The 56060-nt window shown below is 55.6% G+C and carries 58 protein-coding genes, 1 tRNA gene and 1 pseudogene (1 of these 60 cut by a window edge); 36 read left to right on the top strand and 24 right to left on the bottom strand.

What is annotated here, in order from left to right; genetic code table 11:
- Positions 1-430, bottom strand: partial view of an ion channel protein gene (locus ABLV07_RS06690; protein ID WP_013878151.1) — the 5' portion only. The gene continues 806 nt to the left of window position 1, outside the view; only the first 430 of its 1236 coding nucleotides appear in the window; its start codon is at positions 428-430; its stop codon lies off the left edge, out of view.
- 264 nt (positions 431-694) lie between these two features.
- Between ABLV07_RS06690 and glk the strand changes: the two genes are divergently transcribed.
- Positions 695-1660: a glucokinase gene (glk, locus tag ABLV07_RS06685; RefSeq protein WP_020078214.1), complete on the top strand. Its 966-nt coding sequence runs from the start codon at positions 695-697 to the stop codon at positions 1658-1660.
- Between the two features lie 43 nt (positions 1661-1703).
- On the opposite strand, the gene ABLV07_RS06680 is transcribed toward glk, so the two are convergent.
- Both ABLV07_RS06680 and ABLV07_RS06675 read right to left on the bottom strand, forming a co-directional pair.
- Positions 1704-2447: a LytTR family DNA-binding domain-containing protein gene (locus ABLV07_RS06680; RefSeq protein WP_032712114.1), complete on the bottom strand. Its 744-nt coding sequence runs from the start codon at positions 2445-2447 to the stop codon at positions 1704-1706.
- Between the two features lie 11 nt (positions 2448-2458).
- Positions 2459-4156 (bottom strand): sensor histidine kinase, encoded by a 1698-nt coding sequence (locus tag ABLV07_RS06675; protein WP_013878148.1) that lies wholly within the window; start codon positions 4154-4156, stop codon positions 2459-2461.
- A gap of 381 nt (positions 4157-4537) precedes the next feature.
- Between ABLV07_RS06675 and alaC the strand changes: the two genes are divergently transcribed.
- Entirely contained in the window at positions 4538-5776 is a 1239-nt protein-coding gene (alaC, locus tag ABLV07_RS06670) for an alanine transaminase (RefSeq protein WP_013878147.1), read from the top strand.
- 44 nt (positions 5777-5820) lie between these two features.
- On the opposite strand, the gene ypdK is transcribed toward alaC, so the two are convergent.
- The 8 genes from ypdK to ABLV07_RS06630 form a co-directional block, all read right to left on the bottom strand.
- Complete coding sequence (gene ypdK / locus ABLV07_RS06665; protein WP_077777854.1) at positions 5821-5892, bottom strand: membrane protein YpdK; 72 nt, start codon at positions 5890-5892, stop codon at positions 5821-5823.
- 366 nt (positions 5893-6258) lie between these two features.
- Positions 6259-7455 (bottom strand): cyanate transporter, encoded by a 1197-nt coding sequence (locus ABLV07_RS06660; protein WP_015365525.1) that lies wholly within the window; start codon positions 7453-7455, stop codon positions 6259-6261.
- Positions 7455-7910, bottom strand: coding sequence for a nucleoside deaminase (locus tag ABLV07_RS06655; protein WP_015365526.1), 456 nt, complete (start codon positions 7908-7910; stop codon positions 7455-7457). Before ABLV07_RS06655 ends, ABLV07_RS06660 begins: the two co-directional genes overlap by 1 nt.
- Positions 7911-8068: 158 nt before the next feature.
- Positions 8069-8872: a MipA/OmpV family protein gene (locus tag ABLV07_RS06650; RefSeq protein WP_224146787.1), complete on the bottom strand. Its 804-nt coding sequence runs from the start codon at positions 8870-8872 to the stop codon at positions 8069-8071.
- A 222-nt stretch (positions 8873-9094) separates the two neighbouring features.
- On the bottom strand, positions 9095-9958 hold the full coding sequence (locus ABLV07_RS06645; protein ID WP_032706115.1) for a hypothetical protein: 864 nt from the start codon (positions 9956-9958) through the stop codon (positions 9095-9097).
- A 349-nt stretch (positions 9959-10307) separates the two neighbouring features.
- Positions 10308-10799, bottom strand: a complete 492-nt coding sequence (locus ABLV07_RS06640) for a WbuC family cupin fold metalloprotein (protein ID WP_015365531.1) — start codon at positions 10797-10799, stop codon at positions 10308-10310.
- Positions 10800-10966: 167 nt separating this feature from the next.
- Positions 10967-11041 (bottom strand) — tRNA-Arg (locus ABLV07_RS06635).
- Positions 11042-11115: 74 nt separating this feature from the next.
- Positions 11116-12027, bottom strand: coding sequence for a formate/nitrite transporter family protein (locus tag ABLV07_RS06630; protein ID WP_045359556.1), 912 nt, complete (start codon positions 12025-12027; stop codon positions 11116-11118).
- A 247-nt stretch (positions 12028-12274) separates the two neighbouring features.
- On the opposite strand from ABLV07_RS06630, the gene mlaA reads away from it, so the two are divergent.
- Positions 12275-13036 carry a phospholipid-binding lipoprotein MlaA gene (gene mlaA / locus ABLV07_RS06625; RefSeq protein WP_015365533.1) on the top strand — a complete coding sequence of 254 codons (762 nt, stop codon included), beginning with the start codon at positions 12275-12277 and terminating at the stop codon, positions 13034-13036.
- 66 nt (positions 13037-13102) lie between these two features.
- Here mlaA and fadL read toward each other — a convergent pair whose 3' ends face one another.
- Complete coding sequence (fadL, locus tag ABLV07_RS06620; protein WP_020078223.1) at positions 13103-14425, bottom strand: long-chain fatty acid transporter FadL; 1323 nt, start codon at positions 14423-14425, stop codon at positions 13103-13105.
- Between the two features lie 371 nt (positions 14426-14796).
- Between fadL and ABLV07_RS06615 the strand changes: the two genes are divergently transcribed.
- From ABLV07_RS06615 to sixA, 4 genes are all read left to right on the top strand, one after another.
- A complete protein-coding gene (locus ABLV07_RS06615) occupies positions 14797-15081 on the top strand; it encodes a YfcZ/YiiS family protein (RefSeq protein WP_015706185.1) in 285 nt (94 codons plus the stop codon).
- Between the two features lie 159 nt (positions 15082-15240).
- On the top strand, positions 15241-16551 hold the full coding sequence (gene fadI / locus ABLV07_RS06610) for an acetyl-CoA C-acyltransferase FadI (protein ID WP_015706184.1): 1311 nt from the start codon (positions 15241-15243) through the stop codon (positions 16549-16551).
- Positions 16551-18695 (top strand): fatty acid oxidation complex subunit alpha FadJ, encoded by a 2145-nt coding sequence (gene fadJ / locus ABLV07_RS06605; protein WP_042893870.1) that lies wholly within the window; start codon positions 16551-16553, stop codon positions 18693-18695. The genes fadI and fadJ overlap by 1 nt, the downstream gene beginning before the upstream one ends.
- A 210-nt stretch (positions 18696-18905) precedes the next feature.
- The gene (gene sixA / locus ABLV07_RS06600) at positions 18906-19391 is read left to right on the top strand and encodes a phosphohistidine phosphatase SixA (RefSeq protein ID WP_015365538.1); all 486 of its coding nucleotides are present in this window, start codon (positions 18906-18908) and stop codon (positions 19389-19391) included.
- Between the two features lie 25 nt (positions 19392-19416).
- On the opposite strand, the gene smrB is transcribed toward sixA, so the two are convergent.
- Positions 19417-19968 (bottom strand): endonuclease SmrB, encoded by a 552-nt coding sequence (gene smrB, locus ABLV07_RS06595; protein ID WP_015365539.1) that lies wholly within the window; start codon positions 19966-19968, stop codon positions 19417-19419.
- A 166-nt stretch (positions 19969-20134) separates the two neighbouring features.
- Between smrB and prmB the strand changes: the two genes are divergently transcribed.
- From prmB to ABLV07_RS06565, 6 genes are read left to right on the top strand one after another with little or no spacing between them, the layout of a single operon-like run.
- Positions 20135-21067 carry a 50S ribosomal protein L3 N(5)-glutamine methyltransferase gene (prmB, locus tag ABLV07_RS06590; RefSeq protein ID WP_042893885.1) on the top strand — a complete coding sequence of 311 codons (933 nt, stop codon included), beginning with the start codon at positions 20135-20137 and terminating at the stop codon, positions 21065-21067.
- A gap of 40 nt (positions 21068-21107) precedes the next feature.
- The gene (gene aroC, locus ABLV07_RS06585) at positions 21108-22193 is read left to right on the top strand and encodes a chorismate synthase (RefSeq protein ID WP_015365541.1); all 1086 of its coding nucleotides are present in this window, start codon (positions 21108-21110) and stop codon (positions 22191-22193) included.
- Positions 22194-22196: 3 nt separating this feature from the next.
- Positions 22197-23021 carry a penicillin-insensitive murein endopeptidase gene (gene mepA / locus ABLV07_RS06580; RefSeq protein WP_015706180.1) on the top strand — a complete coding sequence of 275 codons (825 nt, stop codon included), beginning with the start codon at positions 22197-22199 and terminating at the stop codon, positions 23019-23021.
- A complete protein-coding gene (locus tag ABLV07_RS06575; RefSeq protein ID WP_015365543.1) occupies positions 23021-23830 on the top strand; it encodes a sulfite exporter TauE/SafE family protein in 810 nt (269 codons plus the stop codon). The genes mepA and ABLV07_RS06575 overlap by 1 nt, the downstream gene beginning before the upstream one ends.
- Positions 23830-24378: an elongation factor P hydroxylase gene (locus ABLV07_RS06570; protein ID WP_042893869.1), complete on the top strand. Its 549-nt coding sequence runs from the start codon at positions 23830-23832 to the stop codon at positions 24376-24378. The genes ABLV07_RS06575 and ABLV07_RS06570 overlap by 1 nt, the downstream gene beginning before the upstream one ends.
- 32 nt (positions 24379-24410) lie before the next feature.
- Entirely contained in the window at positions 24411-24692 is a 282-nt protein-coding gene (locus tag ABLV07_RS06565; protein WP_015365545.1) for a YfcL family protein, read from the top strand.
- Between the two features lie 110 nt (positions 24693-24802).
- On the opposite strand, the gene mnmC is transcribed toward ABLV07_RS06565, so the two are convergent.
- A complete protein-coding gene (mnmC, locus tag ABLV07_RS06560) occupies positions 24803-26791 on the bottom strand; it encodes a bifunctional tRNA (5-methylaminomethyl-2-thiouridine)(34)-methyltransferase MnmD/FAD-dependent 5-carboxymethylaminomethyl-2-thiouridine(34) oxidoreductase MnmC (protein ID WP_047054485.1) in 1989 nt (662 codons plus the stop codon).
- A gap of 158 nt (positions 26792-26949) precedes the next feature.
- On the opposite strand from mnmC, the gene fabB reads away from it, so the two are divergent.
- Positions 26950-28170: a beta-ketoacyl-ACP synthase I gene (fabB, locus tag ABLV07_RS06555; RefSeq protein ID WP_015706178.1), complete on the top strand. Its 1221-nt coding sequence runs from the start codon at positions 26950-26952 to the stop codon at positions 28168-28170.
- Positions 28171-28308: 138 nt separating this feature from the next.
- Positions 28309-29484, top strand: a complete 1176-nt coding sequence (locus ABLV07_RS06550) for an MFS transporter (RefSeq protein ID WP_348853346.1) — start codon at positions 28309-28311, stop codon at positions 29482-29484.
- 42 nt (positions 29485-29526) lie between these two features.
- On the opposite strand, the gene flk is transcribed toward ABLV07_RS06550, so the two are convergent.
- A complete protein-coding gene (gene flk, locus ABLV07_RS06545) occupies positions 29527-30510 on the bottom strand; it encodes a flagella biosynthesis regulator Flk (RefSeq protein ID WP_020078229.1) in 984 nt (327 codons plus the stop codon).
- Positions 30511-30619: 109 nt separating this feature from the next.
- Between flk and pdxB the strand changes: the two genes are divergently transcribed.
- The 10 genes from pdxB (at position 30620) to ABLV07_RS06495 (ending at position 40439) form a co-directional block, all read left to right on the top strand.
- On the top strand, positions 30620-31756 hold the full coding sequence (pdxB, locus tag ABLV07_RS06540) for a 4-phosphoerythronate dehydrogenase PdxB (protein ID WP_015706175.1): 1137 nt from the start codon (positions 30620-30622) through the stop codon (positions 31754-31756).
- Between the two features lie 62 nt (positions 31757-31818).
- The gene (locus ABLV07_RS06535; RefSeq protein WP_015365551.1) at positions 31819-32832 is read left to right on the top strand and encodes an aspartate-semialdehyde dehydrogenase; all 1014 of its coding nucleotides are present in this window, start codon (positions 31819-31821) and stop codon (positions 32830-32832) included.
- The gene (gene truA, locus ABLV07_RS06530) at positions 32832-33644 is read left to right on the top strand and encodes a tRNA pseudouridine(38-40) synthase TruA (RefSeq protein WP_015365552.1); all 813 of its coding nucleotides are present in this window, start codon (positions 32832-32834) and stop codon (positions 33642-33644) included. The genes ABLV07_RS06535 and truA overlap by 1 nt, the downstream gene beginning before the upstream one ends.
- 51 nt (positions 33645-33695) lie before the next feature.
- Positions 33696-34355 carry a DedA family protein gene (locus ABLV07_RS06525; RefSeq protein WP_015365553.1) on the top strand — a complete coding sequence of 220 codons (660 nt, stop codon included), beginning with the start codon at positions 33696-33698 and terminating at the stop codon, positions 34353-34355.
- Positions 34356-34554: 199 nt separating this feature from the next.
- A complete protein-coding gene (gene accD, locus ABLV07_RS06520; RefSeq protein WP_015365554.1) occupies positions 34555-35469 on the top strand; it encodes an acetyl-CoA carboxylase, carboxyltransferase subunit beta in 915 nt (304 codons plus the stop codon).
- Between the two features lie 62 nt (positions 35470-35531).
- On the top strand, positions 35532-36800 hold the full coding sequence (gene folC, locus ABLV07_RS06515; RefSeq protein WP_348853347.1) for a bifunctional tetrahydrofolate synthase/dihydrofolate synthase: 1269 nt from the start codon (positions 35532-35534) through the stop codon (positions 36798-36800).
- On the top strand, positions 36790-37482 hold the full coding sequence (gene dedD, locus ABLV07_RS06510) for a cell division protein DedD (RefSeq protein ID WP_015365556.1): 693 nt from the start codon (positions 36790-36792) through the stop codon (positions 37480-37482). Before folC ends, dedD begins: the two co-directional genes overlap by 11 nt.
- A gap of 218 nt (positions 37483-37700) precedes the next feature.
- Complete coding sequence (cvpA, locus tag ABLV07_RS06505; RefSeq protein WP_015706172.1) at positions 37701-38189, top strand: colicin V production protein; 489 nt, start codon at positions 37701-37703, stop codon at positions 38187-38189.
- Positions 38190-38222: 33 nt separating this feature from the next.
- Positions 38223-39740: an amidophosphoribosyltransferase gene (purF, locus tag ABLV07_RS06500; RefSeq protein ID WP_015365559.1), complete on the top strand. Its 1518-nt coding sequence runs from the start codon at positions 38223-38225 to the stop codon at positions 39738-39740.
- Between the two features lie 126 nt (positions 39741-39866).
- Entirely contained in the window at positions 39867-40439 is a 573-nt protein-coding gene (locus tag ABLV07_RS06495; RefSeq protein ID WP_020078233.1) for a UbiX family flavin prenyltransferase, read from the top strand.
- A 110-nt stretch (positions 40440-40549) separates the two neighbouring features.
- Here ABLV07_RS06495 and ABLV07_RS06490 read toward each other — a convergent pair whose 3' ends face one another.
- Positions 40550-40678 (bottom strand): hypothetical protein, encoded by a 129-nt coding sequence (locus tag ABLV07_RS06490; RefSeq protein WP_161798742.1) that lies wholly within the window; start codon positions 40676-40678, stop codon positions 40550-40552.
- Between the two features lie 49 nt (positions 40679-40727).
- On the opposite strand from ABLV07_RS06490, the gene argT reads away from it, so the two are divergent.
- From argT to hisP, 5 genes are all read left to right on the top strand, one after another.
- Complete coding sequence (argT, locus tag ABLV07_RS06485) at positions 40728-41510, top strand: lysine/arginine/ornithine ABC transporter substrate-binding protein ArgT (RefSeq protein WP_015365561.1); 783 nt, start codon at positions 40728-40730, stop codon at positions 41508-41510.
- A gap of 267 nt (positions 41511-41777) precedes the next feature.
- The gene (gene hisJ, locus ABLV07_RS06480; RefSeq protein WP_015365563.1) at positions 41778-42560 is read left to right on the top strand and encodes a histidine ABC transporter substrate-binding protein HisJ; all 783 of its coding nucleotides are present in this window, start codon (positions 41778-41780) and stop codon (positions 42558-42560) included.
- 66 nt (positions 42561-42626) lie between these two features.
- Positions 42627-43313 carry a histidine ABC transporter permease HisQ gene (locus ABLV07_RS06475; RefSeq protein ID WP_015365564.1) on the top strand — a complete coding sequence of 229 codons (687 nt, stop codon included), beginning with the start codon at positions 42627-42629 and terminating at the stop codon, positions 43311-43313.
- Positions 43310-44026 carry an ABC transporter permease gene (locus ABLV07_RS06470; protein WP_015365565.1) on the top strand — a complete coding sequence of 239 codons (717 nt, stop codon included), beginning with the start codon at positions 43310-43312 and terminating at the stop codon, positions 44024-44026. The genes ABLV07_RS06475 and ABLV07_RS06470 overlap by 4 nt, the downstream gene beginning before the upstream one ends.
- 7 nt (positions 44027-44033) lie before the next feature.
- Positions 44034-44807, top strand: a complete 774-nt coding sequence (hisP, locus tag ABLV07_RS06465; RefSeq protein ID WP_032708793.1) for a histidine ABC transporter ATP-binding protein HisP — start codon at positions 44034-44036, stop codon at positions 44805-44807.
- A gap of 38 nt (positions 44808-44845) precedes the next feature.
- On the opposite strand, the gene ABLV07_RS06460 is transcribed toward hisP, so the two are convergent.
- From ABLV07_RS06460 to yfcG, 6 genes and pseudogenes are all read right to left on the bottom strand, one after another.
- Positions 44846-45343, bottom strand: a complete 498-nt coding sequence (locus tag ABLV07_RS06460; RefSeq protein WP_020078234.1) for a GNAT family N-acetyltransferase — start codon at positions 45341-45343, stop codon at positions 44846-44848.
- A gap of 75 nt (positions 45344-45418) precedes the next feature.
- Positions 45419-45973, bottom strand: a complete 555-nt coding sequence (locus tag ABLV07_RS06455) for a hypothetical protein (protein ID WP_015365568.1) — start codon at positions 45971-45973, stop codon at positions 45419-45421.
- A gap of 9 nt (positions 45974-45982) precedes the next feature.
- A pseudogene (locus ABLV07_RS06450) lies at positions 45983-46231 on the bottom strand (DNA-binding protein); the annotation flags it as partial.
- Between the two features lie 213 nt (positions 46232-46444).
- Positions 46445-47338 carry a TIGR01777 family oxidoreductase gene (locus tag ABLV07_RS06445; protein ID WP_032715039.1) on the bottom strand — a complete coding sequence of 298 codons (894 nt, stop codon included), beginning with the start codon at positions 47336-47338 and terminating at the stop codon, positions 46445-46447.
- Between the two features lie 21 nt (positions 47339-47359).
- Positions 47360-47722 carry a dihydroneopterin triphosphate 2'-epimerase gene (folX, locus tag ABLV07_RS06440; protein ID WP_015365570.1) on the bottom strand — a complete coding sequence of 121 codons (363 nt, stop codon included), beginning with the start codon at positions 47720-47722 and terminating at the stop codon, positions 47360-47362.
- A gap of 65 nt (positions 47723-47787) precedes the next feature.
- Positions 47788-48417 (bottom strand): GSH-dependent disulfide bond oxidoreductase, encoded by a 630-nt coding sequence (gene yfcG / locus ABLV07_RS06435; protein WP_032708787.1) that lies wholly within the window; start codon positions 48415-48417, stop codon positions 47788-47790.
- 162 nt (positions 48418-48579) lie between these two features.
- Between yfcG and yfcF the strand changes: the two genes are divergently transcribed.
- The 3 genes from yfcF to yfcD are packed head-to-tail and all read left to right on the top strand — an operon-like array spanning position 48580 to position 50447.
- Complete coding sequence (gene yfcF, locus ABLV07_RS06430) at positions 48580-49224, top strand: glutathione transferase (protein WP_015365572.1); 645 nt, start codon at positions 48580-48582, stop codon at positions 49222-49224.
- A 57-nt stretch (positions 49225-49281) separates the two neighbouring features.
- The gene (gene yfcE / locus ABLV07_RS06425; RefSeq protein WP_032712095.1) at positions 49282-49833 is read left to right on the top strand and encodes a phosphodiesterase; all 552 of its coding nucleotides are present in this window, start codon (positions 49282-49284) and stop codon (positions 49831-49833) included.
- 56 nt (positions 49834-49889) lie between these two features.
- On the top strand, positions 49890-50447 hold the full coding sequence (yfcD, locus tag ABLV07_RS06420; protein ID WP_042893862.1) for an NUDIX hydrolase YfcD: 558 nt from the start codon (positions 49890-49892) through the stop codon (positions 50445-50447).
- A gap of 67 nt (positions 50448-50514) precedes the next feature.
- On the opposite strand, the gene pta is transcribed toward yfcD, so the two are convergent.
- Together pta and ackA are read right to left on the bottom strand one after the other, a co-directional pair.
- The gene (gene pta / locus ABLV07_RS06415) at positions 50515-52662 is read right to left on the bottom strand and encodes a phosphate acetyltransferase (RefSeq protein WP_026612251.1); all 2148 of its coding nucleotides are present in this window, start codon (positions 52660-52662) and stop codon (positions 50515-50517) included.
- A 119-nt stretch (positions 52663-52781) separates the two neighbouring features.
- Positions 52782-53984: an acetate kinase gene (gene ackA, locus ABLV07_RS06410; protein WP_335206406.1), complete on the bottom strand. Its 1203-nt coding sequence runs from the start codon at positions 53982-53984 to the stop codon at positions 52782-52784.
- 338 nt (positions 53985-54322) lie between these two features.
- Here ackA and yfbV point away from each other — a divergent pair, with 338 nt between their 5' ends.
- From yfbV to ABLV07_RS06395, 3 genes are all read left to right on the top strand, one after another.
- Entirely contained in the window at positions 54323-54778 is a 456-nt protein-coding gene (gene yfbV / locus ABLV07_RS06405) for a terminus macrodomain insulation protein YfbV (RefSeq protein WP_348853348.1), read from the top strand.
- An 85-nt stretch (positions 54779-54863) separates the two neighbouring features.
- Positions 54864-55358, top strand: coding sequence for a YfbU family protein (locus tag ABLV07_RS06400; RefSeq protein ID WP_015365579.1), 495 nt, complete (start codon positions 54864-54866; stop codon positions 55356-55358).
- 11 nt (positions 55359-55369) lie between these two features.
- Positions 55370-56029 (top strand): sugar phosphatase, encoded by a 660-nt coding sequence (locus tag ABLV07_RS06395; RefSeq protein ID WP_015706163.1) that lies wholly within the window; start codon positions 55370-55372, stop codon positions 56027-56029.
- Positions 56030-56060 lie beyond the last annotated feature (31 nt).

The raw sequence follows: 56060 nt of genomic DNA, 5'->3' as shown, positions 1-56060 counted from the left end.
AACTTACCCGTGGAAACAGGCGCGAACCGAGGGCGACGGCAAGCGCTATATTGACGACCATGATCGGATGTTCCGGCCCGAGACTGACACCGCCCGCGAGGCCGAGAATCAATGCCGCCAGTAACCCCGGTAGCGCGTTGGTGGCGATGGGCGCGCCGATCAAGGATTCGGTTGCCGGATCTGGCCCCCCATGACCGGGGCTGAAACGGACCACCAGCCCCACGGCAATCCCGGTGAGAGTGAGGATGGCTATTATCCATAGCGGACTATCGGCGGCAATGCCGACATGTGCCGGCAGGTCGCTCCACAAGATGCTCTGCAGAATCGCGGCGATCTTCATCGCCACAATCAATACCAGGCTGGAAGCGATACCAATAAGAATGGCGGGTATCGATAACAACAGCATCGTTCTGGCGCGCGGGTGCAACATGAAGGGTTCCTTTTAAATGTCCTGAAGCGCTACTTTGCCTGTCTCTGTAAAGAGCTTCGGCGCAAATGGTGCTGAAACGATAAACTTAAGGCCAAACCTGACGTTGCGTGTAGGTCATAAGATGCCGTGTTACATAGATTACAGGCTAAATGTGACCAATGTCGCTAAACTACCGGCGGCTGTACGTTGGGCGTTGTTGTTATGTCGCCATGAATTTACAGTGTGCGAAAAGAATTATTTTGACTTTAGCGGAGCCGTAACGGAATGACAAAATTTGCTTTAGTAGGAGACGTTGGCGGAACTAACGCCCGTCTGGCGTTATGTGATATCGCAAGCGGGGAGATTTCCCGCGCTAAAACTTATTCCGGGCTCGATTATCCAAGCCTTGAGGCCGTTGTACGCGTCTATCTCGACGAACAAGCCGTGAAGGTCGATGATGGCTGCATCGCCATTGCTTGCCCCATCACCGGCGACTGGGTAGCGATGACCAACCATACCTGGGCTTTTTCTATTGCCGAGATGAAAAAGAACCTCGGATTCGCGCATCTGGAAATCATTAATGATTTTACCGCGGTGTCGATGGCGATCCCAATGCTCAAAGACGAGCATCTGATCCAGTTCGGCGGCGCGCAACCGGCGGAAGGTAAACCGATCGCAGTCTACGGCGCAGGTACCGGTCTTGGCGTAGCGCACCTGGTACACGTTGATAAACGCTGGGTGAGCCTGCCTGGCGAGGGCGGCCACGTTGATTTCGCGCCGAACAGCGAAGAAGAGGGCATTATTCTCGAGGAGCTACGCAACGAGTTAGGCCACGTGTCCGCCGAACGCGTTCTGTCCGGCCCGGGATTAGTTAATCTGTATCGGGCGATTGTTAAATCCGATGGCCGTTTGCCGGAGAACCTGCAACCGAAGGACGTTACCGAGCGCGCGCTGGCGGATACCTGCATTGATTGTCGCCGCGCGCTGTCGTTGTTCTGCGTCATTATGGGGCGCTTTGGCGGTAACCTGGCGCTGACCCTCGGCACTTTCGGCGGCGTGTACATCGCGGGCGGTATTGTCCCGCGTTTCCTTGAGTTCTTTAAGGCGTCGGGTTTCCGCGGCGGGTTTGAAGATAAAGGGCGCTTTAAAGCCTACGTGCAGGATATTCCGGTTTATCTCATTGTCCATGATAACCCAGGCCTACTGGGCTCCGGCGCGCATTTGCGCCAGACGCTGGGGCATATCCTCTAAACCACTCTCAGCCGGGCGGCGGTGTCTGCCGTCGCCCATCTCATTACAGATTCATCAACTGGCGAAACTCTTTCACCTTACTGCGGCTGACCGGCACCTGAAACTCAAGGTCGCGTAGCCGTAGGACGTAGGTGTTGTTGAACCATGGCTCTATTTCGCGAATTTTATTCAGATTGACGCAGTACGAGCGGTGGCAGCGAAAGAAGTGCGCAGCCGGCAGTTTGCTGCAGAATTCAGTGATGTTCATCGGCATGACGAATGATTCACGGCGCGTATAAACGAAGGTCATTTTTTCATGCGCTTCCGCGTAATAAATATCGTGAATGCTGGTGACGATGATCCGCTCGTCTTTAATCAGATTAATGGTGTCGTTTTCGCGGGTTGGGTTTTGCGCGGGCGTACCACTCGCCGCCACCTGCTGCTGTTGCTGCCAGGCGCTGGAGAGTTTCTGCAGCATGTTAATAATCCGCGATTCCTGATAAGGCTTAAGGATGTAGTCAAACGCTTCCAGTTCAAAGGCTTCCACCGCATGTTCTTTCCACGCGGTGATAAAAACGATAAATGGCTTATGCGCGAACTGGCTAATATTTTGCGCCAGCAGTACGCCGTCCAGAGAGGGAATATTGATGTCGAGAAAGATGGCATCGACTTTATTGTGCTGCAGGAATTTCAGCACATCGAGACCGTCGTCAAAGGTGCCGACGATCTCCATCTGGCTGTGAGTATTTATCAACCAGGTGAGTTCCTGCTGCGCCGGGAACTCATCTTCCACAATAATAACTTTCATATTTTCTCCGCTCATGGCAACAGCGACACCGGTTCACTCGCCGGGGCGTGCTGGTTGGGGACGTAGAACGCAATCTCCGTTCCCGGCGTCAAGCGGCGGATATGCAGCCCTTCGCCGTAGAGCAGTTTCACCCGATGATGAACATTCAACAGACCAATTTTATTGCCCGGCATCTCGTCGGCTTCGACGCGGGCTACCACCGCCGGGTCAATACCGTTACCGGTATCCCGTACGCTAATGCGCACCCGGTTTCCGCATTCGTTGATGGCGATAGTCACCACGCCCTTACCCCGACAGGGTTGAATACCGTGGACGATGGCGTTTTCAACCAGCGGCTGAATGAGCAGGCTGGGGATGACGCAGCTGACGTCCTCGTCAATATCATAAATCACCGTCAGCTTGTCGCCGAATCGCGCCTGCTCGATCGCAATATAATCCTTAATTTGGTACAGCTCGCGCTTGATGTCGATCTGCTCGTCATCTTTTAACTCAATGTTATAGCGTAAATAGCGCGACAAATTGAAAATCAACTGTCGCGCGGTATCCGGATTCATGCGGATGGAAGAGGAGATGGCGTTAAGCGCATTAAACAGAAAATGGGGATTAATTTTACTTTGCAGGGCGCGAAGTTCCGCTTTATTGGCCATTTCTCGTAGTTGTTCGGCCCGCGAGACCTCAAGCTGGGTGGAGATAATTTGCGACAGGCCGATCGCCATCTCCTGCAGCGAGGAGGTAATACGATGCGCATGGCAGTAGTAAATTTTCAGCGTGCCGGTCACTACGCCTTTCTCGCGTAGCGGAATGACCAGCATGGAGTGGATCTCGGGCGTTCTGTAGGCTTCATCGTTGTTTTTAATGATGATGGTGTCGCTTTCAATAGCTTGACGAGTGGTTGGGCTGATATCGTTGTTGCGATCGTTATAGTTATTTTCGCCGTAGCCAACATACGCCAGCACCCGGTCAGTGGTGGTTATCGCGACCGCATCGGCATTGATGTCCCGGCGAATAATATCGCAAACCTGACGCAGCGATTCGCTGTTAACGTGGCGGAACAGCGGCAGCGTTTTGTTGGCGATATCCAACGCCAGTTTTGCCTGGCGCGCCGCGCTGGCCTCTTTCTCGCCTTCCACGCTCTGGACCAGCAGCACAATAAAACCGATGCAGATGCTGCCAAGGATCATCGGAATACCGATTTTGGAGACAATATCGATCCCCAGCGCCAGCGTCGGCGCCCACAGCACCACGAGGATCATGGTTAGCGTTTCGCACAGCATCCCGGCCAGAATCCCCACCTTCCAGCGCTGGGCTTTCGGAATTTTGCGATTAATAAGCCCGGAAAGTAGCCCGGCGACAATGCTGGTGATAAAGCAGGGGATGGCCGTTACACCATCAATATCAATGAGATAGCGGTGTACCCCGGCAATCACGCCGACAATCGCGCCGACCCACGGCCCAAACAGGATCCCGCCGGACATCACCGCGATAATCCGTACGTTGACCAGCGAACCCTCTACCGGAACGCCGGACCAGGTGCTGAACAGCGCAAACATGGAGAAAATGGCGGTGACCGCCAGCAGCTCGCGAGGCGTATGCGCCGATTTATGCAGCAGTTCGCGGAACAGGCGTAAGCGGATAAGAAAAAAGAGGCAAATGAGCATTAATGCCGCGCGGTCAAAAACCGCCAGCAGCATATTAAATATATCGTGCATGGATGCGCCCAGGATTCGCGGGAAAGCAATATGATAGAAAACCTCACGCCAGAAGGCTAGCAGCAGAGATAAATGGGGAACAGGCTTAAAAATTAAAGGGGATAAGTCGCTCACTCCAGCTATCAGGCCGTTTATGAGTAACGATGATACATTTGAGTATTATAAATGATATCAATATGTTGATTGTTTATTTACGTTACATTCGTTTTGGGAACACGTTCTGCCGCATACTGAGGCGTGATGACCCGTTTTACGCGTGGGCGATTATTTTTTATCAACCCTCTCGACAGCGTGTTTTTTTTCAGGTTATTTTCTAAACGTGCCACATCGGTGGCCGCGTCGCTCGGACGGTCCGGGCGCTAACGTTAATCTGAGGAATCTATGGCTGAATTCAGTCCTGAACGCCGTTTTACGCGTATCGATCGTCTCCCTCCGTATGTTTTTAACATCACTGCCGAACTGAAAATGGCTGCGCGTCGGCGCGGCGAAGATATTATCGATTTCAGTATGGGCAACCCGGATGGCGCCACGCCGCCGCATATTGTTGAAAAACTGTGTACCGTTGCCCAGCGTCCGGATACCCACGGTTACTCTACTTCTCGCGGTATTCCTCGTCTGCGCCGCGCGATTTCACGTTGGTATCAGGAACGTTATGACGTCGATATCGACCCGGAATCAGAAGCCATCGTGACGATTGGTTCGAAAGAGGGGCTGGCGCATCTGATGCTGGCGACGCTCGATCATGGCGATACGGTGCTGGTGCCAAACCCCAGCTATCCGATTCATATTTACGGCGCGGTTATCGCCGGGGCGCAGGTTCGTTCCGTCCCGCTGGTGGAAGGCGTAGATTTCTTCAATGAACTGGAACGCGCGATCCGCGAGAGTTATCCGAAGCCAAAAATGATGATTCTGGGCTTCCCGTCGAACCCGACCGCGCAGTGCGTCGAGCTCGATTTCTTTGAGAAGGTGGTGGCGCTGGCGAAACGCTATGACGTGCTGGTGGTGCACGATCTGGCCTACGCTGATATCGTCTATGATGGCTGGAAAGCGCCGTCGATTATGCAGGTGCCCGGCGCGCGCGATGTGGCGGTCGAATTCTTCACCCTGTCAAAAAGCTACAACATGGCCGGCTGGCGTATCGGCTTTATGGTGGGGAATAAAACGCTGGTTAACGCGTTGGCCCGCATCAAAAGTTATCATGACTACGGGACCTTTACACCGCTGCAGGTGGCGGCGATTGCCGCGCTGGAAGGCGATCAGCAATGCGTGCGCGATATTGCGGAACAATATAAACGTCGTCGTGATGTGCTGGTGAAAGGGCTGCATGAGGCAGGCTGGATGGTTGAGTGCCCGAAAGCGTCGATGTACGTGTGGGCCAAAATTCCGCAGCCATATGCGGCAATGGGATCGCTGGAATTCGCCAAAAAGCTGCTGCAGGAGGCTAAAGTGTGCGTCTCGCCGGGAATCGGTTTTGGCGACTATGGCGATACTCATGTGCGTTTCGCGTTGATCGAAAACCGCGATCGTATCCGTCAGGCTATCCGTGGCATCAAATCCATGTTCCGCGCCGATGGACTGCTACCGGCGGCCAGTAAAACGGTGACTGAACACCACGAATAAAAAATGGGAGCCGCCTGGCTCCCATTTCTTTGCTGCATAGCAGGTTAAATCATCAGGGCGAAAGTACCGGCCCAAACGATGACCATAAAAGAAATTCCCATCAAAAAGTATTTCACGACATGTCACTCCGCATTTCGGCGAAACGCCTAAATGAATTTAACTTTAACCGTTGTGGGACTGTCGCAGATAAAACCAGACTATTCTGGCGGCTGCGGCAGTCCGAAATTCTGTGCGCTATTTGCTCCAGATGGCGCTAATGTACGCTTAAAAAATGGTGGAAACAAGATCCATTTTTTTATTAATTTTTAGTTACTTACGACTGTCGTGAATAGGCGACACATTAATTTCATTCGGTAATAAATTCAATTACGGCGACGGTGATTTAAAGCAATACCCGGACATTTCGTAGTTATTTGATTTTGGGATTTTTTCTATTGGTGGGGAGGTGCAGAAATCATCTTCTGCACCCTGTAGCGATGAGGTTAGCGGGCGGTTGTCGTCGGCGCGCGCCACTGATGCGGATAACGTGCGGGCACAAAGCGCAAGGTAAGCGCCATTAAGATGAATACGCAGATGGCGTGGAATTCCCAGTCCAGCTGGTAGTTTCCGCTCAGGCTGCGCAGCAGCCCCGAAAGCCATGGCGATAACCCGGCGATAATAAAACCGACGCCCTGCATAAACGCCACCAGCCGAGCGGCGACGGCCGGCTGCGGCGAATGGTCCAGCGCCAGCACCAGACAAAGCGGAAATGCGCCGCCTAGTCCTACGCCGCAACTCACTGCCCACAGCAGAGGCCACTGTTGCGGTAGCCAAATGAAACCGCAGAACCCGAACAACTGCAGCGCCAATGCCAGCATCAGCAGCTTACGACGATCTTCGTGGCGAGCGAGCATCGGCAGCACCAGCGCGCCGGCGGTTTGGCCGACGGTCATCAATGCCAGAAGCGTGCCGCTAAACTGGGCGCTGTGGCCAAGCTGCATATAATAGGGTGGTAACCAGGCAATCAGGCTGGCGTAGCCGCCATTGATCAGACCGAAATAAAGACCAAGCGTCCAGGCGCGGTGGTGGCGAAAGACAGCCGGCGTGACTTGCGCCGATGCGGCAGCCGGCGCGGCGGGCAGCATTTTGCAGAGCGGCAACCAGCCAATGATCGCAGCCAGAGCCGGTAGAGCCCACCACGCCAGCGCGTGATGCCAGAGCGCGCTATGCTGCGCAAGCCAGGGGGTGATCGCAGCGCCAAGGCCGCCCCCGCCCATCAGCGCCGCCGACCATAACCCCATCACCTGCGGCGTGCGGTGATGAAAGAGACGCTTAATGACGCTGGGTATAATCGCCTGAATCACGCCGATGCCAATCCCGCCGAGCAGCGCGCTACTAAGCAGCAGGCCGCTTTGCGGAGCCAGCTCACGCAGGATTGCGCCAATGCCTATCGCCAGCAGACTTAACGCGATACTGCGGTTTTCACTAACGTGGCGGTTAACCCAGCCTCCGGCTAGCGCCAGCACCCCCATCGCGATGACCGGAAGGGCGGTCAGTAGTGAAACCAGGGTAAAGCTCATGCCTGTTGCGTGCTGCAGTTGCGGCAGTAATGGACCTATCGAGGTCAGTAGCGGGCGCATATTAATGCCGATCAGTACCAGCACCAATAGCGTCAGCGTTTTGCGTTGTGTCTGGCTCATTACGCTTTATCCGCCCAGCGCTGATACAAGGCCAGCCCTTCGGGTTGTGGGCAATGGTGAATGGGGAGTGATTGGTTTTCCAATGGCTGCTGCAATTGCTGGTAGATAGCGGCGGTAGAGAGATTGAAGCGCTCGCCATCCTGATTGCTGTTGGCGAAATAGACTTCGCGCACGCCGGTTAAATACATCGCGCTCAGACACATCGGGCAGGGTTGCCCGCTGGCGTAAACCACGCATTCACGCAATACCTGATTGCCCAAATGTAGAGAAACGTCGCGGATGGCGTTGAGTTCAGCGTGTGCGGTAGGATCGCCGCTCTGGTGCAAGGTATTCACCGCTTCGGCAATGACTTCGCCGTGGCGTACTATGACGGCGCCGAACGGGCGGCCGCCGTTTTCAACATTAGCGGCGGCAAGCGTAATGGCGCGCTGAAGATGGTTATCATGAGTAGGCATGAGCGGCTCCTGTAAAAGTCGGGTAGAAGAACTTAATCGGCGGCAGGCTGGAGATTGAATCCTGCAACAGGGTAGCGAGCTTACGCCATAAGCTAAAAGACTTATTTATAATTGCGTTAATCAGATTAACTTATGGATTGAGGAAATGCCCTGATGTTCTACCAGGTATATCCGACGCCGAGGATGCCATACAGTTCACCGCTGTGCTGGACAATGGGACTATTGGCAATATCATCATCATAGCGTTCGTAGTTTGCCGCTATCATTCCGACCCAGTGGGGGCTGAAGCGGTAGCTGGTAATGATGGCGACCATTGGTGATACCGTCGTGCCGGTATCCCATTGGGGACGCTCGGGCGTCGCCTCGCTTGCTGATATGCCGCCAAAATAGTAGTTCGCCATATTATGACTCCGTACCATCAGGCCCATCCCCGGCATCACCAGCAGATTGTCTTTGATGATCGGAAAATCAGCCCATAGCAGCAGCTCCTGGCCGTTGCTGCGGCCGCTGATATCTGAACTGATGCGCGCGCTTATCAGCGCGTATGGTGTGATCCATGTGGCGCCAATACCGCCTTCCAGTTCGCCTTTACGTTCGTTCATCCCCCTAAAAGCCGTATCGTCGTCGGGATCTAAATTACCGAAACGCCAGCGTCCGTAGCCGTATAGCGCGATAGTGTCATCAAGATGAAAATAGTAGCGGGCGCGGTCGCCCAGATACATTAACTGGTCGCCAAAATATAATCCGCCGGGAATAAAGTGGGTTTCGTTGTCCTGCTTGTGGTAGCGCGCGGTACCGCTAATCGCGGCGCCGCCGAGAACCCAACCTTTCGGCACCGGGCTATTCGGGTTATCAGCAGAAAAAATGTCGATCGAGCCGAGGTCGACCTCAGCGCGAGTGGAACCACAATACAAAGCAAGGGTACCGAGAACGACTACAGGGCATCGGGATAGTTTCAGCATGAGCTCATAGTAGGCGTGAAATGATGAAGTGAATGTGAATCGTCTGTGATAAACACCAGAAGATATATAGACGATAGAGCACGTGTTGGGGAATTTTTTTTGTTTTTTATCGTACTTTTTTTGCTTTGCTTTTGATCGAGAAAGTAAAGTGTGGCGGTATCGGTACTATCACTATGGATAATGGCGGATTATTCGTGTGAATAATCCGCACAAAAGTGAGTATTATGAATTGAGGATCAGTTCAGAGAGTGAAGCCATCGAATGATTTTCGTTGGTGACGATGCCTTCTTTTTTTAACTTTTCCATAATGGATTTAAAGGCGAGCTGTTTACTGCTTTCTGTCGCATTCAGTAAATCGCGGTTAAAGGCGGGGTTGGATTGAATAATATAATTAATGAATTCGAGTAATAGCTTATTTTGTGGTGGTGTTGATGGCTCATTAATGGTTTTTTCATTATATGAATTCATCGCGGCCTCAGAATACTCTAGCGGACGACTGCTGATGGTGTGCTCGTAAATTTTCTCAATTTCTTTGCTGGTAATATACAGCTTGTTAAGCTCAATCGTCGGCTTATCATCATTATCAGGAATGAAATTGCAGTAGATGACGTTTTTAGCCGGGGAGATAATGCTCAGCGTATCTTCTTGTTGAATGTTATCTGGATTCTCCAGCACATCCATTAAATTTCTTGAATGAGTGTGCCATAAACCAGAAACAGAAACGTTGAGTTTAATTTTGGCGATGGCGCTGTCGTGATCGGCATCAATGACCGACACATTTTCATTCAGGGTGATGATGTTGTTTATTTTAGAGTGCTGAGACCAGGGCTTGTTGGCTTTGGTAATGTCATCAAAACCGCCGTAGCCGTATGATGAGTCGCCAACCCCCTGATTCCGGGTCAGGGCGCTATTGAGCGTGCCGCGATTCTTTTTCAGTTTCAGGCACAGGCTGATAGCGCCGATATCGTGCCAGTGAAGTAAATCTTCCAGTTCGCACTGCAGGAGTTTTTGCGCACGAGCGATAGAGCAATACTCCAGTGGTGGGAGATTGTTCAACTTCCAAATGTTTCTTTCTATCTTATTCATGGCGATAATTATATGTAAATGTTTTTAATAATCTGCGTTCCTGATGAACAGAGCGCCAGCGTTGTTGTTCGACTACACTATCCTTTCCATAAAAAATTATTCAGCAGTGAAATATAAATCCACAATGAAGAATCTTTATGTGACAGATGGCGGCAGTTAAAACACCTACCATAATCGATTATAATATCTTTTTCTTAATAAGGTATAGAATATTGCTTAATTAACGATAAAAATGGGGTGAGCCGTGGTGCTTTATTCTGGTGATGGATATACTCTATATTAATTATAGATGATATAAATAAAAAAGACGCCGCAGCGCCTTTTTTGCAATAATCATCGCAGGCTCAAATTAGCGAGCACTCTTCTGAAGAGTAAAACCGCCATCCCCCACCTGGGCCGTGGCATACCACGCCATTAATTCCTCGGTGCCTGGCGCGCCTTCGGCTGGTGCCCATGGCGCGGAATCCTGTTCGGCTACCGGCTGATAGCCTCCGTGCTTGACTTCAAAAATGATACCGCCGTGATCCAGCGACAGTACCGCATGCCAGGTGCCGGCCGCCATTTCCAGCGCCGTGCATTCTTCTCCTAATACCACGCGGTGGGTCACGGTGCCTTGTTCATCGAAGTTCAGTACTACAAAACGGCCGCTTAACGGCAGCAGCAGCTCAAAAGTATGAGGATGACGGTGAGGGCGAATGTAGGTTCCCGGCTCCATGGCAATGGCCAGACGCTGTACCGGATCGCTGAGTTCCGGATGGAAGTTACGATGCGCCCGTAGGCGGGGAGCGGCCGCCGCGGCTGCGCTCTGTTGCTGCATATCACTGATGGTGAATTGTTTCATCTAAACCGCCTGCTTGAAAAACTGATAAACGAAGGCTTTCGCCGCTATCTACGACTAACGATCGGGCCTTTTACTGGAATACTTACAGATAAAGCTTAGCTAAAGTAGATGGTTTATTGCTGATTATAAAGGGGTTATTGAATCCGGTAGACGTCAGGAGAGGCGCATGGTGTCCCCTGCAGGAATCGAACCTGCAACTAGCCCTTAGGAGGGGCTCGTTATATCCATTTAACTAAGGGGACAAGGCGGCGGGATTATAGCGTTTTTTCCGCCGCCCGTTAAGCGCATTGCGATTAATTGCTTAATTTGCAGCCGTTTAGCCCTTTTTATCTGCTTCGGCCTTCGCTTTGGCTTTCTGTTCCTGGGTCATGTCGTTGCGAATCTGGGCGTGGCTTAGCAGGGCGAAGATAAAGGTGCCGCCGCAGATGTTGCCGGCGAGCGTCGGCAGCGCGAAGGGCCAGATGAACTCCTGCCAGGGCAGGGCGCCGCTGAAAATCAGATAGAAAATTTCCACACTGCCGACGACGATATGCGTGGTGTCCGCCAGCGCAATCAGCCAGGTCATCAGGATGATGACGATGACTTTCGCCGAGCCGGCGGCCGGGAACATCCAGACCATTGTCGCCACCAGCCAGCCGGAAATAATCGCGTTGGCGAACATCTCGCCAGGCGTATTCTCCATGACTTTCTGGCTGATGCTTTGAAACGCCTCACGCGTGGCATCATCGAAAATCGGCATGATATTAAACGCCCAGGCGGCGATAGCCCCACCCAATAAATTACCTAATAACACCACGCCCCACAGGCGCAGCAATAAAGCAATATTACCGGCGCTGGGTTTATGCATAATCGGCAGCACGGCGGTGACGGTATTTTCCGTAAACAGCTGCTGGCGGGCGAGAATGACAATAATAAAGCCGAAGGTGTATCCCAAATTCTCCAGCAGATAACCGCCGGGCAGGGCGCCAAGGTGAACATGAAAAATCCCCTTGGCTACCAGCGAGGCGCTAATCGACAAACCGGCGGCAATTGCTGACCATAGTAGCGCCATGGCGTCGCGCTCGAGCTCCTTTTCACCCTCCTGGCGAATCACCTCATGGGTAGCCATTGCCTGCGAAGGCAGACGCTCTTCATCCACTTCTATTTTCTCGCCATGCTGTTTCTCTTCGCTTTCAACTTCTCGTTCATCGCTATCATGCATACTGGTGGGGGTATTTTGTCGGGTCATGGCTGCTCTCCCTTTGTATTTGTTACTAAGCGTAGAGAGAAATCAGCGCGGCGGCACAGGATATGCTCCTAAATTCAGCGCAATGGCAAGAATAGCAATACGAATATTGCAAAATATGTATAGAATCGGGGAGCAACAATTATGCCAAAGAAGGCTATGCTGAAAGCAGCTACCCAACGATAAAATGCTAATGGGGGCGCCGTCCCGGATGCCTCCAGCGATAGTCAGAATTAACAGGGAGACACCTATGAATTATCGCCTGTCGGCGCTTGCGCTTGGCGCCACATTGCTGGTGGGATGTGCCAGTTCCAGCACTGACGATCGGCCGCAGGGGCGTTCAGATCCGCTTGAAGGGTTTAACCGTACCATGTTCAACTTCAACTTTAATGTGGTTGATCCTTATGTACTGCGTCCCGTCGCCGTCGCCTGGCGTGATTATGTGCCGCAACCGGCGCGTAATGGTTTAAGCAACTTCACCAGCAACCTTGAAGAACCGGCGGTAATGGTCAACTCCTTCCTGCAGGGCGATCCCTATAAAGGCATGGTGCATTTCACTCGCTTCTTCCTTAACACTATTCTCGGGATGGGCGGCTTAATCGACGTCGCAGGTATGGCGAACCCGCAGCTGCAGCGCGTTGAACCGCATCGCTTTGGTAGCACGCTGGGCCACTACGGCGTGGGCTACGGCCCGTACGTGCAGCTGCCGTTCTATGGCAGTTTCACCCTGCGTGATGAGGGCGGTGACATGGCCGATGGCCTGTATCCGGTACTCTCCTGGCTGACCTGGCCGATGTCCATCGGTAAATGGGCGGTCGAAGGGATTGAAACGCGCGCTCAGCTGCTGGATTCCGACGGCCTGCTGCGCCAGTCTTCCGATCCATACATCCTGATGCGTGAAGCCTACTTCCAGCGGCACGACTTTATCGCCAACGGCGGTAAGCTGACGCCGGCCGATAATCCGAACGCGCAGGCGATTCAGGATGAGCTGAAAGATATCGATTCGCAGTAATCCACGCGGGTCAGAAAAGAAAAAGGGTGAACATGATGTTCACCCTTTTTTTATACCGTTGGCTTATCAGAAGCGGTAGTTGAAGTTCGCGCCGTACAGCCAGGCGGTACCTTCAGAACGGAAGGTGTAAGGGCCTTCTTTAATTTCCACGTGCTGACCGTGCATGTAAGAGACACCAACATCCACTGAAGCATCTTTATTGAACGCGTAGGTGGTACCGGCGCTCAGCCACAGGCGATCCTGATCCGGGATAGAGATGGAGCGGGTGCCAGCCGGAATCGGGCTATCATCGAAGGCGATACCGGTACGGAAGGTCCAGTTATCGTCATAGTAATAGGTGGTACCCAGCGCGATGCGGTAAGCATCTTTAAAGCCTTCATCTTTATAGAACAGCGTCTGGCCATTGCTGCCAGTGGCCTTCAGCTCCTGGAACTGGCTCCAACTGGTGTAGGTCAGGCTATAGTGAACTGCCCACTGCGGCGCGACGCGGTTATAACCCGACAGTTCCCACATCTCTGGCAAGTTGAGGGTCAGCGAGCCGTTAGTGGTACGGCCATCGGTACCGGCCGGTAAACCGAAGTTGCCGAGGATCTGGTTATACGCGGACGGCAGATCGCTCTTATAGTTGCCATCAAAGTCGATTTTAACTTCCGAGCGGTAGGTGAAACCATAGCGGTTGTTCTTATCCAGCTCATACAGGATACCGGCGTTCCAGCCGAAGCCCCATTCGTTGCCGTTCAAATGCGCAATCTGAGTGTCGGCAGGGATCTGGCTGACCCTGCCCGCCAGCGCTGGCGGCAGTTTACCGGAACCGGCAACGATTTGTCCTAAATCACCTGCGTAGCGTTCGATTTTCGCTTTCGCGTACACCGCGTCAAAACCTAAACCAAAGCTCCAATTGCTGTTCAGGCGATAGGCGCCGCTTAAATTGAAGTTAACGGTGGTGAGATCGGTTGTGCCGCCCATACTGCCGGCAGCATAGTTATCAGCAAATTCAGTCGCGAGACCGTAGTTAGAGGTGATAGATGCGCCCCAACCAAACTGATCATTAATTGGCGAAACAAAGTGGAGGTTTGGTACCCATGCCGTTGGGGCAATATTGTCCGCATTCAGACTTTTACCGGTCGGCGAAGTACCGGAAACATTTACGTCCGGGTCGACGAAGACGGCGCCTGCCGACATTGTCGGCCGGTCAAACATCATGATTAACGCGGGGTTACGGCTGGCGTTGCCCGCATCGTCAGCGATTGCCCCTTCACCGGAATAGGCACGACCAAGGCCGGAAGCGGAGAATTCATTTAACTGGAATCCTGCGGACCAGGCTTGGGTTGAAACAAGTGCTACAGCCACTGCAAGGGCAGATTGGGTAAAGCGGGTTTTCTGGCTCATGCCCATAACCTCATTGAGTTATTTTTATTTAAACTATGTTACATGCCGTAACAGAAGCGCGAAGTGTAGGGTCTGCTTTACAACAGAGAAATCAGACCAGTGGCCTGAGTATAGGTCTGACCAGATGAGTTGTTGCAAGTTTGTTTATAAGATTTTTCAAGTGTGATAACAGAAACGCGATCCAGCTGGCAAAATTGCCCTGCTTAGTCATACCCAATTTGGGGCATTTTTGTTTTGGATCATTTTTAAGTGTGATTTCTGTCACTTAAGCGTTTTCCTGCCATTAACAACTGGAGGGGGGACGAGGGCGGGCGTAAAATAGGCGCATTATTTGTCTGGCACCGAAGGTGCATATACAGAGGAAATCTACGATGAGTAAATGTAGCGCTGATGAAACCCCGGTTTGCTGCTGTATGGATGTTGGCACCATTGTGGACAACACCGACTGCACCGCCTCCTACAGCCGCGTGTTTGCAAACCGCGCTGAAGCGGAAGCAACCCTCGCCGCGCTGAGCGAAAAAGCCCGCAATGTGGAATCTGAACCGTGCAAAATTAACTCGACGTTCACCGACGTTGACGGCGGCGTGCAGTTGAATATCGATTTTGTTTTTAGCTGCGAAGCTGAATCGCTGATCTTCCAACTGGGGTTACGTTAATCCTCTCTCTTAACGCCTCTTTCTTGAGGCGTTATCTTTTCTATTCAATGTGTTTTGGCTCCCACTTTTTCTCTTCCCCGATTGGCTTAATGTAAAAAATTAGTTAAGACTAGTTATCAGGTCAGACCACTTGGTTTTATCGGTTAACAGGGGAGAGTTATGAGTCAGGCATTACCGCTTATCACCCGTCAGGGCGATCGCATTGCCATTGTCAGCGGTTTACGTACCCCATTTGCCCGTCAGGCGACGGCGTATCACGGCGTTCCGGCCGTAGATCTGGGTAAAATGGTCGTCGGCGAAATGCTGGCGCGCAGTGAAGTTCCCCCGGAAGTGATTGAACAACTGGTCTTCGGCCAGGTTGTACAGATGCCGGAAGCGCCGAATATTGCTCGTGAAATCGTGCTCGGTACCGGCATGAATGTGCATACCGACGCCTATAGCGTCAGCCGCGCCTGCGCCACAAGTTTCCAGGCGGTAGCTAATATTGCCGAAAGCCTGATGGCCGGCACGATCCGCGCGGGCATCGCCGGCGGCGCTGATTCCTCCTCCGTTCTCCCCATCGGCGTGAGTAAAAAACTGGCCCGCACCCTGGTGGATGCCAATAAAGCGCGCACCCTTGGCCAACGGCTAAAACTCTTTTCCCGCCTGCGCCTGCGCGATCTTTTACCGGTGCCGCCTGCTGTCGCTGAATACTCCACCGGCCTGCGGATGGGCGACACCGCCGAGCAGATGGCGAAAACCTGGGGCATTAGCCGTGAAGATCAGGACGCGCTGGCGCTGCGTTCACACCAGCTTGCCGCCCGCGCCTGGGAAGAGGGCAAACTGGCCAGTGAAGTGATGACGGCCTATGTACCGCCTTATCGCGAGCCGCTGGAGCAGGACAACAATATTCGTAAAAATTCAACCCTGGCGGATTACCAAAAGTTACGTCCGGCGTTCGATCGTAAACACGGTAGCGTCACGGCGGCAAACAGTACGCCGCTCACCGACGGCGCCGCCGCGGTGATCATGATGACCGAATCCCGGGCCAAAGAGTTGGGGTTAACGCCGCTGGGCTACCTGCGTAGCTATGCTTTCACCGCTATTGATGTCTGGCAGGATATGTTGCTGGGGCCGGCGTGGGCGACGCCGCTGGCGTTGGATAGGGCGGGAATTACCCTTGCAGACCTCACGTTGATTGATATGCATGAAGCTTTCGCCGCGCAGACACTGGCGAATCTACAATGTTTAGCCAGTAATCGTTTCGCCCGGGAAGTGCTGGGCCGTTCACAGGCAACCGGGGAAGTCGATGCCAGCAAGTTCAACGTGCTGGGCGGCTCTATTGCCTACGGACACCCCTTTGCGGCGACCGGCGCGCGCATGATTACCCAGACGTTGCATGAACTCCGGCGACGCGGCGGCGGATTTGGTCTGGTTACCGCCTGCGCGGCGGGGGGTTTAGGTTCCGCTATGGTTCTGGAGGTCGAATAATGGAAGCGGCAACAGCTTTTACGCTTGAAATTCGCCCGGATAACATCGCCGTTATTACCATCGACGCGCCCGGCGAAAAGATGAATACCCTGAAAGCCGAGTTCGGCGGCGAGGTGCGGACGATTATTCGCCAGCTCCGCGAAAATAAGGCGCTGCGCGGCGCCGTATTTATCTCCGCTAAACCCGACAACTTTATCGCCGGCGCGGATATCAACATGATTGCTCGTTGTACCAGCGCCGCAGAAGCCGAAGCGCTGGCGCGCCAGGGCCAGCAGATCATGTCCGAGATCCACGCGCTTTCTATCCCGGTGATTGCCGCCATTCACGGCGCCTGCCTTGGCGGCGGCCTGGAGCTGGCGCTGGCCTGTCATGGGCGTGTCTGTAGCGACGATGATAAAACGCGGTTGGGATTGCCGGAAGTGCAACTGGGGTTGCTACCGGGCTCCGGCGGCACTCAACGTCTGCCGCGGCTGATTGGCGTCAGTACGGCGCTTGAAATGATCCTCACCGGTAAACAATTGCGTCCGCGTCAGGCGTTGAAAGCCGGGCTGGTGGACGATGTTGTCCCGCAATCAATATTGCTGCGGACCGCGGTTGAGCTGGCGTTACAGGGGCGGCCGGCGAGCCGAACTGTACCGGTGCGCGAACGGGTACTTGCCGGGCCTCTGGGGCGTCAACTGCTGTTCCGCATGGTGGCGAAAAAGACCCGGCAAAAAACGCAGGGTAATTACCCGGCGGCAGAACGTATTTTACAGGTGATAGAAAACGGACTGGCGCACGGCTGCAGCAGCGGTTACGCCGAAGAGGCACGAGCGTTTGGCGAACTGGCGATGACGCCGCAATCGCAAGCGTTACGTTCTATTTTCTTTGCCAGCACCGATCTGAAAAAAGATCGTGGCGCCGAAGCTGACCCCGCTCCGCTGAATAGCATTGCTGTACTCGGCGGCGGCTTAATGGGAGGCGGAATTGCTTACGTCACCGCCTGTAAAGGCGGCCTGCCGGTACGCATAAAAGACATTCAGGCGAAAGGCATCAATCATGCGCTCAAGTACAGTTGGGATCTGCTGGATAAGCAAGTGCGTCGCCGCTATCTGCGCGCCAGTGAACGCGATCGTCAGCTGGCGCTGATTTCCGGCGCTACGGATTATCATGGCTTTGCCCACCGCGATGTGGTCATCGAAGCGGTGTTTGAGGATCTGGCGCTGAAACAGCGGATGGTTGGCGAGATCGAACAATGCTGCGGGCCGCAGACGATCTTTGCCTCCAATACCTCATCGCTACCGATCGGCGAGATCGCCGCTCAGGCCGCGCGGCCAGAGAAGGTAATTGGTCTGCACTTTTTCAGCCCGGTCGAAAAAATGCCGCTGGTTGAGGTTATCCCGCACGCAACGACCGATGAGCAAACCATCGCCACGGTGGTGAAGCTGGCGAAGCTGCAGGGCAAAACGCCAATCGTGGTCGCGGATCGCGCAGGTTTTTATGTTAACCGTATTCTGGCGCCCTATATCAATGAAGCCATGCGCCTGCTGCTGGAGGGCGAGCCGGTTGAACATATTGATAATGCGTTGGTTAAATTTGGTTTCCCGGTTGGACCTATTCAGTTGCTGGATGAAGTCGGCATTGATACCGGCACTAAGATTATCCCGGTACTGGAGACCGCTTTTGGTGAACGTTTTAGCCCGCCTGCAAACATCATTGACGCGATTTTGAAGGACGATCGCAAAGGCAGAAAAAATAATCGCGGTTTCTATCTTTATGAGACAAAAAGGCGTAAAAGCAAAAAACGGGCTGACCCGGCTATTTACCCATTATTGGCAGTGGCTAGCCCGCAGGCGCGTTTGTCTGCTCAGCAGGTCGCTGAACGCTGCGTGATGATGATGCTCAACGAGGCGGCGCGCTGTTTTGATGAACAGATCGTACGTAGCGCGCGTGATGGCGATATTGGCGCCGTCTTTGGTATAGGTTTTCCGCCGTTTCTCGGCGGCCCGTTCCGCTATATGGATAGCCTCGGCGCGGGTGAAGTCGCCGCAATCTTGCAGCGTCTGGCCGCACAGTACGGCCCTCGTTTTTCTCCGTGCGACACCTTATTGCGCATGGCCGAGCAGGGGGCGACCTTTTGGCCCACTGGTGAACGGACGACCTAAGTTATGGTCAAAAGAAGGTAAATCCAACGTTGGCTGGCGCTGTTGATTGGCGGTTTTGTAAACAAATATTGACTATACTTACGCCATTGAGGTAAAAAACAGCGTTTCATTCGTTGGATGGATCAGGCACAATGCCCGGCCACCGGGTCGCCTGCGTATTGTTTACGCAGAGCGAGTTGCGGTGATTCTGGTTAACAAAAGCGGTGCAATATGCAAGTTTTTATCATGCGTCACGGCGACGCTGCCCTCGATGCAGCCAGTGACTCCGTTCGTCCCTTAACCGTTTGCGGTTGTGACGAATCTCGTCAGATGGCAACCTGGCTGAAAGGTCAAAAAGTGGATATTGAGCGGGTGCTTGTCAGCCCTTACCTGCGTGCAGAGCAAACTCTCGACGTGGTAGGGGAGTGCATGAACCTGCCGAAAGATGTCGACGTGATGCCGGAACTCACGCCGTGCGGCGATGTAGGGATGGTTAGCGCTTATCTTCAGGCGCTGGCGAATGAGGGCGTGAAAACGGCGCTGGTCGTTTCACACCTGCCGTTGGTGGGGTACCTCGTCTCAGAGCTGTGCCCGGGGGAAACGCCCCCGATGTTTACTACCTCAGCGATTGCCTGCGTCACCCTCGACGCCGACGGCAAGGGCGAATTCAACTGGCAGATGAGCCCCTGCAATTTGAGAATGGCGAAAGCCATCTAAGGCTTTCCACCCTCGGAGCTTCCGCTTACGGAAGCTCCGGCGGCAACCACTCTTCAACTTCAATCAGTACCAATAGCGCGGCATCGCCGCCGTACTCTTTTGGTGCCTGATGGAACGCCATAATATGCGGATGTTGCGCCAGCCACAGCGGCGTTTGCTGCTTGAGGATATGTTTGCCGTGTCCGTGCATCACGCAGGCGCAGAAGATATGTTCGCGGCGGCAGGCGGCAATCAGCGCGCCCAATTCTTGTTTTGCCTGCATCTGGGTCAGGCCATGCAGATCGAGAAACAGCTCCGGCGAATAGTCGCCGCGGCGCAGTTTTTTCAGCTCAAAATGGCTGACATCCGCGCGCACGTACTTCATCGCGCCTTCCGTATTGAGCAACGGCTGAAATTCGTCGGAAAAATAGTGGCTGTTATCCACCTGTTCCTGCAGCAATCGCTTAGGCGGAACCTCGCTGAGCTTCTTGCGCTGCGGGCGGTGTACGATAGTGTCCTGTTTAATTTGCCGGGTGCCGGTCATTAGCTGGCGGAACAGCGCCTGATCCTCCGCGCTTAGCGGTGTTTTCTTTTTCATTGCCCAATCTCACTATTTCTTTTCGTTAGTTTACCCGACTCGCCCGCGCTTCAGGCAAGGAAAACCTATTTTTCCCCACTCCGGCTGCGCAAGAATGCTGATTTATCGCCGCCGTCGTGGCAAACTAGCCGCCGAATTTATAGCAGAGCGTGCCCTGGAGGATTGCGTGGATAAAATTTTTGTTGATGAAGCGGTCAATGAGCTGCAGACCATTCAGGACATGCTGCGTTGGGCGGTAAGTCGTTTTAGCGCCGCCAACATCTGGTACGGTCATGGCACCGATAACCCGTGGGATGAGGCCGTACAGCTGGTATTACCCTCGCTGTACCTGCCGTTAGATATACCGGAAGATATGCGCACCGCGCGCCTGACCTCCAGCGAAAAACATCGTATCGTCGAGCGCGTGATTCGCCGCGTCAACGAACGCATTCCCGTCGCTTACCTGACCAACAAAGCATGGTTCTGCGGCCATGAATTCTATGTCGATGAGCGCGTGCTGGTACCGCGCTCGCCGATTGGCGAACTGATCAATAACCAGTTCTCCGGGCTGATAAACCACAAACCGCAGCATATTCTCGATATGTGTACCGGTAGCGCCTGTATTGCCATCGCCTGCGCCTATGCCTTCCCGGAAGCCGAAGTCGACGCTGTCGATATCTCCCCGGACGCGCTGGCCGTTGCCGAACATAACGTTGAAGAACATGGCCTGATTAACCAGGTTACCCCGATCCGTTCCGATCTGTTCCGCGATCTGCCGAAGCTGCAGTACGATCTGATCGTGACCAATCCGCCGTACGTTGATGAAGAAGATATGGCCGATCTGCCCGATGAGTATGAGCATGAGCCGGTTCTGGGTCTGGCTTCCGGTAGCGATGGCCTGAAGCTGACGCGCCGCATTCTTGGCTGCGCGCCGGATTACCTCAACGACGACGGTATTCTGATTTGTGAAGTCGGTAACAGCATGGTACATCTGATGGAGCAGTACCCGGACGTGCCGTTCACCTGGCTTGAGTTTGATAACGGCGGTGATGGCGTCTTTATGCTGACTAAACATCAGCTCATTGACGCGCGTGCGCATTTCGGCATTTATAAAGACTAAAAAAACAACACGCAAACATAACGAAAAGAATGGAGCCGTGATGGCAGGAAATACAATTGGACAACTCTTTCGCGTCACCACCTTCGGCGAATCGCACGGCCTGGCGCTGGGTTGCATCGTCGACGGGGTGCCGCCAGGCATTCCGCTGACCGAAGCTGACCTGCAGCACGATCTGGATCGCCGTCGCCCTGGGACATCGCGTTACACCACCCAGCGCCGCGAACCGGACCAGGTGAAAATCCTTTCCGGCGTCTTCGAAGGCGTGACCACCGGCACCAGTATTGGCCTGTTGATTGAAAACACCGATCAGCGTTCCCAGGACTATGGCGCGATTAAAGATCTGTTCCGCCCGGGTCATGCGGATTACACCTACGAGCAGAAATACGGCCTGCGCGACTATCGAGGCGGCGGCCGTTCGTCTGCGCGTGAAACCGCGATGCGCGTGGCTGCCGGGGCGATTGCCAAAAAATTCCTCGCGGCTAAATTTGGTATTGTGATCCGCGGCTGCCTGACGCAGATGGGCGATATTCCGTTGGCCATCAAAGACTGGGATCAGGTTGAGCAGAACCCGTTCTTCTGCCCGGATCCGGATAAAATCGACGCGCTGGATGAACTGATGCGCGGCCTGAAAAAAGAGGGCGACTCTATTGGCGCGAAAGTGACCGTCGTGGCTGACGGCGTTCCTCCGGGCCTCGGCGAGCCGGTGTTCGACCGCCTGGATGCCGATATCGCCCACGCGCTGATGAGCATCAACGCGGTGAAAGGGGTAGAAATCGGCGATGGTTTTGAGGTGGTCAAACTGCGCGGCAGCGAAAACCGCGACGAAATCACCAAAGCCGGCTTCCAGAGTAACCACGCCGGCGGCATTCTTGGCGGTATCAGCAGCGGCCAGCAAATTGTTGCTAACATCGCGCTGAAGCCAACCTCCAGTATTACCGTTCCCGGTCATACGATTAACCGCTTCGGCGAAGAAGTCGAAATGATCACCAAAGGGCGTCACGATCCGTGCGTCGGCATTCGCGCGGTTCCGATCGCCGAGGCCATGCTGGCTATCGTGTTAATGGATCACTTTATGCGTCAACGCGCGCAGAATGGCGACGTGACAACATCAATTCCACGCTGGTAACCGATGAAAAATACCGTTATCGCACTGCTGGCGCTTTTGGCCAGCACCGCCAGCCTGGCGGCGACGCCGTGGCAGAAAATATCCCAGCCGATTAGCGGCAGCGCCCAGTCTATTGGCGCGTTTGCCAATGGCTGCATCGTCGGCGCCCAGCCGCTACCGCTGAACTCCCCTGATTACCAGGTGATGCGTACCGATCAGCGTCGCTACTTCGGCCACCCGGATCTCGTGCAGTTTATTCAGCGGCTGAGTTTGCAGGCGCACAATAAAGGTATGGGGACGGTGCTGATTGGCGATATGGGCATGCCTGCCGGCGGGCGCTTTAACGGCGGCCACGCTAGCCATCAGTCGGGTCTGGATGTTGATATTTTCCTGCAATTGCCGCAGACCCGCTGGACCTCCGCGCAACTGCTGAAACCACAGGCGCTGGACTTAGTCGCCCGCGATGGCAAGCGGGTGGTGCCGTCACTGTGGAGCCCGCAAATCAGTAACCTGATTAAAATGGCGGCGGAAGATAACGATGTGACGCGTATTTTCGTCAACCCGGCTATCAAACAGCAATTGTGTCTCGATGCTGGTAACGATCGCCAATGGCTACGCAAAGTTCGCCCGTGGTTCCAGCATCGCGCCCACATGCACGTGCGCCTGCGCTGCCCGGCGGGCAGCCTCGAGTGCGAAGATCAAGCGCCGCCGCCGGCTGGCGATGGCTGCGGAGCCGAGCTGCAAAGCTGGTTTGAACCGCCTAAACCTGGGTCAACCCCACCTGTGAAGAAGACGCCGCCTCCGCTGCCGCCTTCCTGCCAGGCGCTACTGGATGAGCATCTTCTCTAATGGATAGTTTTGTCGAACTGTTTATGGTGTCGCCAATGGTTTTGGTGGCGCTCTTTTTCGTCGCGATTCTGGCCGGATTTATTGATTCCTTAGCTGGCGGCGGCGGGTTGTTAACCGTCCCGGCGTTGATGGCGGCAGGTATGCCGCCCGCTCAGGCATTGGCGACCAATAAGCTACAGGCCTGCGGCGGTTCCATTTCCGCGACGCTCTACTTTATCCGTCGCAAGGTGGTAAATCTTGCCGATCAGAAACTCAATATTCTGATGACGTTTATCGGCTCGACGGCGGGGGCGCTGCTGGTGCAGCACGTGCAGTCCGATATTTTGAAGCAAATCCTGCCGCTGCTGGTGATCGGCATTGGGCTGTACTTTTTGCTGATGCCTAAGCTTGGCGAATCCGATCGTCAGCGTCGCCTGTATGGTTTGCCGTTCGCGCTGGTCGCTGGCGGCAGCGTGGGTTTCTACGACGGTTTTTTTGGCCCCGGTGCCGGTTCTTTTTATGCGCTGGCCTTTGTGACGCTCGCCGGGTTTAATCTCGCGAAATCCACCGCTCACGCCAAACTGCTAAACGCCACCTCCAATATTGGCGGCCTGCTGCTGTTTATCATTGGCGGCAAAGTGATTTGGGCTACCGGTTTTGTGATGATGGCCGGACAGTTTATCGGCGCTCGCGCCGGTTCGCGGCTGGTGCTGAGTAAAGGGCAGTCGCTGATTCGGCCGATGATCGTCATCGTCTCCGCGGTGATGAGCGCTAAACTTCTTTACGACAGCCACGGGGCTGAGATTTTGCAGTGGTTGGGAATTCACTAATGCAACAGCAACACCATTATCAGCAGTTAGTCGAGATCTTCGACAAGTGCTTCGCCGATGATTTTAATACCCGTCTGATTAAAGGCGACGACGAACCGATCTATCTTCCTGCAGATAGCGAAGTGCCATACAACCGGATCGTGTTTGCTCACGGCTTTTACGCCAGCGCGCTGCACGAAATTTCCCACTGGTGTATCGCCGGCAAGGCGCGGCGAGAGCAGGTAGATTTTGGTTACTGGTACTGCCCGGACGGCCGCGATGCGATGACGCAAAGCAAGTTCGAAGACGTCGAGGTCAAGCCACAGGCTTTTGACTGGTTGTTCTGCACGGCGGCGGGATTTCCGTTTAACGTCAGCTGCGACAACCTTGAAGGCGACTTTGAGCCTGACCGCATCGCCTTTCAACGGCGCGTACATGCCCAGGTGATGACCTATCTGCAAGAGGGGATCCCCGAGCGTCCGGCACGCTTTATTCGCGCGCTGCAACAGTATTATCAAACGCCGCCGCTGACGGCAGAACAATTTCCGTGGCCGGAAGACCTGCACTAAAGCCACGTTCTACAAATGAAAGAGGAAAGACGATGATCGCGGAGTTTGAATCACGCATTCTGGCGTTAATTGACGATATGGTAGACCACGCCAGTGATGACGAACTGTTTGCTGGCGGTTATCTGCGCGGCCACCTGACGCTGGCGGTGGCTGAGCTGGAAGGGGAAGGGGAACATACGGCGCAGGCGATTAATGATAAAGTCGCCAGCAGCCTGGAAAAGGCCATCAGCGCGGGCGAACTATCGCCGCCGGATCAGATTCTGGTGCAAGGGATGTGGAATAACCTGTACCAGCAGGCGAAAAATCAGGCCTGATAAATGATGTCATCCGGATGAGGCGGTAGCCCACATCCGGAGACTCTCCCCGGTCGCGCTGCGCCTACCGGGGCGACTAAACCCAGGTCGGTATAAGGCGCAAGCCGGCGTTATTTTACCGCTTTTCCCTTCAGCAGTTTTCTCACCCACAGCCGATTCGGATTCAGCGCCGCGAGGGTTTCGCTATCCAGCGGTAGCGGTTCTTCACTCATCTGCGCGGCCAGCAGTTCGGCGCTCAATGGCGCGGTGCACAACCCACGAGATCCCAATGCCGCGAGCATAAACAGATTGTGATAGACCGGCGCGCTGCCGACATTTTCCTGCTGTTGGTGAAGCGTGGCGTACTGCGTCAACGTTTTCTCATAATCCGGAACGTTGCCCACCATCGGCAGGTGGTCGCGGGTGGCGCAGCGTACGCCGCAGCGGGCTTCGTTGCCGCTAACATCCACCTCTTTTGCCCATGCCGCCTGCGGGAAACAATCAATCAGGCGCTGGCGATTCTGCCACTGATCTTCGGCGCTGAAATCGGTATCCGTCTTGCCGCGATGATAGCTGGCGCCGATACAGTGTTGCTGATTCTTGGGGTTTTGCGGTGTCAGATAGCCGTCATAACATAACACCTGGCGCAGGGCGGAAAGCCCCGGCGTGGTGGGGATATGGCTGACCTGGCCGCCGACCGGATAAGCCGGTAACTGCCTGGTCTGGGCAAAATCAGTCAGGCGATGTCCGTTCGCCAGTACTACCGCCTGATGACGATGCTGCTGATTGAGCAACCAGCCGTCGCCCTCCGCGCTGAGCGTTTCGACGGGATAACCGTAGTGGCTGCGTAATCCCTGTGTCGCCGCCAGCGCCAGCAATTCTGCCGTCAACTGCTGCGGGCACAGCCAGCCGCCGGCCGGATAGGTGATACCGCCGCAGCCGGTATCAACGCCGGTCAGTTCAGCAACCTGCTCCGCCGTCACCGCGCAGGCGATCTCCGCCGGTAAATCTGAAGCCAGCATTTGGGCGATTTTCTGCGTGCTTTTTTCATCCCAGGCGAGTTGGGTTACGCCGCACCATTGATGATCAAATTCCACTGGCAGGGCGTCGTAGAGGCGGCGCGCGAAAGTAAACGCCGCCGGAAAAAAGTGCGCCAGCGAAGGGTCGTGCTGGCTTAATAGCGGATACAGCGCGCCCTGACGATTGCCGGATGCGCCGCTGGCGGGCGCATCGTCAGCGCAGTACAACGTCACCTGCCAGCCGCGACGCAGCAGCGCCAGCGAGAGCAGGGCGCTGGCGATACCTCCGCCGATCACCGCCGCTTCGCGCGATTGACTACCGCTGCGGGCAAACCATGGCGTCTGCGCGAATGTCGGAACGTCGGCGGTCAATTTACCGATTAGCATTTCGCGCTTGCGACCAAAGCCTTTGCGTTTTTGCATGCTAAAGCCGGCCTCCTGCAGCCCGCGGCGAACGAAGCCAGCGGAGGTGAAGGTCGCCAGCGTGCCGCCGGGGCGGGCCAGACGCGCCATGGCTGAAAACAGCCCCGGCGTCCACATATCCGGGTTTTTCGCCGGCGCGAAGCCGTCGAGGAACCAGGCGTCGACCTGGCGGTTGAGTGAATCGTCAAGCTGGTCGGTGAGCGTGTTGATATCGCCAAACCATAAATCCAGCGTGACGCGGCCATCGTCGAGCAGCAGGCGGTGGCAGCCCGCGATTGGCAATGGCCACTGCGCCTGTAGCTGTTCAGCCCATGGCGCCAGTTCCGGCCAGTGCTGGTGCGCCAGGCGCAGGTCGTCGGCCTTCAGGGGAAATTTTTCAAAACTGATGAAATGTAATCTTTGCAGCGTAGCCTGCGGATTATCGCGACGAAAAACAGCAAACGCCTGCCACAGCGTCAGGAAATTGAGCCCGGTGCCGAAGCCGCTCTCCGCGACGATAAACAGCGGGCGCGGGTGGGTTGGAAAACGGCTATCAAGCTGGTTGCCGTTGAGAAAAACGTAGCGCGTCTCTTCCAGACCGTTGTCATTAGAAAAATAAACGTCGTCAAAATCTCGGGAAACAGGTGTACCCTCAGCGTTGAATTCCAGGTTGGCGGGTTGTATGGCGTTTTGTTTCACGTAAGTTACTCGAATCACAAGGCGTAGCGCGATCTTAACGATGTGTGCCAGAAGGCGCAAATTTATACACAAAATGGCTGATCGGACTTGTTCGGCGTACAAGTGTACGCTATTGTGCGACTCGAAACTTAAAATAGTGCGACTTACAGAGGTATTGAATGAAACGTGCAGTGATTACTGGCTTGGGCATCGTTTCCAGCATCGGTAATAACCAGCAGGAAGTCCTGGCATCTCTGCGTGAAGGACGTTCAGGGATCACTTTCTCTCAGGAGCTGAAGGATTCAGGAATGCGTAGCCACGTATGGGGCAACGTCAAACTGGATACCACGGGCCTCATTGACCGCAAAGTAGTTCGCTTTATGAGCGATGCATCCATCTATGCTTATCTGTCCATGGAGCAGGCGGTAGCCGACGCCGGTCTGGCGCCGGAAGCATACCAGAACAACCCGCGTGTCGGCCTGATTGCAGGTTCCGGCGGCGGCTCCCCGAAATTCCAGGTCTTCGGCGCCGATGCCATGCGTAGCCCGCGTGGTCTGAAAGCCGTGGGCCCATACGTTGTGACTAAAGCGATGGCTTCCGGCGTATCTGCCTGCCTCGCCACGCCGTTTAAAATCCACGGCGTCAACTACTCTATCAGCTCCGCTTGCGCCACTTCCGCACACTGCATCGGTAACGCGGTAGAACAGATTCAGCTGGGCAAACAGGACATCGTCTTTGCCGGCGGCGGCGAAGAGCTGTGCTGGGAAATGGCTTGTGAATTCGACGCCATGGGCGCGCTGTCCACTAAATACAACGATTCTCCGGACAAAGCGTCCCGTACCTATGATGCGAACCGCGACGGTTTCGTTATCGCGGGCGGCGGCGGCATGGTCGTGGTGGAAGAGCTGGAACACGCGCTGGCGCGCGGCGCGCATATCTATGCGGAAATCGTCGGTTACGGCGCGACTTCCGATGGCGCGGACATGGTTGCTCCATCTGGCGAAGGCGCAGTGCGCTGCATGCAGATGGCGATGCACGGCGTTGATACCCCGATCGACTACCTGAACTCCCACGGCACTTCTACTCCGGTAGGCGACGTGAAAGAGTTGGGTGCTATCCGCGAAGTCTTCGGCGACAACAGCCCGGCTATCTCCGCCACCAAAGCGATGACCGGCCACTCTCTGGGCGCCGCAGGCGTACAGGAAGCCATCTACTCTCTGCTGATGCTGGAGCACGGTTTTATCGCGCCAAGCATCAACATCGAAGAGATGGACGAGCAGGCTGCCGGCCTTAACATCGTCACCAAACCGACCGATGCTCAGTTGACCACCGTGATGTCCAACAGCTTCGGCTTCGGCGGCACCAACGCGACCCTGGTTATGCGTAAATACAACGCCTAATCGGTAAGAGTCAGTACCAGGGGAGCCCGAGGCTCCCCTTTTTTTGACGTCTTGACAGCGCCTGGCGAGAGCAGGCAAATTGCTCGCCATCATTCCCATTCCATCTTCTCGCCTTGCTCTGCAAAACTGGGGTAACGCATGTCCGCAGCGACAAAAACGATAAACAACGCTTCAGAGAATCTCTCGCTATTTCGTATTACCTTTGCGGTTTTTCTGACCTATATGACCGTGGGGTTGCCGCTACCGGTTATCCCGCTATTTGTGCACCACGATCTCGGCTTTGGCAACACACTCGTCGGCGTGGCCGTCGGCATCCAGTTTCTCGCCACGGTATTAACCCGCGGCTATGCCGGGAGACTGGCCGATCAGTACGGCGCGAAACGCTCGGTGCTGCAAGGAATGTTGGCCTGTGCTCTGGCCGGCTGCGCCTGGCTGGCGGCGGCGCTGCTGCCGGTGCCGGTAATGGCCAAATTTGGCCTGCTGGTGCTGGGACGTTTGATTCTCGGCTTTGGTGAAAGCCAACTGCTGACCGGTAACTTAAGCTGGGGATTAGGGCTGGTTGGCCCGCGACGTTCCGGTAAAGTGATGTCGTGGAACGGCATGGCGATGTACGGGGCGCTGGCGGTGGGCGCGCCGCTGGGGCTGCTGATTTACAGCCGCTTCGGCGTGGCGGCGTTGGCCTGCGTCACGATGGCGCTGCCGCTGCTGGCGTGGGCGATTAACGGCACGGTCCGTAAAGTTCCCGCCCACGGCGGCGAGCGTCCTTCGCTATGGAGCGTCATCGGCATGATCTGGCGACCGGGAATTGGTCTCGGCCTGCAGGGCGTCGGCTTTGCGGTGATCGGTACCTTTGTTTCACTCTATTTCGCTAGCCACGGCTGGGCGATGGCCGGCTTCACGTTGACCGCGTTTGGCGGCGCTTTTGTCCTGATGCGTATTCTGTTCGGCTGGATGCCGGATCGCTTTGGCGGCATTAAGGTGGCGATGGTATCACTGCTGATTGAAGCGATTGGTCTGACGCTGCTATGGCAAGCGCCGGGCGCCTGGGTGGCGCTGGCGGGCGCCGCTTTGACCGGCTGCGGTTGCTCGCTCATCTTCCCGGCGCTGGGCGTTGAGGTAGTCAAACGGGTTCCGGCCCAGGTTTGCGGCACCGCGCTTGGCGGCTATGCCGCGTTTCAGGATATCTCTTACGGCGTCACTGGCCCGCTGGCTGGCCTGCTTGCCACCTCGCTTGGCTATGCTTCCGTGTTCCTTGCCGGGGCGATTTGCGCGGTATTGGGCATTGGTGTCACTTTACTGACGCTGCGTAAGTAATGGCATCATGGCGGCGTTCTGGCCGCCATGATTGTTTTTAGCTTACAGCACCAGCCACAGCAGAATAATCACCACCAGCAGGGCAATCGCCACCGTCCACGCTTTTTTGCTATACACCGCATGGGGGGCGGGCAGCGGCTCGACCGGAGTAATTGCCATTGTCGCCTGGGCGCGGGCCACGCGTAGCGCAAAGACCTTATTTAATAGCGTTAGCACCTGCGGGCTGGTTAAGGTCGTCGTGGGCGTCACCTGCCAGCTGCTTTGCGCGAAATCGGCGATTTTCTGCCACTCCTGCGCTTCCAGCGGTTGCTTGAGCGCTGCCTGCAGCGAATTCATCGTCGGCGCGGTTTGCGCGCTCAGCGTTTGTCGCGCCTGCAGCCAGTACGAGAGCGGGGTGAAGTGGGTGGCGGGGATCAGTTCGCCGGATTTCACGCCGCACAGCTCAAGCATTGATTGCCAGATAAGCTTGCTCGATTCGCCGGTAGCGGCGGCCAGTTTGGTCACTAGCTGATTCAGGGTGTTATGTTCCGCCGGCAGCAAAGGGCGCAGCGTCGGCGTACGCTGCTGCGGCTGCGGGATCGCCAACTGGCCGTTTTGCAGCAGATGCAGCACGTTCTCCAGCTGCGCCTGGGTCAGCGCATGCAGCACGGTTTGACCGTAATTCTGGCGGATATAATCGCTCACCGCCTGACGGTTATTTCCCTGAGTCAGCAGTTCGCTGAGCTGGGCGAGAATTTGCCGATGGTGGTGGTTTTGCTGAGCGATACTTAAGCGCTGATTCAGGTTGCTCTCAGCCGCGCTGAAATGGCTCGCCAGCAGCGGCGTGTCGCCTTTCAGACCCAGATCGTGCTTCACGCAGGCCCACACTTCGGCGTTTTGCTGCGATGTCAGCGTCACCAGACGCGTTATCAGCCGCTCCAGAACGGTGCGTTGCTGCATGGTGAGCGCGTTTGGGCCCACGGCGGATGCGCCGGATGGGCCAGTCCCCGGAGGGCGATCGGACATACCTGAAACGGGTGGTGTCATGATGAATCCTTACCGTAGTGCTGTACTTAAGCCGGGTGATGATGTTCCTGGCGGCCAGATTATGGCACACTTCCCCGGTTTACTCTCGTTCTCAGACAGGTACTGAACCGTGAAAATCCTCGTTGATGAAAATATGCCCTATGCGCGTGAGCTTTTTAGCCGTTTGGGAGACGTGCAGGCCGTTCCCGGTCGTCCCATTCCGCAGGAAGCGTTAACCGACGCCGACGCGCTGATGGTGCGTTCCGTCACTAAGGTGAATGAAGCGCTGCTCTCCGGTAAGGCAATTAAGTTTGTCGGCACCGCCACCGCAGGCACCGATCATGTCGATCAAGCGTGGTTACAGCAGGCGGGGATTGGCTTTTCCGCCGCGCCGGGCTGTAATGCGATCGCGGTGGTGGAGTATGTTTTCTCGGCGCTGCTGATGCTCGCCGAGCGCGACGGATTCGCGCTGGCTGATCGTACCGTCGGTATCGTCGGCGTCGGCAACGTTGGCGGGCGTTTGCAAAAACGTCTGGAAGCGCTGGGAATTAAAACATTACTCTGCGATCCGCCGCGCGCCGATCGTGGCGATGAAGGCGACTTCCGCAGCCTGGACGAGCTGGTGCAGCAGGCGGATGTCCTGACTTTCCACACGCCGTTGTTTAAAGACGGGCCGTATAAAACGCTGCATCTGGCCGATGAAGCGCTGATTAGCCGCCTGCAGCCGGGGGCGATCCTGATTAACGCCTGCCGTGGCCCGGTGGTGGATAACGCGGCGCTGCTCAAGCGCTTGCAGGCCGGGCAGCAGCTGAGCGTGGTGCTTGACGTCTGGGAACCCGAACCGGATCTGAATACCGAGTTGCTGGCGCGTGTCGATATCGGTACCTCGCATATCGCCGGTTATACCCTTGAAGGCAAAGCGCGCGGCACCACCCAGGTTTTTGAAGCCTATAGCGCGTTTATTGGCCATCCGCAGCAGGTGGCGCTGGATACGCTACTGCCGGCGCCTGAATTTGGCCGCATCACTCTGCACGGCCCACTCGATCAGGCGACGCTGAAAAGGCTGGTCCATTTGGTGTATGATGTGCGCCGCGATGATGCGCCGCTGCGTAAAGTGGCAGGCATTGCCGGTGAATTCGACAAGCTGCGCAAAAATTATCAGGAACGCCGCGAATGGTCTTCCCTGTACGTACAGTGCAGCGATGAAAAAGCAGCGACGCTGCTGCGTCAGCTCGGTTTTAATGCCGTACATCATCCTGTTCGTTAATATCTTCTTAATGCCCCTGTCGGATAATCCGGCAGGGTCGCTATTTTCTGGAGTACACCACCATGTCTGAAGGCTGGAATATTGCCGTACTGGGCGCAACCGGCGCCGTAGGCGAAGCCCTGCTTGAAACCCTTGCTGAACGCCAGTTTCCGGTAGGCGAAATTTATGCGCTGGCGCGCAATGAAAGCGCGGGCGAACATCTGCGTTATGGTGGCAAATCGGTCATCGTGCAGGACGCCGCCGACTTTGACTGGACCCAGGCCCAGTTGGCTTTCTTCGCCGCGGGCGTCGAAGCCAGCGCGGCGTATGTCGAAGAAGCCACCAACGCCGGTTGTCTGGTTATCGATCTTAGCGGCCTGTTTGCGTTGGAGCCGGACGTGCCGCTGGTGGTGCCGGACGTCAACCCGTTCGTGCTCGGCGACTACCGCAACCGTAACGTGATTGCGGTACCAAACAGCCTGACCAGCCAGCTGCTGACGGCGCTGAAGCCGCTGATCGATGATGGCGGCCTGTCGCGTATTACCGTTACCAACCTGCTGTCTGCCTCGGCGCAGGGGAAAAAAGCGGTCGATGCGCTGGCGGGGCAGAGCGCGAAACTGCTGAACGGTATTCCGATTGATGAGGACGATTTCTTTGGGCGCCAGCTGGCTTTCAACATGCTGCCGATTCTGCCGGATCGCGAAGGTAGCGTGCGCGAAGAACGACGTATCGTCGATGAAGCGCGCAAAATTCTGCAGGATGACGGCCTGATGATTTCCGCAAGCGTCGTGCAATCGCCGGTCTTCTATGGTCATGCGCAGATGGTGAATTTTGAAGCGCTGCGTCCGCTGGCGGCGGAGGAGGCGCGCGACGCCTTTACCCGTGGCGAGGATATCGAGCTTTCTGAAGAGGGCGAGTTCCCGACGCAGGTCGGCGATGCTTCCGGTAACGCGCGTCTGTCCATCGGTTGCGTGCATAACGATTACGGCATGCCCGAGCAGATTCAGTTCTGGTCGGTTGCCGATAACGTGCGCTTTGGCGGCGCGCTGATGGCGGTGAAAATCGCCGAGAAGCTGGTTCAGGAGTATTTGTACTGATGTCTGAACCACAGCAGCAGCCGGTGTATAAAATCGCGCTGGGCATCGAGTACGACGGCAGCAAATACTACGGCTGGCAGCGGCAAAACGAAGTGCGCAGCGTGCAGGAAAAGCTGGAAAAGGCGCTGTCGCAGGTGGCGGCCGAACCGGTACACGTATTCTGCGCCGGGCGTACCGACGCCGGCGTTCACGGTACCGGCCAGGTGGTGCACTTTGAAACCCGCGCTCAGCGTAAAGACGCCGCCTGGACGCTGGGCGTAAATGCGAATTTACCTGGTGACATCGCCGTGCGTTGGGTGAAGCATGTTGCGGACGATTTTCACGCCCGCTTCAGCGCGACGGCCCGTCGTTACCGCTACGTCATCTATAATCACCGCCTGCGTCCGGCGGTGTTAAGCCAGGGGGTGACGCATTATTACCACCCTCTGGATGCCGGGCGGATGCATCGCGCCGCGCAGTGTTTAATTGGCGAGAATGACTTCACCTCGTTTCGCGCGGTGCAATGTCAGTCGCGCACGCCGTGGCGCAACGTGATGCATATCAACGTGACCCGTCACGGGGCTTATGTGGTGGTGGATATCAAAGCGAACGCTTTTGTTCATCATATGGTTAGGAATATCGTCGGCAGCCTGATGGAAGTAGGCGCCGGAAACCAGCCAGAGAGCTGGATTGCAGAACTGCTGGCGGCGAAGGACCGGACTCTGGCTGCCGCGACGGCGAAAGCGGAAGGATTGTATCTGGTGTCGGTGGATTATCCGGCCCATTTCGACCTGCCGGTGATGCCGATGGGCCCGCTGTTTTTGGCGGACTAATATCAGCGCCCCCGTAACAGGGGGCGGTTGTCACTAAAGGCTAAGACAAATATGGACCTGATTCATTTTTTGATTGATTTCATCCTGCATATTGATGTGCACCTTGCGGAGCTGGTCGCACAGTATGGCGTCTGGGTTTACGCCATCCTGTTCTTGATTCTGTTCTGCGAAACCGGCCTGGTGGTGACGCCGTTCCTGCCCGGAGATTCTCTGCTGTTCGTCGCCGGCGCGCTCTCCGCGCTGCCAACTAACGATCTCAACGTACACCTGATGGTTGCGCTGATGGTTATTGCCGCCGTTGTTGGTGATGCCCTGAACTACACCATCGGTAGATTGTTCGGCGAAAAGCTCTTTAGCAATCCGAACTCGAAGATTTTCCGTCGCAGCTATCTCGACAAAACCCATACCTTCTATGAACGCCACGGCGGCAAAACCATCATCCTCGCGCGTTTTGTGCCGATCGTCAGAACCTTTGCGCCGTTTGTGGCGGGAATGGGTCACATGTCCTATCGTCATTTTGCGGCGTACAACGTGGTTGGCGCGCTGCTGTGGGTACTGCTGTTCACCTACGCCGGGTACCTGTTCGGTGATTTGCCGATCGTACAGGAAAACCTGAAGCTGCTGATCGTGGCGATTATCGTCCTGTCGGTACTGCCTGGCGTTATCGAAGTGATTCGCCATCGCCGGGCGGCGGCAAAGCAGGCTAAATAAGCCCTTAGCGGCATTCTCGCCGGGCGTTGCTATGACGTCCGGCGCGCAAAGTGTGAGCGGTTCGACCACTTTTTTATCCCATGTTACGGGATGTTATGATTTAATGTGCAACATTCATGGTCTGTGAGGGGCAAAAGTGGCATTATGCGCCCCTTGCGACAAAACTGGCATCGACCAGGTTCAGGTAGAAAGGTTATCAATGAGCTGGATTGAACGAATTAAAAGCAATATAACCCCCACCCGTAAGGCAAGTATTCCTGAAGGTGTATGGACCAAGTGCGACAGCTGCGGTCAGGTACTGTACCGCGCAGAGCTGGAGCGCAACCTGGAGGTTTGCCCTAAGTGCGATCACCACATGCGTATGTCGGCGCGCAACCGCCTGCATAGCCTGCTGGACGAAGGTTCTCTCGTGGAACTGGGTAGCGAGCTCGAGCCAAAGGATGTGCTGAAGTTCCGCGATTCGAAAAAGTATAAAGACCGTCTGGCCTCTGCACAGAAAGAGACCGGCGAGAAAGACGCGCTGGTGGTGATGAAAGGCACCCTGCACGGCATGCCTGTCGTGGCGGCGGCATTTGAATTCGCCTTTATGGGCGGTTCGATGGGTTCCGTTGTTGGCGCGCGTTTCGTCCGTGCGGTTGAGCAGGCGCTGGAAGACAACTGCCCGCTGATCTGCTTCTCCGCCTCCGGCGGCGCCCGTATGCAGGAAGCGCTAATGTCGCTGATGCAGATGGCGAAGACCTCCGCGGCGCTGGCGAAAATGCAGGAGCGCGGTTTACCGTACATCTCCGTGCTGACCGACCCGACTATGGGCGGCGTCTCCGCGAGCTTCGCAATGCTGGGCGATCTGAATATCGCCGAGCCAAAAGCGCTGATCGGCTTCGCCGGTCCTCGCGTTATCGAGCAGACCGTGCGTGAGAAGCTGCCGCCGGGATTCCAGCGCAGTGAGTTCCTGATTGAAAAAGGGGCGATCGACATGATTATCCGTCGTCCTGAAATGCGTCTGAAATTAGCCAGCATCCTGGCGAAACTGATGAACCTTCCTTCGCCGCAGGCCGATGCGCCTCACGAGGGCGAGGTGGTACCACCGGTACCGGATCAGGAACCAGAGGCCTGATAATGCAGAGGGCAGGGCCGACAGGCGCTGCCCTTTTTTTACCGTTAACTCTCGCGGACATCATGGAAAAAGATCCTATTCCTCAGGCCACGTCGCCCCTGGCTACGTGGCTTTCTTATCTGGAGCATCTGCACAGTAAAGCCATCGATCTGGGACTGGCGCGGGTGAGCGAAGTCGCCGGACGGATGGCGATACTAAAACCGGCGCCGTTTGTCTTTACAGTAGCGGGTACCAACGGCAAAGGCACCACCTGCCGAACGCTGGAATCGGTGCTGATGGCGGCGGGCTATAAAGTTGGCGTGTATAGTTCGCCGCATCTGGTGCGCTATACCGAACGCGTGCGTATCCAGGGCGCTGAGCTGCCGGAAGCGGCGCATACCGCTTCATTTGCCGAAATTGAAGCGGCGCGCGGTGATATCTCGCTGAGCTATTTTGAATTTGGCACGCTGTCCGCGCTATGGCTGTTTAAGCAGGCGCAGCTGGATGTGGTTATCCTGGAGGTGGGTCTGGGTGGACGCCTGGACGCCACGAATATCGTCGATACCGACGTCGCGGTGGTCACCAGCATCGCGCTGGATCATACCGACTGGCTGGGGCCGGATCGTGAAAGCATTGGCCGTGAAAAAGCGGGTATCTTCCGCGCCGGTAAACCGGCGGTGGTGGGCGAGCCCGATATGCCGCAGACGATTGCCGACGTGGCGAATGAAAAGGGCGCGACGCTGCTGCGCCGCGACCATGACTGGCGTTATAGCGTGACAGACCAGTCATGGAACTTTACCGATGGTCAGGGCGAGTTGGCAGGGCTGCCGCTGCCGCAGGTTCCATTGCCCAACGCCGCGACGGCGCTGGCGGCGCTGCGCGCCAGCGGGCTTAACGTCGCTGAAAAGGCGCTGCGCGACGGCATTCATCACGCCATGCTCCCGGGGCGCTTTCAGATTATCAGCGACGCGCCGCGGGTGATCCTCGATGTCGCGCATAACCCGCACGCGGCGGCTTATCTCGCCGGGCGTCTCAAAAGCTTAGCGAAAACGGGGCGCGTACTGGCGGTTATTGGTATGCTGCATGATAAAGATATCGCCGGAACCCTGGCGAATCTGGCGCCTGAAGTAGACGCGTGGTACTGCGCGCCGCTGGAAGGGCCGCGCGGCGCCACGGCGGCCCAGCTGATTGCGCATCTGCGCGCGGGCCAACGTTATGACAGCGTAGCGCAGGCGTGGCATGCCGCTATGGCGGACGCCAAAGCCGAAGATACGGTGCTGGTGTGTGGTTCCTTCCACACGGTGGCGCATGTAATGGAAGAGATAGACGCGGGGAGAATCGGTGGCGAGTAAGTTTCAGAACCGTTTAGTCGGGACGATTGTACTGGTAGCGCTGGGGGTAATTATTCTCCCGGGTCTGCTCGACGGCCAGAAAAAACATTATCAGGATGAGTTTGCGGCGATCCCGTTGGTGCCGAAGCCGGGCGATCGCGATGAGCCGGATATGCTGCCGGCGGCTACTCAGGCGCTGCCTTCGCAGCCGCCGGAAGGCGCCGCGGAAGAGGTGAGAGCGGGAGACGCCGCGGCGCCGTCGCTGGATCCGTCGCGCGTCCCGGTAAACAACAATAGCTTCGATGAAGTCCAGGAGCCGGTGGTGGCCGCCAAGCCGCAGCCGAAACCACAGCCGAAGCCGGTTGAGAAACCGCAGCCTCAGCAGGTCGCGCAGACGCCTCCTCCGGCCAAAACGCAACCGCAGCCGCAACAGCAGCAGGCCGCGATTCCGGCGCCGACCGGGAAAGCCTATGTAGTGCAGTTGGGGGCGTTGAAGAATGCCGATAAGGTTAACGAAATCGTCGGTAAGCTGCGTTCCTCGGGCTTTAAAGCCTGGACATCGCCATCCACGCCGGTTCAGGGTAAAATTACCCGTATTCTGGTGGGGCCGGATGCGTCGAAAGACAAGCTGAAGGGGCAACTCGGCGAGCTGCAGCAGATTTCTGGTCTGAGCGGCGTGGTTATGGGATATAGCCCGAATTAAAATCCCACCCGCTCTGATTGGGCGAGCTGGCAGGCGGGTTAACCTGCTGAAACCCTTGCCGGATACGCCCTGAAGAGGCGTCAGGCAGTATGGCGTTGAATGTTTTTTCAGCGCCATTTTTATTTCTGTAGGGCACGGAAATCCCTACGCAAACGTTTTCTTTTTCTGTTAGAATGCGCCCCGAACCGGACGACAGGGCGTAAAATCGTGGGATGTATATGGTCTGGATTGATTACGCCATTATTGCGGTAATTGGTTTTTCCTGTTTGGTTAGCCTTATCCGCGGCTTTGTTCGTGAAGCGTTATCGCTGGTGACATGGGGATGTGCCTTCTTTGTCGCCAGTCATTACTACACTTACCTGGCTGTCTGGTTCACGGGCTTTGAAGACGAACTGGTCCGAAATGGGATTGCTATCGCGATATTGTTTATCGCAACGCTTATCGTCGGCGCTATCGTTAACTATGTGATAGGCGCTCTGGTAGAGAAAACCGGTCTGTCAGGAACAGACAGGGTGTTGGGGATCTGTTTTGGCGCCCTGCGCGGCGTGCTGATCGTCTCCGCTATTCTGTTCTTTCTCGATAGCTTCACCGGTATGGCAAAAAGTGAAGACTGGCAAAAGTCTGAGCTTATCCCGCAGTTCAGTTTCGTTATCAGATGGTTCTTTGACTATCTGCAGAGCTCGTCAAGTTTCTTGCCCAAAGCATAAGCGTTGGGATGTAGCTTAACGAGGAAAAGACGTATGTGCGGTATTGTCGGTATCGCCGGTGTTATGCCGGTAAACCAGTCGATTTATGACGCGTTAACGGTGCTTCAGCATCGTGGGCAGGATGCCGCGGGCATCATCACCATTGATGCAAATAACTGCTTCCGTTTGCGTAAAGCTAACGGGCTGGTGAGCGATGTGTTCGAAGCGCGCCACATGCAGCGTATGCAGGGAAATATGGGGATTGGCCACGTCCGTTACCCAACGGCAGGCAGTTCCAGCGCTTCTGAAGCGCAGCCTTTTTACGTTAACTCGCCCTACGGCATTACGTTGGCCCATAATGGCAACCTGACCAATGCCCACGAGCTGCGTCAAAAGCTGTTTGAAGAAAAACGCCGCCACATCAACACCACCTCCGATTCCGAAATTCTGCTCAATATCTTTGCCAGTGAGCTGGATAATTTCCGTCATTACCCGCTGGAAGCCGATAACATTTTCGCCGCGATTGCCGCGACGAACCGCCAGATCCGCGGCGCATACGCCTGCGTGGCGATGATTATCGGACACGGCATGGTCGCCTTCCGCGACCCGAACGGTATTCGTCCGCTGGTGCTCGGCAAGCGCGATATCGGCGATGGCCGCACCGAGTATATGGTCGCCTCCGAAAGCGTGGCGCTGGATACATTGGGCTTTGAGTTTCTGCGCGACGTCGCGCCGGGCGAAGCGGTCTACATCACCGAGAAAGGCCAGCTGTTTACCCGTCAATGTGCGGAAAACCCGGTCAGTAACCCGTGCCTGTTCGAATACGTCTATTTCGCGCGTCCGGACTCCTTTATCGACAAGATTTCCGTCTATAGCGCCCGTGTGAACATGGGCACGAAGCTTGGCGAGAAAATTGCCCGCGAGTGGGAAGATCTGGATATCGATGTCGTTATTCCGATCCCGGAAACCTCCTGCGATATCGCCCTGGAGATTGCCCGTATCCTCGATAAACCCTATCGTCAGGGTTTCGTCAAAAACCGCTATGTTGGCCGTACCTTTATCATGCCGGGCCAGCAACTGCGCCGTAAGTCCGTGCGCCGTAAGCTGAACGCCAACCGTGCCGAATTCCGTGATAAGAACGTGCTGCTGGTGGACGACTCTATCGTTCGCGGCACCACCTCTGAACAGATTATCGAAATGGCGCGCGAAGCCGGTGCGAAGAAAGTGTATCTGGCCTCCGCGGCGCCGGAAATTCGCTTCCCTAACGTTTACGGTATCGATATGCCGACCGCCAACGAGCTTATCGCCCACGGTCGCGAAGTTGACGAGATCCGTCAGATCATCGGCGCTGACGGCCTGATTTTCCAGGATCTGAACGATCTGATCGAAGCGGTGCGCGCAGAAAACCCGGATATTCAGCAGTTCGAGTGTTCGGTCTTTAACGGCGTGTACGTCACCAAAGACGTAGACCAACAGTATCTCGATTATCTTGATTCCCTGCGCAACGACGATGCGAAAGCGGTCCAACTGCAAACCGAAGTTGAAAACTTAGAGATGCATAACGAAGGCTAATTCGTCACTTGTCGCTGGCCCGCCGTCTTTCGAGGACCGCGGGCCTTTTTATTTTTACCCGCCAGGTTGCGTCGGGGACTATAATCCGGCAAAGTCTGCGGCACTATGCGCAAGGGGTATAACATCGTGAAACGACTCATTATCGGTATTTCCGGCGCCAGCGGCGCGATTTACGGCGTACGCCTGCTACAGGTATTGCGTGACGTCGCGGAGGTCGAGACCCATCTGATAATGAGCCAGGCGGCGCGTCAGACGCTGTCGCTGGAAACCGACTACTCGCTGCGGGAAGTGCAGGCGCTGGCCGATGTGGTACATGACGCGCGCGATATCGCCGCCAGCATCTCCTCCGGCTCGTTTAAAACCAGCGGGATGGTCATTCTACCGTGCTCGATGAAAACGCTCTCTGGCATCGTCAATAGCTATACCGATGGTCTACTGACCCGCGCGGCGGACGTGGTGTTAAAAGAGCGTCGCCCGCTGGTGCTTTGCGTACGCGAGACGCCGTTCCATCTGGGGCATCTGCGTTTAATGGTGCAGGCGGCGGAAATGGGCGCGGTGATCATGCCGCCGGTACCGGCATTCTATCATCGTCCCCAGTCGCTGGATGATGTGATTAATCAGACGGTTAACCGGGTGATCGATCAGTTTGATATTGACCTGCCGCAGGACCTGTTTACCCGCTGGCAAGGCGGAGTATGATGCACCTGTTTGGTGCATTTTATTTACCTTTGCCTTCCGCTGGTGCATTTTTGTTGTCCTGATCAAATCCTCGACATTTAATTTGTTTTTTTGCGTTTTGCCGCTGCGGTTTATCCGCCAATGCTGGTATCTTCCCTCTTAAGACAATCTTGCAACTTTATATTAACAAATTTAACGCTGTTACCGGCACGCACCGGGAAAATGGCATAAAACCTGCAAGAACCGTCGGCAACATACATAACCAGACAGCGCACAACATAACAACATCACGACACTTAAGGGCTTTCTATGAAGAAGACGATCCTGGCTCTCTCGTTAATCATGGGAATCAGCAGCGCCGCCAGCGTATCTGCGGCGCTGCCGCAAAGTATCCGCATCGGCACCGATACCACCTATGCGCCTTTCTCGTCGAAGGATTCGAAGGGCAACTTTATTGGCTTTGACATCGATCTGGGCAATGAACTGTGCTCGCGTATCAAGGTGAAGTGCACCTGGGTGGGCAGCGATTTTGACGCGCTGATCCCCTCGCTGAAAGCGAAGAAAATCGACGCAATTATCTCGTCGCTATCGATTACCGAAAAACGGCAGCAGGAGATTGCGTTCTCTGACAAGCTGTATGCGGCAGACTCTCGACTGATTGCCGCAAAAGGCTCGCCGATTCAGCCGACGCTGGAGTCGCTGAAAGGCAAGCATGTTGGCGTACTGCAGGGCTCCACCCAGGAGGCCTATGCCAATGAACGCTGGCGCAGCCAGGGCGTGGATGTTGTCGCCTATGCTAACCAGGATCTCATCTATTCCGACCTCGCCGCAGGGCGCCTTGACGCGGCGCTGCAGGATGAAGTCGCGGCCAGTGAAGGTTTCCTCAAACAACCTGCCGGTAAAGACTACGCGTTTGCCGGTCCTTCCGTTAAAGACAAAAAATACTTCGGCGATGGTACCGGCATCGGCCTGCGCAAAGAAGATGGCGAGCTGAAAGCCGCTTTCGACAAAGCGCTGGGTGAAATGCGTAAAGACGGCACCTACGACAAAATGGCGAAGAAATACTTCAACTTTAACGTCTACGGCGATTAAGACTGTAGCGGTCTGGTTATGCCAGGCCGCTCCATTGCGACGCGGTTATTGTTGCCCTTGATAGGTGCAAGCGGTTGATAGCTTGCACCAGAATGGGGCGACAGCAGTTTTTCTTTGTTCATAAAATGCATAGTTAAGCGTTTCTGATGCAAAAAAATCTGCTTTCATGCGCATTTTGCTTTGCCTTGGCAGGGCGAATAATGGCACGATAACTGGCGTAAGTGCTTCTAATAAACCCGTTAGAATGACAGTCTGTTGAGGATAATTATGAAAAAACTGGCGTTGTCTCTTTCTTTGGCGCTGGCCCTTTCCAGCGTTTCCACGGTATTCGCAGCTATTCCACAGAAAATCCGTATTGGTACCGATCCTACTTATGCGCCGTTCGAATCGAAGAATGCGCAGGGCCAATTGATCGGTTTTGACATCGATCTGGCGAAAGAGCTGTGTAAGCGTATTAATACCCAATGTACCTTCGTTGAAAACCCGCTGGATGCGCTGATCCCCTCGTTAAAAGCGAAGAAAATCGATGCGATTATGTCCTCGCTGTCGATTACCGAAAAGCGCCAGCAGGAAATTGCCTTCACCGACAAACTTTATGCCGCTGACTCCCGTCTGGTGGTGAAAAAGGGCAGCGATATTACGCCAGACCTGAGCAAGCTGAAAGGCAAGCGCATTGGCGTTCTGCAGGGCACCACTCAGGAAACCTACGGCAACGAGCACTGGGCGCCGAAAGGCATTGAAATTGTCTCCTATCAGGGCCAGGACAATATTTATTCCGACCTGACCGCGGGCCGTATTGACGCTGCGTTCCAGGATGAGGTCGCCGCCAGCGAAGGTTTCCTCAAACAGCCGATTGGCAAAGATTATCAGTTTGGCGGCCCGTCCATTAAGGATGAGAAGTTGTTTGGCGTCGGTACCGGCATGGGCCTGCGTAAAGACGACACCGAACTGCGTGAAGCGCTAAATAAAGCTTTCGCCGAGATGCGTAAAGACGGCACTTACGACAAGCTGGCGAAGAAATATTTCGACTTTAACGTGTACGGCGACTAATCATCGTTAGTACCTCGCCGCACGCGTTTTCACGTGCGGCGATCGATGACAGACAGGGCAGACAGCATGCTGTACGGGTTCTCACAGGTTATTTTTCAGGGCGCGCTGGTCACCCTTGAGCTGGCGCTTAGCTCGGTAGTGCTCGCGGTCCTTATTGGGCTGGTGGGCGCGGGGGCGAAATTATCCGCTAACCGGCCTATGGCGCTGGTGTTTGAAGGCTATACCACGCTGATCCGCGGGGTGCCGGATCTGGTGCTGATGCTGCTGATTTTCTATGGGCTACAGATCGCCCTTAACAGCATCACCGATGCATTAGGCATGGCGCAATTTGATATTGATCCGATGATCGCCGGTATTATCACCCTCGGATTTATCTATGGCGCGTACTTCACTGAAACATTCCGCGGCGCGTTTCTGGCGGTGCCGAAAGGCCATATTGAAGCGGCGACGGCATTTGGCTTCAGCGGCTGGCAGACGTTCCGCCGTATCCTGTTTCCGGCGATGATGCGCTATGCGCTGCCCGGTATCGGCAACAACTGGCAGGTGATTCTCAAAGCCACCGCGCTGGTGTCGCTGCTCGGTCTGGAAGACGTGGTGAAGGCAACGCAGCTGGCGGGCAAAAGCACCTGGCAGCCGTTCTATTTCGCTATCGTCTGCGGGGCGATCTATCTGGTGTTTACCACGATTTCCAATGGTGTGCTGCTGCTGCTTGAACGCCGCTACTCCGTGGGTGTGAAGAGGGCTGACCTGTGATTGAAATTATTCAGGAGTACTGGAAATCCCTGCTGTGGACCGACGGTTACCGTTTTACCGGCGTGGCGATCACCCTGTGGCTGTTGATTGCTTCAGTGGTGATGGGCGGTATCCTTGCGGTGTTTCTCGCCATCGGGCGCGTATCGAGCAATAAATACATTCAGTTTCCGATCTGGCTGTTTACCTATATTTTCCGCGGGACGCCGCTGTACGTGCAGCTGCTGGTGTTTTACTCCGGGATGTATACGCTGGAAATCGTCAAAGGCAGCGATCTGTTGAATGCGTTTTTCCGCAGCGGCCTGAACTGTACGGTGTTGGCATTGACCTTAAATACCTGCGCCTACACCACCGAGATTTTTGCGGGGGCGATTCGTTCGGTGGCGCCGGGCGAGATTGAGGCTGCGCGGGCTTACGGCTTTTCGTCAGTTAAGCTATACCGCTGCATTATTTTGCCGTCGGCACTGCGTATTGCGCTACCGGCGTACAGCAACGAAGTCATTCTGATGCTGCACTCGACGGCGCTGGCGTTTACCGCCACGGTGCCGGATTTGCTGAAAATTGCGCGTGATATTAACTCGGCGACCTATCAGCCGTTTACCGCTTTCGGCATCGCCGCGGTACTGTACTTAATTATTTCGTATGTGCTGATTAGCTTGTTCCGCAAGGCGGAAAAGCGCTGGCTGCAGCATATCAAACCCTCTTCGACGCACTGAGAAAGCCATGACCGACAATAAATTAAGCGTTATCGATCTGCATAAACGTTACGGTGAGCACGAGGTGCTGAAAGGCGTCTCGCTGAAAGCGAAGGCCGGAGACGTGATTAGTATTATCGGCTCATCGGGTTCCGGTAAAAGTACCTTTCTGCGCTGCATCAACTTTCTGGAGAAGCCAAGCGAAGGAACGATTATCGTCAACGGACAGAATATTGGCCTGGTGCGCGATAAAGACGGCCAGTTGAAGGTAGCGGATAAAAACCAGCTGCGTCTGCTGCGCACGCGCCTGACGATGGTGTTCCAGCACTTCAACCTGTGGAGCCACATGACGGTACTGGAAAACGTTATGGAGGCGCCGATTCAGGTGCTCGGCCTCAACAAACAGGAAGCGCGCGATCGGGCGGTGAAGTATCTGGCGAAAGTCGGTATCGATGAACGCCAGCAGATCAAATATCCGGTACATCTTTCCGGCGGTCAGCAGCAGCGCGTATCCATCGCGCGGGCGCTGGCGATGGAGCCGGATGTGCTGCTGTTTGATGAGCCGACATCGGCACTGGATCCGGAGCTGGTGGGCGAAGTGTTGCGTATTATGCAAAAACTGGCGGAAGAGGGGAAAACCATGGTGGTCGTCACCCACGAAATGGGTTTTGCCCGCCACGTCTCTTCACACGTGATTTTCCTCCATCAGGGAAGAATCGAAGAAGAGGGACATCCCGACGAGCTATTCGGCAACCCGAAAAGCCAGCGCCTGCAGCAGTTCCTTAAAGGTTCACTGAAGTAATCGCCTCTATCCCGGCGGGTTCGCTCGCCGGGAATGACTTAACGCTCCAGCCGGTAGATCCAATCATCGTAATCCACGCCGTTGAGGTGGTAAGCATTTTCCAGCACCTGAATGCGTACAAAACCGTGCTTTTCCAGCAGCCGCGACGACCCCTGGTTATCTCCCAGCACCCAGGCATTAATGGCGTGGATGCCAAGGGTGGTAAAGCCGTAATCACAAATCGCGCGGAGCGCTTCGCTGGCGTAGCCCTGACCCTGCGCTTGCGGCAGTAGCGCGTAGCCGACGTCGGCCTCGTGCGGGTTTTTCGCGCTGATGCGCAGACCAATATCCCCCAGCGGCGTGCCGGCAGAATCGCGCAACACAAAGACGCCGGGATCTTCGCAGCGGGATTCAAACACGCTGCGTAGCGCCGTTTCGCTTAACACCTCACCCATGTAACGCATGACGTCAGGGTCCTGACGCAGACGCAGAAAAAAGGGCCAATCGGCCGGAGTGAAGCGGGAAAGCAACAGGCGGGGCGTGGTTATCGTAGTCATAAAGCAATTAATCAGCTAAAACGAAAGCCTACTTTACCACCATGCTGTGCCGGGTAACATGCTCGCCCTCGCGAATCAGCCCGTGGGTGACGTGGCGCTCAGACTTTGCAGGTAGCGCTGCACGCGGTGATTTTCCGGTGAACGGCGAAGCTGTAGCGCCAGGTTGAGGCTATCAAGCAGTAGGGCGTTAGCCACCATCGGCGAATCGGCGGCGATGCGCTTTTCCGCGACTAACCATTCAACGACGGATTTCCAGCGCCAGAGAGGGGAATTGCCCTTCACGCGCTGTACGGGGCCGGGAAACCGCCCGCTGCCGCGAGCGCCCTCTTTTAATAGCGCGATCGCCTGGCGGGAGACGCCGATAAGTTCGGCGATATCGCTCAGCCCGACCAGTGTCGAATCGATGGACTCCACGCGGATATCTGGCAGGGCGGCGGTTTCTACATCGCGGATGGCGGACAGAGCCGCCTGCTCCAGCGATTGGCCCTCGCGATCGAACTCGAGGTAGACCGCAGTACCGTAAAAGCAGACCAGCGCGTCGCTACAGCCTGCGGCAAAGAGCGCATCTTCCAGTCCTGGCGTTTGACTGGTGACGCCGGACAGCGTCAGCGTAAAATTAAATATCGGCATCGTTTTGCGTTCCTTATGCATGATGCGCGCGGTAGCCGGGATGGGACACCGTTCGACCATTCTGATTATTTGCCGGGCGTGGTTTTCAGGGACGGCGGGCGTCGACCAAATGCTCATCATATGTTCCCGGTGTTCAGTCACGCCGCAGACGAGGCGGCCAAAGCAATGAGCGCTTTTACCTGCAGGCAGCAATATCCACCCCCGCGCCAGCGCCGTGGCAATCGCCTTCCTGATATGTTTGTCCGGATGTTCCTTCATCGTCAAATCCTGCTCAGAATAAAAAGAGTGTTGACGGTTGTCAACGATTTTTGAGGGTATATTCCTCGTCAGGACGTTATGGCAGGAGAATAATTTTGCGGTTGGAATGCGCTTCACAAGAAGCGTAGCAAGGAGAGCGAGGAATTAACGATTTGCGAGGCGGCTTCCGCCCAAGGGAAGAGAACGGGGAGCCATTGCTCCCCGTTTATCGACTTAGCTCAACACATCCTTCAGAGCCTCTTCCAGATCGTACCAGCGAAAGCTAAAGCCGGCGGCTTCCAGGCGTTTAGGCAGCGCGCGCTGGCCGCCGAGCACCAGTACTGAAGATTCTCCCATCAGCAGGCGAATGGCGGCGGCGGGAACGCGGAAAATCGCCGGGCGATTGAGCGCGTGGCCGAGCGCGTGGGCAAACTGTTCGTTACGTACGGGATAGGGTGAGACCATATTGAACGGGCCGCGCAGATCGTTATCCAGCAGCCACAAGATCCCGTTCACCATATCATCGATATGGATCCACGCCAGATACTGACGACCGTCGCCGATAGGGCCGCCCAGGCCGAGCTTAAACGCTGGCGTCATTTTGGCCAGGATCCCGCCGCGCGGCGCTAATACGACGCCGGTGCGCAACAGGCACACGCGCGTGCGATCGCTTTGCGCCTCACAGGCGATTTGCTCCCAGCGGGCGCAAAGTTTATGGGTAAATTCGTTGTGCGGCGGCTCTTCCTCGGTCACCACGACTTCACCGAGATCGCCGTAATAGCCGGTAGCGGAACCGCTAATCAACACGGAGGGTGGTGTTTCGCTGGCTTTAAATAACGCGACCAGTTGCCGGGTGATGTCCCAGCGGCTGTGGCACAGGCGCTCTTTTTGCTCTGCCGTCCAGCGCTTATCGGCGATCGGTTCGCCGGCAAGGTTAATGACGGCGTCAAAGCCATCGAGGTTGTTTTGCCCTTCGAAACCGCGCCACAGCGTGACGCGGGGATCGAGACGGGCTTTCGCGCGTTCAGGGTTGCGGGTGGAAACCGTGAGCTGGTGCCCAGGTTCCAGCAGCCTGGTAATAAGATGCCGACCAATGAGCCCGGTACCGCCAGTGAGCAGGATTTTCATACCGCCTCCCTTACAAACGTTTTAGCGCCGCCAGCTCATGGTCATTGATACTGAGTCGGCATAGCGCAGCGCGTGAAGTTTATCGATCTCTACTTCAGCATAAGTGACCCAGTGATGTTCGCATGCGATATTGAGCACATCCTGGGTTAATTTTTCCAGCAGCGAGAAGCGGTTATTCTCGATATGGCTGATGATGCGCTTAGTAATGGTGCGATAGTTCAGGGCATCATTGATGTCTTCGCTGTCGCGAGCCTTATCGGCCGGATAGTGAATCACCACATTAACCAATACGTCCTGACGGTTGGCGATCTCTTCCTCTTTGATTCCAATAAAAGTACGCAGGCGCAGGTTCTTAATACGAATAATGGCGTCTGGCTGAGACATTGCAGGCTTCCTCCGTGTAGTAATTTCCGCAATCATACATGAAAGCACGCCCTGCGAGCAGGGGATTAATAATGTTGCGTTTTGAGTAGCGCTTGTTGCGTTGCCGGGCGCTGGCGGATGCGTTCAAACCAGTTATGCACCGCCGGGAACTGGCTAAGATCGATGCGTTGGCGCGGGTAGGCATTAACCCATGGCCAACAGGCGATATCGGCGATACTGTAGTGCTCGCCGCCCAACCATGGACTGGTTTCAAGACGCCGGTTCATTACGCCATACAGGCGCTGGCTTTCGACCTGATAGCGTTCAATGGCGTAAGGGACAGCCTGAGGCGCGTGATGGTTAAAGTGGTGGTTTTGCCCAAGCATTGGCCCCAGACCGCCGACCTGCCAGAATAGCCATTGCAGGGTAGTATGCCGCTCGCGCAGCTCGCCGCTTAGTAATTTTCCCGATTTCTCCGCCAGATAGAGCAGGATCTCTCCTGACTCAAACAGGCTTAACGGCGCACCGCCGTCGACCGGAACGTGGTCAACGATCGCCGGGATCTTATTATTTGGCGAGATAGCCAGAAACTGCGGGCGAAACTGTTCACCTTTGCCGATATCGACGCGTATCAGGCGATAGGCCAGCTGCGCCTCTTCGAGAAAAAGAGTGATTTTGTGGCCGTTGGGGGTAGGTGCGTAGTAAAGATCGATCATGAGGTCTCCCGCCATCGAAGGTCGCAAACGTTTCGAGTATAGGCGACCTGCGCCATCGCGGGGCAAAGATTAAAATTGCGAAATCCTCATGTGGCTGCCAGTGACATCTTATAGCAGACCAGCTATGTTGATTTATCACCCCCTGGCTTCATTGAGGATGTCATGAATCAGCCTGTTATTACTCTGTGGTCCGATGCCGATTTTTTCTCCCCCTATGTGATGTCCGTGTACGTGGCGCTGCAGGAAAAAAGCCTGCCGTTCACCCTTAAAACCGTCAATCTCGACAGCGGCGAGCATCTGCAGCCGGGCTGGAAGGGCTACTCCGCGACACGGCGTGTGCCGCTGCTGGAAGTGGATAATTTTTCGCTGAGCGAATCCTCGGCCATCACCGAATACCTTGACGAGCGCTTTGCGCCGCCGGAATGGGAGCGCTTGTATCCGCACGACCTGCAAAAACGCGCGCGGGCGCGGCAGGTGCAGGCCTGGCTGCGAAGCGATCTGATGCCCATACGCGAAGAACGTTCTACCGACGTGGTGTTTGGCGGCGCGAAGAAGCCTGCGCTTAGCGCTGCGGGGCAAACCAGCGCGGCTAAACTCTTCGCTACCGCCGGCGCGCTTTTGGCGCATGGCGGACAGAATCTGTTTGGCGAATGGTGTATCGCCGATGCCGATCTTGCGCTGATGCTAAACCGTCTGGTGCTGAACGGCGATGAGGTGCCGGAAGCGCTGGCGGACTATGCGACCTTCCAGTGGCAACGGGCATCTGTTCAGCGTTATGCCGCACTGTCAGCTAAACGTAGCGGCTGATAAGCGCAGGCAGTTCCGTTATCATAGACAGACCGTATTGTCTGGTAAGGGGTTGATATGAAACTGATGTTCGCATCCGATATTCACGGCTCGCTGCCTGCGACCGAACGCGTTCTGGAACGCTTCGCGCAGAGCGGGGCGCAGTGGCTGGTTATCCTCGGCGATGTGCTCAATCACGGGCCGCGCAACGCGCTGCCGGAAGGGTATGCTCCGGCGCAGGTCGCCGAGCGGCTGAACAGCGTCGCGCAGCGGATTATCGCCGTCCGCGGTAACTGCGATAGCGAAGTCGATCAAATGCTGCTGCATTTCCCCATTACCGCCCCCTGGCAGCAGGTGCTTAGCGAACGCTACCGCCTGTTTTTGACCCACGGTCATCTCTATAGTCCGGATAATTTGCCGCCGCTCGCTGCTGGCGATGTACTGGCTTATGGTCATACTCATATTCCGGTTGCCGAGAAACGCGGCGATATATTCCTCTTCAATCCTGGCTCTGTGAGCATCCCGAAAGGCGGCTTTGCCGCCAGCTACGGCATGCTGGAAGATGATCGGCTGCAGGTTTTCGCACTCAATGATAATCAGGTTATTGCAGAGGCCGCGATTTACCCGTAATTTACCCCTCAATCGTAAAGACGCGCCGCGAGAGCGCTTAAAAGTAAGGTTTCCTGATGGCGGAACAGAAGCATTTGGCAAGCACAGAATGGGTCGATATTGTTAATGAAAACAATGAAGTGATAGCACAGTCCAGCCGCGAGCAAATGCGCGCGCAGTGTCTGCGCCACCGCGCGACCTATATTGTGGTTCATGATGGGATGGGCAAGATTCTGGTACAGCGCCGTACCGAGAGCAAAGATTTCATGCCGGGCATGCTGGATGCGACCGCCGGCGGCGTGGTGCAGGCGGATGAACAGCTGCTGGACTCCGCGCGCCGCGAAGCGGAAGAAGAGCTGGGGATTGCGGGCGTGCCTTTTGCCGATCACGGCCAATTCTACTACGAAGATAAACACTGCCGCGTCTGGGGAAGCCTGTTTAGCTGTGTTTCTCATGGCCCGTTCGCCCTGCAGGAAGAAGAGGTCAGCGAGGTATGCTGGTTGACGCCGGAAGAGATCACCGCGCGCTGCGATGAGTTCACCGCCGATTCACTGAAAGCGCTGGCGCTGTGGATGACCCGTAACGCGGGCAATACCGGCCACGATCGCGACGAGCCGGAAGAAGAGGAAGCGTAATTTTCTTTACGCGTTAGAGCCATAAAAAAGGCAGCCATTTGGCTGCCTTTCTTGTCTCAGCGGGAGATTATTTCTGCTGCTGAGAAGACTGAATCGCCGTCAGTGCGATGGTGTAGACGATATCGTCTACCAGCGCGCCGCGGGACAGGTCGTTTACCGGCTTACGCATACCCTGCAGCATCGGCCCGATGGAGATCAGGTCAGCGGAACGCTGTACGGCTTTGTAAGTGGTGTTACCGGTGTTCAGATCCGGGAAGATGAACACGGTCGCGCGGCCAGCTACCGGAGAGTTTGGCGCTTTGGACTTCGCAACATCGGCCATTACCGCGGCATCATACTGCAGCGGACCGTCGATCATCAGGTCAGGACGTTTTTCCTGCGCCAGACGAGTTGCTTCGCGTACTTTTTCTACATCGCTACCTGCGCCGGAGGTGCCGGTAGAGTAGGAGAGCATAGCCACGCGCGGTTCGATACCGAAGGCAATCGCGGAATCAGCGGACTGAATCGCGATTTCCGCCAGCTGTTCTGCCGTCGGATCCGGGTTGATCGCGCAGTCGCCGTAAACGTAAACCTGTTCCGGCAGCAGCATGAAGAATACGGAAGAGACCAGCGAGCTGCCCGGCGCCGTTTTGATAAGCTGCAGCGGCGGACGGATGGTATTGGCGGTGGTGTGAACCGCGCCGGATACCAGGCCGTCGACTTCGTCTTGTTCCAGCATCAGGGTGCCGAGAACCACGTTATCTTCCAGCTGTTCGCGCGCAACCGCTTCGGTCATGCCTTTGTTCTTACGCAGTTCGACCAGACGCGCCACATAGCTTTCGCGAACCACTTCCGGATCGACGATTTCAATACCAGCGCCCAGCTCTACGCCCTGAGAGGCCGCAACGCGGTTGATCTCATCCGGGTTGCCCAGCAGCACGCAGGTTGCAATACCGCGCTCGGCACAGATGGCCGCCGCTTTGACGGTACGCGGTTCGTCGCCTTCCGGCAGAACGACGCGTTTGCCCGCTTTACGCGCCAGCTCGGTCAGCTGGTAGCGGAAGGCTGGCGGAGACAGACGACGGCTGCGCTCGGAGGTCGCGGTCAGCGATTCGATCCAGTCGGCGTTGATATAGTTGGCAACGTATTCCTGAACTTTCTCGATGCGCTCGTGATCGTCAACCGGTACTTCCAGGTTGAAGCTCTGCAGGCTCAGAGAGGTCTGCCAGGTGTTGGTGTTAACCATGAATACCGGCAGGCCGGTGGCGAAAGCACGTTCGCACAGCTTGCTGATGCGCGCGTCCATTTCATAGCCGCCGGTCAGCAGGATAGCGCCTATTTCTACGCCGTTCATCGCCGCCAGGCAGGCAGCGACCAGTACGTCTGGACGGTCTGCGGAAGTCACCAGCAGAGAACCCGGACGGAAGTGTTCCAGCATGTGCGGAATGCTGCGCGCGCAGAAGGTTACAGACTTCACGCGGCGAGTATTGATGTCGCCTTCGTTGATCACGGTCGCATTCAGGTGATGCGCCATGTCGATAGCGCGCGTGGCGATCAGATCGAAGCTCCATGGCACCGCGCCCAGTACCGGCAGCGGGCTGCCATTCTGCAGTTGGGCCGGGTCGATCTTCACGACTTTCGCTTTAGACGAGTCGTCAAAGATTTCGGACAGGTCAGGGCGTGTACGGCCTTGTTCATCAACCGGAGCATTCAGTTTGTTAACGATAACGCCAGTGATGCTGGTATTTTTCGCGCCGCCGAAGCTGTTGCGAGTCAGTTCGATACGCTCGTTCAGCTGTTCCGGGGTATCGGTGCCCTGAGACATCACGAAGACGATTTCCGCGTTAAGCGTTTTTGCGATTTCGTAGTTCAGAGACTGAGCGAACTGGTGTTTACGAGTCGGGACCAGGCCTTCAACCAGCACCACTTCAGCATCCTGAGTGTTGGCATGGTAGTTGGCGATGATCTCTTCCATCAGCACGTCTTTCTGGTTGCTGGACAGCAGCGACTCAACGTGGCTCATGTTCATCGGTTCAGCGGCAGTCGTCGTTGAAGAGCTGGCGCGAACGATGGTGGTAGTCTGGTCTGGAGTATCGCCACCGGAACGCGGCTGGGCGATAGGTTTAAAGACGCTCAGGCGAACGCCTTTGCGTTCCATAGCGCGGATAACACCGAGGCTGACGCTGGTCAGGCCTACGCTGGTTCCGGTAGGGATCAGCATGATAGTACGGGACACGATATATCCTCTTTCGTTACCGCCAGTTTTAGGCGGGATACAAAACAGCACCGCCAGCTTACCGTTCATACTTCAAGTGGCAACTCGAAGCAGTCAGGATTATCGCTGGCGGTGTGGAATTAAGCGGTCAGACGGTGTGCGTCTTGAGCGATCACCAGCTCTTCGTTGGTCGGGATAACCACGGCAGGGCGGGTGCCTTCTTTGTTGATGAAGCCAGACTTGCCGAAACGGGCAGCCAGGTTACGCTCGTGATCAACTTCGAAGCCCAGAACGCCCAGTTTACCCAGGGACAGTTCACGAACCATCGCGGCGTTTTCACCGATACCACCGGTGAAGACAACGGCGTCCAGACGGCCATCCATCAGCGCGGTGTAAGAACCGATGTATTTCGCCAGACGGTGGCAGTAAACGTCCATTGCGCGTTTAGCGTCAGCTTTATCCGCGTAGTTGTCTTCAACGTAGCGGCAGTCGCTGGTGACTTCGGTCAGACCCAGCAGGCCGGACTCTTTGGTCAGCATTTTGTTGATAGCATCTACGCTCATACCCAGGGCGTCGTGCAGGTGGAAAATGATTGCCGGGTCGATATCGCCAGAGCGAGTACCCATCACCAGACCTTCCAGCGGGGTCAGACCCATGGAGGTATCAACGCATTTACCGTTACGGATAGCGGAAACGGAACCGCCGTTGCCGAGGTGGCAGGTGATGATGTTCAGTTCTTCAACCGGCTTGTTCAGAACCTTAGCGGCTTCCTGAGTCACATAGTAGTGGCTGGTGCCGTGCGCGCCGTAACGACGTACGCCGTGCTCTTTGTACAGGCTGTACGGCAGGGCATACAGGTAGGACTCTTCCGGCATGGTCTGATGGAACGCGGTGTCGAACACGGCAACGTTCTTGTCTTTCAGGTGCGGGAAGGATTTCAGCGCTTCAGCGATACCGATCAGGTGCGCCGGGTTGTGCAGCGGTGCGAAGGAAGCGGAGTCTTTGATGCCCTGAATAACGGAATCGTCGATGACAACGGAACTGGTGTATTTTTCACCGCCGTGAACGATACGATGGCCAATTGCGGTCAGCTGTGCTGACAGTTCTGGTTTTTGTGCCAGAATAGTGTTAACGATAAAGTTCAGCGCTTCACTGTGAGCGGCGCCTGCGCCTAACTCAGCTTCGTATTTGCCGCCGTCCATTTTCCATTTGATACGGGCTTCAGGAAGATGGAAACATTCGGCTAAACCGGAGAGATATTCGTCACCGTTAACGGCATCCAGGATAGCAAATTTCAGGGAAGAGCTACCGCAGTTCAGAACCAGTACTAACTTACTCGACATGGAAGTACCTTTTATGATACGTGGCTAAAAAAACATCAGTGTGTCACAAAGCGTAGCGCAGGATGACATCGACATTTATGATTAACATCATGCCTTGTTCTGTTTTCTGGCACGATGAGGGAAGTACATATGATTTTATGTCATTTTGCATAATTTTCCGCCAGCAGCAGAATATGCGATAATTTGACTAACCTGGTAAAAGGGTCTAACCGCCCTCTCAGGTGGGCACAGGATACCTGATTGCCGCACCCATTGCCAAAATCTTTTGAACGTTGTCATGCACAGTTGGTGTTTTGCACGAAAATTTTAAGTTTTATATGTAAAGTTGAGGTATAGCCATGTCGACCCCTGAGAATCGCCCCGTTAGCTTTTTTAGCTTGTTTCGTCGCGGGCAGCACTATGCGAAGACCTGGCCCCTCGATAAGCGGCTGGCGCCGGTGTTTATCGAAAACCGCATTATTCGCGCCACCCGCTACGCGATTCGCATCATGCCGCCGGTTGCGGTCTTCACCATGTGCTGGCAGATAGCGCTCGGCGGCCAGCTCGGCCCGGCCGTCGCCACCGCGCTATTTGCCTTAAGCCTGCCGATGCAGGGGCTGTGGTGGTTGGGCAAGCGTTCCGTCACGCCATTACCGCCATCAATACTGAACTGGTTTTATGAAGTGCGCGGCAAATTACAAGAGGCCGGTCAGGCGTTAGCGCCGGTTGACGGCAAGCCGGATTACCAGGCGCTGGCTGACACGCTTAAGCGCGCCTTCAAACAACTGGATAAAACTTTCCTTGATGATTTGTAATTCCATACGGAAAACGCATATAAAAGAAGGCGCATGATTTATGCGCCTTCTTTATTTCACGCCGTAAGTGCTACAGGAGTCAAAAATGGAAATGACCAATGCGCAGCGTCTGATTTTGTCCAATCAGTACAAGATGATGACTATGCTCGACCCGGACAACGCTGAACGTTACCGCCGTCTACAGACCATCATCGAGCGTGGATATGGGCTGCAAATGCGCGAGCTGGACCGCGAATTTGGCCAACTGACGGAAGAAACCTGCCGGACGATTATCGATATCATGGAGATGTACCACGCGCTGCACGTCTCGTGGACCAACCTCAAAGATGCGTCCGGTATTGATGAACGCCGGGTCACTTTCCTTGGCTTTGATGTCGCCACCGAGGCCCGTTATCTCGGCTATGTGCGCTTTATGGTCAATGTAGAAGGGCGCTATAGCCACTTCGACGCAGGAACTCACGGCTTTAACTCGCAGACGCCGATGTGGGAAAAATACCAGCGTATGCTGGCCGCCTGGCACTCCTGTCCGCGCCAGTATCATTTGAGTAGTAACGAAATTAACCAAATTATTAATGCCTGATGGAGGTGCCCGTGCAGTGTAAAGGTTTCCTGTTCGATCTCGACGGGACGCTGGTGGATTCTTTACCGGTTGTCGAGCGTTCATGGTGTAAATGGGGCGATCGTTTCGGCATTCCGCATGATGAAATTCTCGGTTTCATTCACGGTAAACAGGCCATCACTTCGATTCGCCATTTTATGCCGGGGCGCAGCGAAGAGGATATTCAGGCCGAGTTCCGCTTCCTTGAGCAGATTGAAGCCACCGATATCGACGGCATTGTCGCACTGCCGGGCGCGTTAAACTTGCTGAATACGCTCAATGAAGCCGGTATCCCCTGGGCTATTGTGACCTCGGGGTCGATTCCGGTCGCTCACGCCCGCCACCGCGCGGCAGGTCTGCCGATGCCGAAAGTGTTTGTTACCGCCGAACAGGTGAAGAAGGGGAAACCGGCGCCGGATGCTTATCTGCTCGGCGCTGAACTGCTGGGGATACCGGCGCAACAGTGCGCGGTGGTTGAAGATGCGCCGGCGGGGCTGCTTTCCGGGCTGGCTGCCGGATGCCGCACCATCGCCGTCAACGTTCCGGCGGATGCGCCGCGTCTTGATGAAGCCGATCTGGTGCTGACGACTCTCGAAAGTTTGCGCATTGAACGGCAGGCGGACGGCAATGTTCAGGTGAATCTTAAAGCATAATCTCATGACTTAGCCCCGCGTCGCCGGGGCT

Origin of the sequence: Klebsiella sp. CN_Kp097, from assembly GCF_040064495.1 — a bacterium.
Lineage (GTDB): Bacteria > Pseudomonadota > Gammaproteobacteria > Enterobacterales > Enterobacteriaceae > Klebsiella > Klebsiella aerogenes.
This window is presented reverse-complemented; position numbering and strand designations above follow the sequence as displayed.

Bases quoted from the DNA above. Each gene is read 5' to 3' on its own strand.
- yfcF (WP_015365572.1), top strand. From the start codon at position 48,580: ATGAATCAGCCTGTTATTACTCTGTGGTCCGATGCCGATTTTTTCTCC.
- ABLV07_RS06650 (WP_224146787.1), bottom strand. From the start codon at position 8,872: ATGCTGAAACTATCCCGATGCCCTGTAGTCGTTCTCGGTACCCTTGCT.
- yfcE (WP_032712095.1), top strand. From the start codon at position 49,282: ATGAAACTGATGTTCGCATCCGATATTCACGGCTCGCTGCCTGCGACC.
- purF (WP_015365559.1), top strand. From the start codon at position 38,223: ATGTGCGGTATTGTCGGTATCGCCGGTGTTATGCCGGTAAACCAGTCG.
- ABLV07_RS06400 (WP_015365579.1), top strand. From the start codon at position 54,864: ATGGAAATGACCAATGCGCAGCGTCTGATTTTGTCCAATCAGTACAAG.
- ABLV07_RS06460 (WP_020078234.1), bottom strand. From the start codon at position 45,343: ATGACTACGATAACCACGCCCCGCCTGTTGCTTTCCCGCTTCACTCCG.
- yfcG (WP_032708787.1), bottom strand. From the start codon at position 48,417: ATGATCGATCTTTACTACGCACCTACCCCCAACGGCCACAAAATCACT.
- truA (WP_015365552.1), top strand. From the start codon at position 32,832: ATGTCTGAACCACAGCAGCAGCCGGTGTATAAAATCGCGCTGGGCATC.
- ABLV07_RS06535 (WP_015365551.1), top strand. From the start codon at position 31,819: ATGTCTGAAGGCTGGAATATTGCCGTACTGGGCGCAACCGGCGCCGTA.
- fadJ (WP_042893870.1), top strand. From the start codon at position 16,551: ATGGAAGCGGCAACAGCTTTTACGCTTGAAATTCGCCCGGATAACATC.
- mepA (WP_015706180.1), top strand. From the start codon at position 22,197: ATGAAAAATACCGTTATCGCACTGCTGGCGCTTTTGGCCAGCACCGCC.
- ABLV07_RS06475 (WP_015365564.1), top strand. From the start codon at position 42,627: ATGCTGTACGGGTTCTCACAGGTTATTTTTCAGGGCGCGCTGGTCACC.
- ABLV07_RS06525 (WP_015365553.1), top strand. From the start codon at position 33,696: ATGGACCTGATTCATTTTTTGATTGATTTCATCCTGCATATTGATGTG.
- accD (WP_015365554.1), top strand. From the start codon at position 34,555: ATGAGCTGGATTGAACGAATTAAAAGCAATATAACCCCCACCCGTAAG.
- ackA (WP_335206406.1), bottom strand. From the start codon at position 53,984: ATGTCGAGTAAGTTAGTACTGGTTCTGAACTGCGGTAGCTCTTCCCTG.
- glk (WP_020078214.1), top strand. From the start codon at position 695: ATGACAAAATTTGCTTTAGTAGGAGACGTTGGCGGAACTAACGCCCGT.
- smrB (WP_015365539.1), bottom strand. From the start codon at position 19,968: ATGAAAAAGAAAACACCGCTAAGCGCGGAGGATCAGGCGCTGTTCCGC.
- fadL (WP_020078223.1), bottom strand. From the start codon at position 14,425: ATGAGCCAGAAAACCCGCTTTACCCAATCTGCCCTTGCAGTGGCTGTA.
- sixA (WP_015365538.1), top strand. From the start codon at position 18,906: ATGCAAGTTTTTATCATGCGTCACGGCGACGCTGCCCTCGATGCAGCC.
- folX (WP_015365570.1), bottom strand. From the start codon at position 47,722: ATGTCTCAGCCAGACGCCATTATTCGTATTAAGAACCTGCGCCTGCGT.
- argT (WP_015365561.1), top strand. From the start codon at position 40,728: ATGAAGAAGACGATCCTGGCTCTCTCGTTAATCATGGGAATCAGCAGC.
- ABLV07_RS06455 (WP_015365568.1), bottom strand. From the start codon at position 45,973: ATGCCGATATTTAATTTTACGCTGACGCTGTCCGGCGTCACCAGTCAA.
- ABLV07_RS06640 (WP_015365531.1), bottom strand. From the start codon at position 10,799: ATGAAACAATTCACCATCAGTGATATGCAGCAACAGAGCGCAGCCGCG.
- ABLV07_RS06680 (WP_032712114.1), bottom strand. From the start codon at position 2,447: ATGAAAGTTATTATTGTGGAAGATGAGTTCCCGGCGCAGCAGGAACTC.
- ABLV07_RS06575 (WP_015365543.1), top strand. From the start codon at position 23,021: ATGGATAGTTTTGTCGAACTGTTTATGGTGTCGCCAATGGTTTTGGTG.
- ABLV07_RS06660 (WP_015365525.1), bottom strand. From the start codon at position 7,455: ATGAGCCAGACACAACGCAAAACGCTGACGCTATTGGTGCTGGTACTG.
- aroC (WP_015365541.1), top strand. From the start codon at position 21,108: ATGGCAGGAAATACAATTGGACAACTCTTTCGCGTCACCACCTTCGGC.
- yfbV (WP_348853348.1), top strand. From the start codon at position 54,323: ATGTCGACCCCTGAGAATCGCCCCGTTAGCTTTTTTAGCTTGTTTCGT.
- hisP (WP_032708793.1), top strand. From the start codon at position 44,034: ATGACCGACAATAAATTAAGCGTTATCGATCTGCATAAACGTTACGGT.
- cvpA (WP_015706172.1), top strand. From the start codon at position 37,701: ATGGTCTGGATTGATTACGCCATTATTGCGGTAATTGGTTTTTCCTGT.
- ABLV07_RS06490 (WP_161798742.1), bottom strand. From the start codon at position 40,678: ATGTATGTTGCCGACGGTTCTTGCAGGTTTTATGCCATTTTCCCGGTG.
- fabB (WP_015706178.1), top strand. From the start codon at position 26,950: ATGAAACGTGCAGTGATTACTGGCTTGGGCATCGTTTCCAGCATCGGT.
- ABLV07_RS06570 (WP_042893869.1), top strand. From the start codon at position 23,830: ATGCAACAGCAACACCATTATCAGCAGTTAGTCGAGATCTTCGACAAG.
- ABLV07_RS06675 (WP_013878148.1), bottom strand. From the start codon at position 4,156: ATGCACGATATATTTAATATGCTGCTGGCGGTTTTTGACCGCGCGGCA.
- fadI (WP_015706184.1), top strand. From the start codon at position 15,241: ATGAGTCAGGCATTACCGCTTATCACCCGTCAGGGCGATCGCATTGCC.
- folC (WP_348853347.1), top strand. From the start codon at position 35,532: ATGGAAAAAGATCCTATTCCTCAGGCCACGTCGCCCCTGGCTACGTGG.
- mlaA (WP_015365533.1), top strand. From the start codon at position 12,275: ATGAATTATCGCCTGTCGGCGCTTGCGCTTGGCGCCACATTGCTGGTG.
- hisJ (WP_015365563.1), top strand. From the start codon at position 41,778: ATGAAAAAACTGGCGTTGTCTCTTTCTTTGGCGCTGGCCCTTTCCAGC.
- ABLV07_RS06550 (WP_348853346.1), top strand. From the start codon at position 28,309: ATGTCCGCAGCGACAAAAACGATAAACAACGCTTCAGAGAATCTCTCG.
- flk (WP_020078229.1), bottom strand. From the start codon at position 30,510: ATGACACCACCCGTTTCAGGTATGTCCGATCGCCCTCCGGGGACTGGC.
- alaC (WP_013878147.1), top strand. From the start codon at position 4,538: ATGGCTGAATTCAGTCCTGAACGCCGTTTTACGCGTATCGATCGTCTC.
- ABLV07_RS06565 (WP_015365545.1), top strand. From the start codon at position 24,411: ATGATCGCGGAGTTTGAATCACGCATTCTGGCGTTAATTGACGATATG.
- ABLV07_RS06655 (WP_015365526.1), bottom strand. From the start codon at position 7,910: ATGCCTACTCATGATAACCATCTTCAGCGCGCCATTACGCTTGCCGCC.
- ABLV07_RS06645 (WP_032706115.1), bottom strand. From the start codon at position 9,958: ATGAATAAGATAGAAAGAAACATTTGGAAGTTGAACAATCTCCCACCA.
- ABLV07_RS06445 (WP_032715039.1), bottom strand. From the start codon at position 47,338: ATGAAAATCCTGCTCACTGGCGGTACCGGGCTCATTGGTCGGCATCTT.
- ABLV07_RS06630 (WP_045359556.1), bottom strand. From the start codon at position 12,027: ATGACCCGACAAAATACCCCCACCAGTATGCATGATAGCGATGAACGA.
- ABLV07_RS06615 (WP_015706185.1), top strand. From the start codon at position 14,797: ATGAGTAAATGTAGCGCTGATGAAACCCCGGTTTGCTGCTGTATGGAT.
- yfcD (WP_042893862.1), top strand. From the start codon at position 49,890: ATGGCGGAACAGAAGCATTTGGCAAGCACAGAATGGGTCGATATTGTT.